We start from the raw sequence: 55,397 nt of genomic DNA on the forward strand, positions 1-55,397 counted from the left end.
ATCCTCGCCCATGTGCTTGCTGAGATCGGCATGGGAGCGGTTGCCGTTACGCTCGGTGTCCTTCACCTGTTCGCAGATCTCGCGAACGGTGAGGCCCTGCCAGGCCATGCTTTCGGGCGCCAGCTGCCAATGGGCGTTGCCGGGGATGGATTTCAGCCGGCTGCCGACGATCGCCCGGTTCTCCGCGCCGTGGCAGGTGCTGCAGGCAAGGCCGGCCGGCCCCATCGAACTGTCGGCGGCGATCATCAGTGGCACATGCGGGTGCATGTCCTCGCCCTGCGTCGGGCTGCGCGTTGCCGGGTGACAGTTGATGCAGCGCGGATGGGTGAGCACCCGGCTTGCCTCGGCAAAGATCGCCTTCGAGCGCTGGCGCGCGTCGGTGATCGAGGCAAAGTCGGCCGCGCCTTTCAAGGCGCCGCCGCTGGCGGTTTCGGCAAAACCGTTGACCGGCTCGAAAGTGGCGATGAGACCTGCGGCCACGAGCGCGGATGCAAGCGAGAGAGCAAGAGCGGGCCTGTTCATGGTCACACCCTCCTCAGGTCGCCCTGGTCGATCGGCAGGGTTCTGAGCCGCTTGCCGGTCGCCATGAAGATCGCGTTCAGAAGCGCCGGCGCCACGCCGGGCGTGCCCACCTCGCCGATGCCGCCGGGCGCCTCGGCGCTCGGCACGATATGCACCTCGATCGGCGGCGTCTCGTGAATGCGCAGGACAGGCGCATCGTCGAAATTCCCTTCGACCACCGCGCCGTTTTCGACGGTGATGCGCCCGTAAAGTGCCGCACTCAGGCCGTAGACGACGCCGCTCTGGATCTGCGCTTCGACCGTGTCCGGGTTGATCACCTGGCCGCAATCGACCGCGCAGACGATACGCTCGGTCTTGAACCTGCCGTTCCCGTCGAGGCTGACTTCGGCGACCATCGCCGCGAAGCTGCCGAAATCCTCGGCAACCGCGATACCCCGCCCCCTGCCCTTGGCAAGCGGGGTCGACCAGCCGGCCTTCTCGGCTGCAAGGTCGAGCGCGCCGAGCAGCCGCGGCTTGTGCTGCAGCAGCCGCCGCCGGTATTCGAGCGGATCGATGCCCGCCAGTTCCGCCAGTTCGTCGATTCCGCATTCGACCGGGGGAATGTTGCGGGTGGCGCCGACACCACGCCAGTTACCGGTGAGCATGCCATCCGGCGCCTCCTGGCGGGCAAAATCGGTCTGCCTGTTTTCGATCGCATAGGGCGTTTCGGCCCCCGCCATCTGGTCGAGGTCGACACCGTCCTTGGTAAAGCCCGGGAACCAGCGCGCCATGACCGACGGGCCGATGACCCGGTGCCGCCAGGAGACCGGCATGCCGTCGGCCCCGAGCGTCGCCGTCACCTTGCTGTAGTTGAGGTAACGATAGCAGTCGTGACGGATGTCCTCCTCCCGGCTCCAGGTCACTTTCACCGGGCCCTTCACCTGCTTGGCGATCTTCGTCGCGAGGATCACGCCGTCGACATCGAGCCTGCGGCCAAAGCCGCCGCCGAGCAAGTGGTTGTGCACCACCACCTTTTCGACCGGCAGGCCGGTAACGTCGGCCGCCGCCTGCCGTGCCCGGCTCATGATCTGCGTCCCCACCCAGACCTCGCAGCCATCGGGGCGCACATGCACGGTGCAATTCATCGGCTCCATGGCGGAATGGGTCAGGATCGGCATGCGGTAGACGAATTCGTGCACCGGCCCATGCTCGGCCTCGGCCTTGGCGACATCGCCTTCGCTGACATGCGGCAGGGCCTTGCCGTCGATCGCCGCATCCATGAGGTGCTCGAGTTCGGCTTGCGAAACCGAGGCGCTCGGCCCCGGATCCCATTCGATCGAAAGGGCCGCGAGCCCCTTCCGCGCAGCGCCGGTATTGTTGGCGACGACCGCGACGGCCTCCTCGATGCGGACCACCTGGCTGACGCCCTTGATCGCCATGGCCGGGGCCTCGTCGACTGAGCGCAGCTTGCCGTTGAAGTGCGGACAGATCGCGATCGCCGCATAGGAGACGCCATCCGGGCGGGCATCGATGCCGAATTTCGCCGTGCCGTTCACCTTCTCCGGGCTGTCGAGACGATGCATCGGCTTGCCGATCACCCGGTAGCTGGACGCCGGCTTCAGCGGCACCTCCTGCGGCGCGACTTCAGAGGCCGCAGCCGCAATCAGGCTGCCATAGGCGGCGCGCCGGCTGCCGGCGGTCTCGACCACATGTCCCGCCTCGGCCTTGCAGGCGTCCGGCGAAACGCCCCAGTCGCGCGCCGCAGCGCCGATGAGCATGATGCGGGCCGCCGCACCCGCCTTGCGCATCTGCTCGTAGACACCGCGGATCGCAAAGGAACCGCCGGTGATCTGGTCGCCCAGCAGCGGATTGGCATATTGCTTGGGGTCGGCCGGCGCATGTTCCAGCACCACCTGGTCGAGCCCGACCTCCAGCTCTTCGGCAAGCATCATCGCGACCGCCGTATAGATGCCCTGCCCCATTTCCACCGAGGGCATGACGAAGGTGATCTTGCCTTCCTGGGGAATGCGGATGAAGGCGTTCGGCGAAAAGGGCTCGCCCGCTGCGACGGCCGCCTGCGGCCTGAAGCCGATCACCAGCCCCGCGCCGGTCAGCGATGCGCCGATCAGAAGCTGGCGGCGCGATAAGGAAAGGTTCGTTCTGTCGAAGATGGACATGGCATCACCCCCGCGCCGCAAGCTTGATGGCTGCACGAATGCGCGGATAGGTGCCGCATCGACAGATGTTTCCGGCCATGACCGCATCGATGTCGTCGTCGGTCGGCGTGGGATTGGCGGCAATGAGCGCGGTCGCCGACATGATCTGCCCGGATTGACAGTAGCCGCACTGCACCACGTCGATGTCGAGCCAGGCCTGCTGCACCCGTTTGCCCTCTGGCGTGTCGCCGATGGCCTCGATCGTGGTGATCGGTTTCTCCGCCGCCTCTGACACCGGCATCACGCAGGAGCGCGCCGCCTGCCCGTCGACATGGACCGTGCAGGCGCCGCACATGGCGATGCCGCAGCCGAATTTGGTTCCGGTAAGCCCTATCGTGTCGCGCAGGACCCAGAGCAGAGGGATATCGCCGTCCACATCGACGGCATAGCTCTTTCCATTGACCGTGAGGTTGTAAGGCATGCGACCATCGGCCCCTCAGGGCCGCTCCCCTGTACATGCGAAGGCGCGAAAATACCAACAAGGCGGACGATCGGCCAAATTACATTCTTGTGAGGTCCCGTCGGGAAAATCCCTCCGCCGCCGCCGCCGGACGCCATGCGTAGAGGAACGAGCGCTGCTGAAACGAAATCGGGATGCGCCGCGGCTGGTGACCAGCTCAGGCACATCCCGGTGATATCAATAGGTTTTTTTAAGCCGAAATCAGAGGAGATTGGTCTCGACGTCGATGTTGCCGCGCACTGCCTTGGAGTAAGGGCAGATATCATGGGCGGCGTGGATGATGTCGTGCGCAACGTCGCGGTCGAGACCATCCAGGCGAACGTTCAGGCGGGCACGCAGGAAATAGGAGCCGTCGTTGACGTTGAGATCGATCTCGGTATCGACCTGCGGCCCGGCCGGGAGCTTCACCTTGCGCTGCAGCGCTGCGAGCTCGATCGCGCCCAGGTAACAGGCCGACCAGGCGGCGCCGAACAGGTTTTCCGCGGCCGGATGCGGCTGGGTGAGCTTGAGTTCCAAAGTGCCGTCTTGGCTGATGGTGCCGCCGTCGCGGCCGCTGGTGTTGTGGGTCTTGCCGGTGAAAAGAAGCTTCTCGGTCATGTCATTTCCTCTCTGTTTGATTTTTTATCGGATCCGATTTAATCGGATGCGATGTTTATAGATGAAGCGTGAAGTACCGTCAACACCATTGCGATTTAATCGGATACGATTTATATTAAGTGCAGACAACGAAAAGGAAAAAAGATTCCCATGTCCACGTCCAAGACTGCCAAGGACCCTGGCACTGCATCGGCCAAGGGCGGCAAGAAGCTTTCGAACTTCCTGTGCTTTGCGATCTACTCGGCAAATCTTGCCTTCGGCCGCGCCTATAAGCCCCTGCTCGACAAGCTGGGCCTCACCTATACCCAATACGTGACCCTCGTGGCGCTGTCGGAAGAGGACGACCAGACGGTGAGCACGCTTGGTGAAAAGCTCTTTCTGGAATCGAACACGCTGACGCCGATCCTGAAGAAGCTCGAGGCTGACGGTTACCTTCAGCGTCGCCGCGATCCCGCAGACGAACGCCAGGTGCGGCTGACGCTGACGCCGGCCGGCCAGGCGGTGGTGGATGCCGAGCCGGGTGCTGCGCTGACCGACGTGATCGGCCTCGGTGACGACTTTGAGACGGTGCAGCGGTCGGTGGCAAAGCTGCGCGACAACCTGCTAGGCGCTGGTCAGCCCGGAAACCGGAAATAGTGAAGGTCGCTGAAACGCCCGCCTGCCGCTGCCGCGATTATCGCTCGCGCAAAGGCCGGCACGGCGATTGGAGCGGCCAGCATCACGCGCAAGGGCGGCTCTCCGCCGCCCTTGCCGCTTGGCCGGATCAGGCACTCAAGCGCTCACGCGGCACCATCATTTCCGCCGCTTTGGCGTAACCGCCGTCCATGCCGTCGAGAAAATGCAAGTGCGCATCCGGTCGCGCCGACGGCACAAGGCAGGTCATCAGCGCGTGGCTCTGCCGGTGCAGCCCGAAGATCACCTCGCCGCGCGCCTTGGCGGCCGCAAGGATCGCCTCGATGCGGTCGATCTGCTCCGTCGTGCAATCCACCGTCAGGCGCAGGCCGTCGTCATATTTGCGAAAATCGGAACTGGCGGCCACTCCCGCCCAGCGCTCGGGCGCAACCCGCACCCGCGCGTCCTTCGGCACACCCATTTCCTCAGGCAGAGGATGCGACTGCCGCGGCCCTTGATCGAAGACAGCGATCACCGCGCGCGCCACGGCGGCAAAGCGCTCGGGCGTCACGTCGTCGGCGGGTTCGGCCAGCAGCGACAGGATCTGCCCCTGCCGGCTTGGAAACGGCCGCCATTCGCAGGCAAGGCCGGTCAGATCCGGTTCGGCTCCATGGCTTTCCGGCGAAAGCAGGTAACGCCCCTCTTTCAACTGCCGCTCCGCCCACTTAAGCCCACCGCCGGCAAACATCGCATAGGTCGCGTTTTCCGATGCGGCATAGCGGGCGATGCGCACATCCTGGCCATGGTCCCTGATATCCCGGACCGTCAGCAGGCCGACGCGCAAATCGAGACCAAACCGGTCCCTTGCGAAGGCGGCGAGCTGCCGCAGCGCCGAAGCTGCCATTGCCGCGCCACCGGGCGCCAGCGCAAAGGCCGCGCCATCGCCGCGAAACACGAAGGGAAAATCGAAATCGCCGCGCGCATTGCCGATGGCGGCAATCGCCGAAGCGCCGACATAGTTGACGTCCTCGTAGCGCCCGGCCCGGATCGCGCCGGTGGAATTCACGACGTCGGTGATGCCGATCAGCCAGTCATCCGGCAGCGGCTCGTAGACATCGGGATCGAGCACGCGGGAAAACTCGCGATAGGCGCGAACGGGCGTAGCGTCACCAGTGTTGTGCATGTCCATTCTCCGTACCGACGAACCGAGGAAACCTCTTGGCCGCCTGCCTCCGGCAAGCGCCTCCGATCATCCGGCACCGCCAAATTAGATCGGACGCGATATAAATACCGAGCAACAGCGGAATGTCAAGATGACACTATTAAATCGGATACGATAATAATGGCCACGAATCCACGCGATCAAGCCGAAACGCTAAAGGTCAGGAAATCGCCACGACCTCGAGCTCCTGGTCGCCGACCGTGACGAGGTCGCCCACTGCCTTGCCCATGAGGATGCGTGCCACCGGCGAGACATAGGAGATCGATCCCGCCTTGGGGTCTGCCTCGTCCTCGCCGACGATCCGGTATTTTTGTACCCGCCCGTCGTCCCGGCTGAAGGTCACCGTGCTGCCAAAGGCGACGATCTCGTTGGAGGCAGGTTCGGGCATCAGCTGTGCGGTGCGCAGCCGTTCGGAGAGATAGCGCACGTCCCGCAAGGGTCCCGCCTGCTGCCGCCGCTTTTCGTTCACGTCGTCGATCGTGGCTGCCGCTTCATAGGCGACCCGCGCCTCCTGCATCTGCGCCTCCAGCGCCGTCAGCCCCGCCTTTGTCACCAGGTTCGGATGCGACGAAACCGCCCGGTCCGGCAGCAACGTTTCGGCGGCGGTTTCGGCACTTTCTTCCTTGGTGAAGGCAACGCTCAATCTTCAAAACTCCGTATCGCGGGCAAGAGGCCGGCTTCATATCGGCCCCGGACCGGCCTATCAACACTATAAGCCGCTTGCCCGCCCGCCGGCCACCGGAATGTCCACCTGCTGCCGCGTGGCCGAAGCCGGGCCGCGATTGCACCACGCGTGCATCCTGCCCTCTCCTAGTCGCCGCCGGAGACCACCAGCTTTTGCTTCGCGCCGCCGCCCGAACGCGCGATCGCATCCACCACCCGCACACGGAACTCCGCGGGTTCGGCTTCCACCGCCTCGAGTGCCGCACGCACGCCCAGTTCGACGGCAGCGTGGACGGCGGCCGCATCGGCGCCTTCAAACACGGCGATCGCGATTTCCAGACCATCCGGCAGTTGCACGAACTGGAATTGCCGCACCCCGGCCGCACCCGTCAGCGGCGAGCGAAGCCGGTGGGCGTGCACATTGACCGTCCCACCACCACGCCTGGGCAGCCGCAGCGTCTCTTCCCTCCGCCCGGCAATCGACCCGATCCGCCAGAACGGCAGGCCGCAGCGGCACGGCTCGGTCGCCATCGCCACGATGTCGGAGATCTCGTAGCGCACCAGCGGCAGCGCGCGATTGGCAAGGGTCGTCACCAGCAGCTTCGCGCCCTCCACGCCGTCGGGTACCGGGCGGTCGTCTCCGTCCACCACCTCGAAGACGAAGCTGTCCTCGGCGAGATGCAGCCCGTCGCCAAGCAAGCATTCGTGGCCCATGGGTCCCGCCTCGGTGCAGACATAGCTGTCGGCGATGGCCGCCTGCCAGGTCTCGGCCGCAAGCTCGCGCACCTCCTCCGTCAGCGTCTCGGCGCTGGTTCGGAAAAGCCGCGGCCTGATCTTCAGCCGCCCCGCCTGCTGCTCGCCCACCAGGACACGCACGAAGGACGGATAGGTCGAGATCACCTCGGGCTGGTTCAGGTTGAGGCCCTCCACGATCTCCTCGATCGGCATCAGCACGTTGAACCGGGGCGCCGGCGGCCTCAACGCCCGAAGCTCCACGCCGATATGGTAGGAAATATGGACCGGCGACGAGGCGAATATGGCAACACTGCGCGTCGTCTCGTCGATGCCGACGATCGCCTGGAAACGCACCATGTTGGCGATGGCCGATAGCCAGGCTGCGGGATCGAAGACCGCGACCCCACGCTCGCCGGTCGTGCCGCCCGTGGCAACGGCTCTGTATTCACCAAGCAGAAGCGAGCCGGAAGACTGTCCGCCGAGATGCCCCTCGACCAGTTGCCGGCTCAGCCTCGGGTCGGTAACGATCCGGTCGAAATTCTCCATAAGCGCCCGCTTCGTCAGCACGGGCAGATCCTTGAGTGCGGCCCCCTGCGCCAAGCGGTCGCCAATGGTTTCGCGATAGTAGGGTGACGCATTGACCGCATGCTTCAGGGCGGATTGCAGCGCGCCGCCTTGAAACGATCGCAACTGCACCCGCGACCATTCCGAGCGCAGCAGACGCTCCTGTGCCGCCTTCAGCAGAAGGTCGCGATCGAGCGTCGGAGACGCGGCGGTGACTGGCGACATCGGATCAATCCTCGTGTCCTGCTTCAGCCTGGAACCGCGCCAACAGCAACCGGGCACGGTCAAAATGTCGGCATGCGGACGAACCGTCGCTCCGGCAGATGGAGCCGGAGCCCCTTGCCGCGGAAAGCGGAATCGGCCCGCCTGCCCGCTGCAACCGGGATTTGCGGCGAAACGTCCAATTGCACCTCAGGGCCTTGATTGTATCGCGAAAGCGGGGATCTATGCGGCTGCAACGCGAAAAAGCCGCCCCGCCCCAGTCTCGACGCAGGGCGACCAGGCTTCGGCCGGATTCGTCGCGGCGCGATCAGGAGGAGAAAAGCAATTGGCCGAGCCGTTTGTCGTCTACGGAGCCTCAGGCTCAGGATCGGTTCCGATCGAGGCCGTTTTGAGCCTCATCGGCGTGCCCTACCGCGTCGAGGAACACGCCCCCTGGGAAGGAAAGCAGGAGGCGGACAGGCTGGCGCGCATCAATCCCCTGCGCCAGGTTCCGGCCCTCGCACTCCCGACCGGCGAACTGATGACCGAAAGCGCCGCGATCCTGCTCTGGCTTGCCGACGCACACCCTCAGAGCCGTCTGGCCCCGGCGATAACCGACCCAAAACGGCCGGCGTTTCTCCGATGGATGACCTTCGTATCCGCCGCCATCTACGCGCTCTACTGGATCACCGACGACCCGTCCCGCATCGCCGAACGGGAAGAGGACCACGCAACCGTCAAGGCCCGCGTGTTCGACCGCGTCGCCCATTGCTGGCAGCGAATGGGCGCGGAACTGCAACCGGGCAAATACCTTCTCGGCGATGAACTGTCGGTCCTCGACCTCTACGTCGCCACCGCCTCGCGCTGGTCACCCGGCCGCCGCCGCTTCTACGAGGTCGCCCCGACCCTTGCCGACATCGTCCGCCGCGTCGATACCGATCCGAAGCTCGCGACGCTCTGGGCGGAACGCTTTCCGTTTACCGAGGGCTGGGAGCGTTGAGGGCAGGAAACCTCGTTGATGTCGTCGCTGCAGCCGCAGCGCGATGGACATCCGGCCGATCGCTCAGAGCGGCATTCTGCCCTCCACGATGGCCCTGAAATAGGCCACGCCGAAAGGAATGGCATCGTCATTGAAATCGAACCGCGCGTCATGCACCGACGCGCTGTCGCCATTACCGATCAGCATGATGTTGCCGGGGCGCGCTTCGAGCATGAAGGCAAAGTCCTCCGAGCCCATCAGCGGCTCCAGGGCGTCGTTGACGTGCGCGTCTCCGACCAGGGATCGCGCCACGCTGACGGCAAAGGCGGTCTCTCTTCCATGGTTCACGGTCGGCGGAAACATGCGTTTGTAGGTGACCGTGGCGCTGGCTCCGTAGGCCTCGGCAATCCGTTGCGCGATGGAGGTAACGCGCGCCTCTATCAGGTCTCTCGTGCCGGGATCGTAGGTCCTGGCCGTCCCGCCCATCTCGGCCGATTGGGGGATGACGTTGCCGGCCTTGCCTCCTGCCATCCAGCCGACCGTGACCACGGCGCACTGACGCGGATGGACGTTGCGGGAGACGATCGTCTGCAAGGCCAGAAGTACATTGGCGCCGACCACCAGCGGATCGACGCTGACGTGCGGGGAAGCGCCATGTGCGCCCTTGCCGTCGATCCTGATCCTAAAGCCATCGGCGGAAGCGGCCAGAGGTCCACAAGCGGTGGCAAACTGCCCGATCGGCAAACCGGGCTCCGTGTGCATGGCATAGATCTCGTTGATTCCGAAACGCTCCATAAGGCCATCGTCGACCATGGCCTTGCCACCGCCGCCGCCCTCTTCGGCCGGCTGAAAGACGACCACGGCCGTGCCGTCAAATGCTCGCGCCTCGGCCAATTCCCGCGCGGCCCCCAGCAACATCGCCGTGTGGCCGTCATGACCGCAGGCGTGCATGACGCCCGTTGTCCTTGACGCCCAGGCGGCCCCGGTCGCCTCCTCGATTGGCAAGGCATCCATATCCGCCCGCAGGCCAATCACCCTGCCGCTCGACCGCTTCTGGCCGTGGATAACGCCCACGACGCCCGTCCGACCGATGCCGGTCACGACCTCGTCGCATCCGAACGCGGCGAGTTTGGAACGCACGAACTCCGCCGTCCAACTCCGGATGGGCATGAATGTCGCGCCGCCAGGCAACGACATCGCCATAATCGGAACCGACGGCCGGCATGGAGCCTCCCTTTTCCTGAGTTTGCGGCTGCAAATGGCTCGGCGGTGAAAGATATGGCGTTTATGAAGGGATGCAACCTGCGCCCTCTATACAACCGATCGGCTTGTCACGTGGCGACCGCATGATATGCATTCGGCCTGTTCACCATGAGCACCCCATGACCGACGAAGCCCCACCACCGCTCCTGACCGAAGACGACCTGCGCCATATTACCCGCTGGGCGGTCCTGTGCGCCGCGCGCGCGCTGCCGGTCTTCGAGGCGGCGGTGCCGGGCGATACCCGGCCGCGCGAGGCGATCGCCGCGGCTGTCGCCTTTGCCGAGGGTGGTCCGCGCACGGCCGTCTTGCGCAAAGCCGCCTGGGGCGCCCAGGCAGCGACGCGCGCGGTTGACGATCCCGCCGCCAAGGCTGCCGCCCGCGCGGCCATTGCTGCGGCCGGTGCGCCCTATACCCACCCGATCGAGACGCCGCACCAGATCAACCATGTGCTCGGCCCCGCCGCCTACGCCATCCAGGCGCTGTCGATCGGAACAGCCGACGAGGCAGCCGCCACCGAAACGGAACTCCGGCAGCTGATCGCGCTCGCATCGACGGAAATCCGAGGCATCGTCGGCAAGTTGCCGGGACGAAAGCCCAGCAAAGGCGCGTTTCACGCCCTGCTCTACCGGCTCGACACGGCGCTGCGTCGCTGATCGCGGATCAGGAACCCTCGCTCCGCCACCCATTTGCAGGATCCCGATCGGTCGGGCCTCCCCGCTCCTTTTTCGCCTCGTCACTGAGCCAGGCGATCACAGTTTGAAGGCTGAGCGACTTTCGGTAGCGCGGCCAGACCAGATAGAAGTCCGAGGGCCCAGTCATCGAGCCCTCGAACAGCCGGATGAGCCGCCCTTCGGCGAGATCGCGCGCGACGAAATCGCGGTTGGCAAGAACGATCCCCTGGCCTGCCGTCGCCGCCTCGATCGCGTGCGAGGTCTGGTTGAAGCTGATGCCCTTGAACGAGGCCTGCCGGCTGCCGCCGAAATGCCGCTCGATGAACTCCGGCCAGAAATTATGGGCGTCGTGCAGCAGCGTGTAGCTGGCCAGTTCCTCGGCGGTTTTCGGCGCCGGCCGCCCGGCAAGCAGCATCGGGCTGCAGACCGCGACGATCTCCTGCTCGAACAGCAGTTCCACCGCAAGCCCCGGCCCGAAGGGTGGCCGCCCATAGCGCACGGCGAGATCAACGCCATCGGCCTGGAAGCTCGACATGCGGTCGGTCGCCAGAATATGCAGGTCGAGATCCGGATGCCGCGCGGTGAAATCCGGCAGGCGCGGGATCAGCCAGCGCGACGCGAAGGACGGCGTGGTGCTGATCGTCAGCCGCACCGGCTGGGGCTTCAGCCCGTCGGTCGCCCGCGCGATGATCTCCAGCGCCCGCCTGACATCGGCGATATAGGCGCGCCCCTCGCCGGTCAGCGCCAGCGCGCGCGGCAACCGCTCGAAGAGCTTGACCCCAAGCTCGGCCTCGAGCCCGCGGATCTGCTGGGCGACGGCCCCTTGCGTCACGCCCAGTTCCTCGGCTGCGAGGCGAAAGTTCAGGTGGCGCGCGGCCACCTCGAACACTTTCACCCCATTCAGCGAAGGGAGCTTTCCCGGTGCATCACTCATCGGATAGTTTTTCTACTGCCATATGAAAGCGAAATTGCTTCGTCGTCGCATGGAGGAGATGGTATTTCAATGGCAGCACCCGCGAAAGCGGCATTCCACGAATATGGATGAGGAGATTGGTAAAATGGCAGTAGAAAAAGTGGCCGTAATCACCGCCGGCGGCTCAGGCATGGGTGCCGAGAGCGCCAGGCGTCTGGCAGCCGACGGCTACAAGGTTGCGATCCTCTCCTCCTCCGGCAAGGGCGAGGCGCTCGCCGCCGAGCTCGGCGGCATCGGTATCACCGGCTCCAACCAGTCGAACGACGACCTGAAGCGTCTTGTCGATGCGGCCATGGAAAAATGGGGCCGGATCGACGTGCTGGTCAACAGCGCCGGCCATGGCCCGCGCGCCCAGATCCTCGAAATCACCGACGAGCAGTGGCACACCGGCCTCGACGTCTACCTGATGAACGTCATCCGCCCGGTCCGCCTCGTCACGCCGATCATGCAGAAGCAGAAGGCGGGCGCGATCATCAACATCTCCACCGCCTGGGCCTTCGAGCCCTCGCCGATGTTCCCGACCTCCGCCGTCTTCCGCGCCGGTCTTGCCTCCTACACCAAGATCTTCGCCGACACCTATGCGGCCGACAATGTGCGCATGAACAACGTTTTGCCCGGCTGGATCGACAGCCTGCCGGCGACCGAAGAGCGCCGCGATGCCGTGCCGATGAAGCGCTACGGCACCAGCGCCGAGATCGCCGCCACCGTCGCCTTCCTCGCCTCTGATGGTGCCGCCTACATCACCGGCCAGAACCTGAAGGTGGATGGCGGCCTGACGCGTTCGGTCTGAACGCGAGCCACCCCTGTTACTCCCGTCGCGCGCCTCCCAGGGGCGCGCGCCAGCCATTGTCGCACCCCGTTCAGGCCGTCACGGCCGGCGCGGCGTTGATGGCAGCATCGGCAAGCCGATCGGCGGCGGGTGCCCTCAACGGCATGGTCAGGGTCACGCGGAAATGGGCCGGGGAGACCGGTCCGGCGATGAGCGAACCGCCCTCGGGGAAGCGCGCCTTGACACGCTCTTCGACATTCGCAAGCCCCACACCGAGCCCGGATCGATTGACCATCGGCAGGACTTCGCCGGCATCGGACACGTTGTCGACCGAAAGCTGCAGCCGGTCCTCCTCCTGCGACGCGCTGATCGTGATCTTCAGATCGCCGGACGAGCGCCCGAGCCCATGCTTCACGGCATTCTCGACGAGCGGCTGCAGGATCAGGCTCGGCACCAGCGCCGTTCTCAGCTCCTGCGGAATGTCGAGCGTGACGCTGATGCGATCGGAGAACCGCTCTTTCTCGATCGCCAGATATTCCGATTGCAGCGCCAGCTCCTCCGAAAGCGCCAGATCCCGCAGAGGATCCATCTCCAGCGTCTTTCGCAGAAACGACGACAGCGAAAGCACCACGCGGCTCGCCTGAGAGGAGGCGCCCTCCTCGATCAGACCGACGATCGAGTTCAGCGTGTTGAACAGGAAGTGCGGATTGATCTGGTAGTAGAGCGCCTGCATCTTCGCGGTCAGCGCCTCTTCGCGCGAGATCGCCAGCCGGCGCTCCTGCGCGCTGACCTTCAGATTGTACATGTAGGCGATGAAGAAGCAGGACCAGCCGAAGAACAGCGAGACGCCGTAAAACAGCGTGTAGCAGAAGTTCTCGATTGTATAGTCGACACCGACTGCGGGCTTCACATAGGTGAACAGGTGATAGTCGATGGTGGTTGCAACCGTCGACGCCAGAATGGACAGGACGGCCGACACGAAAACCTGGGCTGCGATGTTCCGCGCGCGCATCATCGCCACGATGTGCGAAATCATCAGCGTGATCAGCACGCAAACCAGCGACACGACGAGCTTGATCGGCGCGTAGTCGACCGGATTGACGCCCAGCACCACCCAGAGCCCGCCGGTCATGAAGAACTCGGCCGCCCAGAAGGAGAGCACGAGCTTGATCACGCGTGAGAAGAACGCCGCGGCGCTCGTGTCCGAATGGTCCATGTCGAAGGTTTTTCGGTAGAAACTTCCAAGCACCATTATTCCGGCCACCATCCGCATTCGGTCATTCGCGTCGTTCAATCTATTTGCCTCAATTAGCGAAAATCAACCAATGCAGGCAAATCAACCTTTGTACGCCACAGGAATAGAAGGCGCTGCGGGCGCGCTGAGGTTCCCCTGCGCGGCCACACAGACGCCAGCATAGTGGTCAAATCGGCCCCCTCAGTCGCTTGGCCGGGCCACCCTCCGTGCGCATGTTCGTCGCTATCCCGTTGTCTTTCCTTGAGAAGCTCCTATTTCCCTGACGAAACCGCGAAAAAGGAGTTCCGCATGAACCGAAACGGCCTCTATCTCGTCATCGCCCTGCTTGCCGTCGCCGTCGTCGGCCTCGGCATCTATGTCTACCAGGAAGAGACGAAGCCGGGCGTCGAGATCAAGATCGGCCAGGACGGCGTTTCGGTTCAGGAAAACTAGGACGCAGGCAACAGGCGCGAACGACGAAGCGGGAACGGACCTCAACCGGCCGCCGCGTGAACGCGTTGCGCTACCAGAGCCGCCTGTTGACCATGGCAAAGGCCTGGCCCTATACCGAACCTGCTCGCCTGAACTGAGCAGAGGAATTGTCGATGCTGGAGCTTGTTCTCACCCACTGAGCGTCTCGATCGGTCGAGACGCGAAACCGCGCCACCGGCGAACGATATCCGTCGTTCGCGGTCGACAGCGCGCGACTGAAGGGTTTCAAGAACAGGTTTTTGACAATGACCACCATCGACATACGCTCCGAACGAGCGACTGACATCGCAACCATCCGGCAGATCACCAAGGCCGCTTTTGCGCCGATGGCCTATAGCAGCCAGACGGAGGCCGAAATCATCGACGCGCTGCGCAACGCCGGCGCCTTGACGATCTCGCTGGTCGCCCTCGACCAGGGCGAAATCATCGGTCACGTCGCCTTCTCCCCGGTCACGATCGACGGGAAGGACAAGGGCTGGTTCGGTCTCGGCCCCGTCTCCGTCAGGCCCGACCACCAGAAGAGCGGCACCGGCGGCAGGCTGATCCGCGAAGGCCTTGCGCGCCTTGCAAAGACCGGCGCCAAGGGCTGCGTCGTTCTCGGCGAGCCCGACTACTACAAACGCTTCGGCTTCGAGAACCACGCCGCCCTGCGCCTTGAAGGCGTTCCGGCCGAATACTTCATGGCAAAGGCGTTCGAAGGTCCGGTACCGTCAGGGCGCGTCAGCTTTCACGCGGGCTTTGATGCAAGCTGATTGACCTGACGACATGCCTCGGAGCGCGATGTGGAAGCACATCGCGCTCCGATACTCGCCTGCTTCCTCGTCGCCGAGAAGGGACGCCTGTTCGGCGACGCCAGCGTCAGAACCGCGCCGGCGCTGGACGCATGAGCATCTTGATTTTGCATCCCGAATGACTGTCCATGACGACAACCGTCGCGACTCGCTGCTGCCAGGCGATCACGAGAGACCGCGACATCCCGAAACGCCAAAGGTGCCGCGTTGCCTGCAAGCCTTTCCTTCACCGCCGCGCTGCTGCTTGTGGCCGCATCCGCCTCTGCGGCGATGGCAGGCGAGACGAGCACCGCGCCCTCGGGCACCTATTGCGGCCAGCTTTCCTCCGCCGGCGTGCTCTCGGACGCCGAGACGCATTTCGAAACCGCTGCCGATGGTACGGTCGTCGGCAAATACGTGTTTTCCGATCAGGGCCAGTCCGTCGACGGTGAACTCGCCGAAACCGGCGACGATGGCGACGGCAGCGATCTCACCCGAAGCTTCATGTGGCGCGACAAATACGGCTACGGCCAGCTGATCGTCACCTTCACGCCGGATTTCTCCGAATTCGACGGCAAGTGGAATGCCGGCGGATCCGAGTTCCTGCCGTGGAACGGCAGGCGGTGTCATCAGACGATCAGCTAGAGCGCGCCAACAAAGCGAGCCCAAACCGCATCGCCGCCTCACGCCGCAATCACCCCCCGCATCAGCCCCTCCAGCCAGTCGGCAAACACCTTGAGCCGGCGCGACAGATGCTGGCGGTGCGGGTAGAGCAAAGCCATCGGCATCGGCGCGGCGACGTGATGCGGCATCACCTCGACCAGCCGGCCCTCTCGGATGTGATCGATCACGTCATAGGCCGGGATCTGGATCAGGCCGAGGCCGGCGAGGCAGCAGGCGATGCTGCCTTCGGCGCTGTTGACGCTGACCCGGCCGGCAACCGAAACCGTGCGCGCCTCGCCGTTCTCCACCCATTCCCAGTCCTCCACCCGGCCGCTCGAGGGTGAAGCGTAGTTGACCGCGACGTGGGCGCTGAGATCGTCGGGCGTCTCCGGCGTGCCGTGGCGCTCGAGATAGTCGGGGCTTGCGACATTGATCAGCCTGAGCGTGCCGAACGGCCGGGCAATCAGGCTCGAATCCTCGCGCGGTCCGACACGCAGTGCGCAGTCGACGCTTTCCTCGATCAGGTGCACCGCCCGGTCGGTCATGCCGAGATCGATGTCGATGCCGGGGTACCGCGCCAGGAACTCCGGCAGCGCCGGCGCCACGATCAGCCGGCCGATGCGGCTCGGCAGGTCGACCCGCAGCCGTCCGGTCGGGCCGGAGGTGTCGCGGCGAAACAGGTTCTCCGCCTCGTCCATATCGGAAATCAGCCGCAGGCAGCGCTCGTAGAAGGCTGCCCCATCCTGCGTCGGCGCAACCTTGCGCGTGGTACGATGGAGAAGTCGCGTGCCGAGCCGTGTTTCGAGCGTCTGCACCGCCGCCGAAACCGAGGAGCGCGGCAGGCCCAGCGTGTCGGCCGCGCGGGTAAAACTCGCGCTTTCGACGACACGGGTGAAGATGCGGAAAAGCTCGATCCTGTCCATGCCGGCGCGCGACGCCTCACTCCCATTGTTCGTAATTCCTGACAAGTCATGTCACGTTCGGGGACTTTATGCCAGCAGCGCCGACGATATTCTCCTGGTCGCGATGCCGGTCGCATCACCGACCGCTCACGTCGGCGGCGATAAGGCCCGCACCCTATGAAGCAAGAGACACGACGTCCGCAACGAGCGGCGGTCGCACAGGCGGCCCGTACTGGAGAGCGGGGCGATCTCGGGCAAATGCGTAGCCCGGCCCGCCGAACGAAAGCATCCGCCATCAGGCGCACAACAGGAGAAACCCATGGCAGACCACAGCATCAACGGCAAAACCGCCCTCATCGCCGGCGGCGCGAAGAACCTCGGCGGCCTGCTCGCACGCGATCTTGCCGCACACGGCGCCCGTGGCGTCGCGATCCATTACAACAGCGCGGCAACGAAGGCGGCAGCCGATGAAACCGTGGCGGCGATCAAGGCGACCGGTGCCGCGGCCCACGCCTTCTCCGGCGATCTCACCAGCGCCGCCAATGTCGAAAAGCTCTTTGCCGACGCCAAGGCGGCGCTCGGCAGCATCGACATCGCCGTCAACACCGTCGGCAAGGTGCTGAAAAAGCCCTTCGTCGAGATCACCGAAGCCGAATACGACGAGATGAGCGCGGTCAATTCGAAGTCCGCATTCTTCTTCCTGCGCGAGGCCGGCAGGCATGTCAGCGACAACGGCAAGGTCTGCACGCTGGTCACCTCGCTGCTCGGCGCCTTCACGCCCTTCTATGCGGCCTATGCCGGCACCAAGGCGCCGGTGGAGCACTTCACCCGGGCAGCAGCCAAGGAGTTCGGCGCGCGCGGCATCTCCGTGACCGCGATTGGACCCGGCCCGATGGATACGCCCTTCTTCTACCCGGCCGAAGGCGCCGACGCCGTCGCCTATCACAAAACCGCATCGGCCCTTTCGGCCTTCTCCAGGACCGGCCTCACCGACATCGAGGACATCGTCCCCTACATCCGCTTCCTCGTCTCCGACGGCTGGTGGATGACCGGCCAGACGATCCTGGTGAATGGCGGCTACACGACGAAGTAGGCCGGAGGACCTGGCACCGGAGCGTCCGCCCAGCGTCTCTCTCCCCGCTTGGCGGGGAGAGATGTCCGGCAGGACAGTGAGGGGGCAGCTTCGGCGCAGGGCAACCCTTGGTGAGCGGCGGCCCTGGCGCGGCCCAGTCCCCATCCCGCCCCACAAAATTCGATTGGAATTTTAGAACGTTATGTAATGTGATGGACAAGGCCGCAGGGCGGACAACCGATTTTGATGGATGAATTTCATGCTGCGTTTCCACTTCTTCTGCCGCCATCTGCTGGCGGGCCTCGTTCTCGTCCTGACCCTCGCCCTGCCCGCACTCGCCGAGACGACGCCTCCGCCGGTCACCGTGATCCTTACACCCGGCCAGAGTGCTGCCGAGATCGAGGAGACCTTGCGCGCCGCCGCCAAGGCCGGCGGGTCGGTGACCGTCGAGTGGCGCGACGCTGCGGCGCAGGCCTCGGGCGAAACGACGACGCCCGCTGGCGCTGGCGTCGCGGCACCGGCGCCCGCGTCGGGGGGCGCGGCCACGCATCAGGCTGCACCCGCAACCACGACGCCTGAACCAACGTCCTCGCCCGATCAGCCGGACACGCTCGACACGCTTTCCGCTCGTTTTGTCAATGGCTTGCAGATGGGCGTTGCCGGTATGTCCGGCATCGCCGGGGTGATGGCTGACGTTGCGGCAGGCATCCGCGCCGAGGGCTGGTCGGTGGTTTCGGTAACAGCCGTGGCCCTGCTCGCCGTCGCAGCCGGCCTTGCCGCCGCCTTTGCCAGCCGGCTCCTCATCCACCGGCTGTTCGGCGCCTCGTTCGAAGTGGTCGATCTGCTCCACCGCATGCGCGCCTCGCTGATCCGGCTTGGCTTCGACATCGCCTATCTGGCGATCATCGCCGTGGCCGCGCATGCCGTTGCCCGCCTGTTCCTGACGCCGGCCACTGCCTCTGCCGAACTCGCCCACGCCCTCATCACCATCGCCCTCGCCTCCGTGGTCTATGCAGTCGGCGCCCGCTTCCTGTTTGCGCCGACGCGGCCCGAGATCCGCCTGCTCGATATCGCCCACCCGCGCTTCCACGCCAACATGCTGACCGCCTATGGGGCGATCGGCGCCATCCTCGGCGCCAGCCTGCGCTTTGCCCACCAGCGCGGACTGGAGAATGCTGCAACCGATGGCTGGCTGTTGATCGGCGTGACCCTGTTGACGCTGTTGAAACTCTATTGGTTCATCGCCGGCGCCGGCGATATCCGCACGGTGTTTGCCGGTGAAAACCCAGGCCCGGTGCGCCGCGCCATCGCCTTCGGCGTGCCCGAATTCTATGCGGCAAGCGCCATCGTGCTCTGGCTGATGAGCGTCATCGTTGCCGGCAGCCCGAACAGCGCCGCCTGGAGCTTTGCCGGCGGCACGACACAGATCATCCTGCTCGCGCTTCCGATCCTTGCCTTCGGCATCCATTCGCTGGCGGGGGTGCCGCCGAGCGCCGGCGCACGCCGGCCTCCCACGCGCTGCACGCGGCGATTTCGGGCAGCGTCCAGACGGCGCTTGCCGGCGCCATCTGGCTGATCGGCCTGCATCTGATTATCACGCTCTGGCGCCCGGTGCTCGTCCAGCATGATACGGCCGGTGCCATCGGCTGGATCGTCATCCTCGAGCGCATCAGCCTTGCGGTGGTCGCGAGCTGGGTGATCTGCAGTTTCCTCTGGAAGAGCTTCGAGGCCTTCGCGCCCACCGCCCGCCTCGCTTTGCCCGGCGACAGCGAGGACGATACGGTGGTCCACCAGCAAAGCCGGATTTCGACCATCCTGCCGCTCGTCCGCAACCTAATCTTCGGCGGTATCTTCGCCGTCACCAGCCTCGTCATCCTTTCCGCACTCGGCATCAATATTGCGCCGCTGATCGCCGGCTTCGGCGTGCTGGGCCTCGCCCTTTCCTTCGGCTCGCAGACGCTGGTGAAGGACGTCGTCTCCGGCATCTTCTTCATCGCCGACGATGCCTTCCGCGTCGGCGAATATGTCGATACCGGCAAGCTCAAGGGCACGGTCGAGCGCATCTCGCTGCGCTCGCTCCGGCTGCGCCACCAGAACGGCCAGATCCACACGATCCCCTATGGCCAGCTTCAGGCGGTCACCAATTTCAGCCGCGACTGGAGCACGGTGAAGTTCGAGTTGAAATTCGAGCGCGATGCCGACCCCGAGAAAATCCGCAAGACCATCAAGAAGGTCGGCCTTGCCATGCTGGAGGATCCCGAGATCGGCGGCGAATTCCTGGTGCCCTTGAAGATGCAAGGTATCCAGGACGTCACCGAAAACTCGCTCGTCGTGCGCCTCAAGTTCACCGCCCGCCCCGGCAACCCCAGTATCCTGCAGCGCGAGTCGATGAAGCGCCTGCTGCCGGCGCTGCGCGAAGCCGGCCTCGACCTCGCCTCCAACGCCGTCACCGTGCGCTCCGGCGCTGCCGGTGCAGCCGAGGCGGAAGCGGCCGCCGCCAACCTGGCGCTGGCGAAAAAGCCGGCAGCGGCCGAAACGGCGGAGGCGGAGGGATAAGCAGGCAGTCGATGGCGACAGCGGCATGGACATGCCGTGTCCGCCAACGGCACGCGTCCTCCACCGATCTCGGTCCGGCGACGAGGACACGCAATCATCCAGGTGCCGCGACGACCTTTGCGTGTATGGTGGGTCGCGCGGGCGCGGCAGCAGCGCCTTTCGATGGAGCGTCAGGAATGGATAACGATCACCTCTGGTACTGTCTCGTCGGCACGAAGGACACCAACACCGGCATGGCCCGCTTCCTGCTGGCCGTCGGCGCATTCATTGTGCTGTTCGGCGTCGTCTTCTGGATCCTCGGCCACTAGAGCCGTTCGGCGGCCATCTCTTCAAATCGACATCGAAGGTCCAGAAGCCCGAGGAGATGCGAAGCGCTCCTCACGCGTCCGAATTCACACGGCTGCGCCGCTTCACCCGCCCGTTGAACTTCTCGGTGGCCGGCCGCAACTCCGATCCGTCGTTCTCGCGCTACCGCTTCAACACGGCGTGTAGCTCCCCGGGGAAATCTCCGGCCTAGGACGGGCTGGAGCACACCGAAAAGCTGCATTCCTCCGCGATTTCCCGCTGTCCCCACGGGAACAATAGTCGGCCCCGCCCATTTGCTAGAACAGGTTCAACAAAAGGCCGGAAGGCCTTTGACCGGAAAGCACAGGGCTTCCGGATCGATCACCGCCCGGCGCAACGAAGGATCAAGGCCAGGCAAGAAGGAAGTCGGAGCAACGCCATGCGCATCATCCTGGTAGCCCTTGTCGCCTCAGTCATGAGCATCCTGGTGTTCAAATATGCCGATCATTCGCTTGGCAACACGCAGATCGTTGCAACAGCCGAACAGCTGGCCGCCCTTTAAGAACCTCCCGCTGATCGCGCTGCCGGTAGCAGAACGATGCTCCGGCCCGGCGCGACACCTCTCCATTCTCCCCATCTCTGGCTGAAGACGGCACTCGCGCTCGAAGCGCCACCACAGGGATTGCCTTTGTCCAGTTGGCGCGAAGGACATCGGTCGTGGCCCGCCGACCGTTACCGTTTCCATCCCAGGCGTCTCTGGCAGCTGCCCCGCAGGCGCAGCGACATAGCCCCGCCACCGATCGTGCCCTGCCCGCCCGTCCCCGCTCCGGCTGAGGGCGCAATTGGGAGCGCCCAATTTCGCAACCTCTAATAGACACCGAACGATCGGAGAACGGTCCAAGCACGAAAGTGGTTTTCCCGTAGCCTCCTCCCCCAAATGGGGGAGGAACATTTCGTGAAACCACTCGACGCGTAAGCGCGCCTCTTGCTAACCGTTAAAGTTGTCTTACATAGGCATGAGCAACAATTTATACGATTGAATAAATGGACTTTCGTCTCGTCGCCGGCGGCATGTTTGTCGCTCTGCTGTGCGCAATCGCCATCGTCCTGTTCGCGCCGCGAACCGAGCAATATATGAGCTATTCCAAATATGAGTGGACGATCTCCGCGTTGCGCAAGCGCCCGGGCGCGCAGCGGCAATATGTAGAGGCATGCGTATCGGAGTACCTGCCCGACCTAAAGGACAATGCGCTTGAGGGAACGCCCTATTCCAGCCGGAAAGAAATGGCGGAGGACGTCTGCCGGCGCTACTTCAAAGTGTTCATCGATGGCAGGCTGAGCTTCGCCGAGTTCAACCGCTCGATGTACGAGGAGCTTCCATTCTCCGTGGTCGAGGAGGCTGAGCGCCGGGAGCCACGCCCTCCGCGCAGCAAGTGAAGGCCAAAGGCCTCGCCTCTGCACTCGCCGTAGCTGTTGGCTCACCCAGAACTTGGCCGTCAGCCCTGCGGGCGCCGGCGCTCGTGTTGAAGCGTCCCGGCGGTTCCTCGCAAACAGATCATGTCCCCACCCGCGCCCAAGGCATCGGAGGCGGCCATCCCACGAGCCGGCGCATTCACTGCGCGAGAAGACCAGGACGCCGGGCATCCGGCGGCGCCGTCCGACGGTCCCCGGCAAACAACGGCCCGCCATGCGGCGCCAGTTCCAGCTCGGCAAGCCGGATCAGCTCTGCTGCCTGTCCTGCGCCCGCGTGGCGCAATGCCGTGTCGAAGCTTTCGGCAAGCGACGCGTCCGCCCGGACGAGCAACCGCGGTAGCCATTTGCCGCGCCCAGACCATCGTCCGCGGCCAAGCAGCATCAGATCGGCGAGCGGCTTCGTCAGTTCGGCGGCAATGGCGCGGATCTCGGCGGCCGGGCGTGCATCGCGCAGATCATCCACCAGATCGGTGATCTGGTAGCGTAGTCGGTCGCGTATCTCAGGCGTCAGCGGCGCCGGCCCTCGTTCCAGGCGCTGTTGCGCCCCGGCCTGAAGCGCTTCGGCACGCGCCCGCTCAGGCCCGATAGCAACGCCGCCCGCCACCATGTCCGCAAGCACCGGGCAACCGCCCGCCATATCCTGGTCGACAAACCAGTTGAGCGTCTCGAAGTCGTGCACGAAGGCCTCGATCGGAAAATCGTCGAAATGGAAGCTTTCCCGCCAGGCGGCCGGCAGGGCCTCGTGCAGCACCACCAGGTCGATATCCGAGGTCTGCGTACCCTCGCCGCGCAGGATCGAGCCCGCGACGATCGCAAAGATCGCCTGCGGAAAGCGTTCCGCAAGCACCGCCTCAGCCGCCATCACCGCTCTCGCCGCACGGCCTGGTGCCGCTGGCGCGTGCTTTGCCGCCTCATCGGCGGGCACACCCTCGTCGCTCATTCGAGCCTCCAAACGCAAGGACCCTCCCGATATGGCGTCATCACATCGGGAGGGTCCTTGAAGCAGGCGATGGATGCGAATGCTATTGCAGCGTGCGGGTCGGTGCAGGTTCAGCCGCCGGCTGGCCGACGGCGGCACCGGCCGGGTTGGCGGATGAGCGCGCGCCGTCGAGGCCGGTCGCAACGACGGACACGCGGAAGGTACCGTCGAGCGTACGGTCGAAGATCGAACCGACGACGATGTCGGCTTCGTCATAGACCTCTTCGCGGATGCGGGTCGCGGCTTCGTCCACCTCGAACAGCGTCATGTCCATGCCGCCGGAGATCGAGATCAGCACGCCGCGGGCGCCGCGCATCGACACTTCGTCGAGCAGCGGGTTGGCGATGGCGGCTTCGGCCGCCTTCAGCGCGCGGCCCTCGCCGGTCGCCTCGCCGGTGCCCATCATCGCCCGGCCCATGCCCTTCATGACAGATTTCACGTCGGCGAAGTCGAGGTTGATCAGGCCTTCCTTGACGATCAGGTCGGTGATGCAGCCAACGCCCGAATAGAGCACCCGGTCGGCGATCACGAAGGCATCGGCAAAGGTGGTCTTGGCGTCAGCGATGCGGAAGAGGTTCTGGTTGGGGATGACAATGACGGTATCGGCCGCCTCGCGCAGCCGCTCGATGCCCTGCTCGGCCGTTTCCATGCGGCGCTTGCCTTCGAAGCTGAAGGGCTTGGTGACGACGCCGACCGTAAGGATGCCGGCCTTGCGTGCCGCCGCCGCAATTACTGGGGCCGCGCCCGTGCCGGTACCGCCGCCCATGCCGGCGGTGACGAAGCACATATGCGTGCCGCCGAGGTGATCCATGATCTCGTCGATCGATTCTTCCGCCGCCGCCCGGCCGACATCCGGCAGCGAGCCCGCGCCGAGGCCTTCGGTCACGGCGGCGCCGAGCTGGATGATGCGCGACGACTTCGACATGGCGAGCGCCTGCGCGTCGGTGTTGGCGACCACGAAATCGACGCCCTGAAGCCCTTCGTTGATCATGTTGTTGATGGCGTTGCCGCCACCGCCGCCGACCCCGATCACGGTGATCTTCGGGCGCATTTCGGTGATCGTGGGCTTCTTGAAATCGGTCATGGCTTGTCTCCTAGAGCCAGCGCCTTGCAGGCGCCCGGCAGCGGCGAATCGGGCAGCTTGTATTTTAGGAATTGAAAAAAGCCATGGAGAAGGCAAGCAAAAAGGGCGACGCGCCTATCCACATATGAATTTTAGCGGGGGCGCAGAGGCGAGAATTCGGTCGTTGGGTTTCGTCTGCAGAATGGGGAAATCTACAAAATAATCAATGCTATGGCGCATGCCATCCCCTCACCCTGACCCTCTCCCCGCCTGCAGGGAGAGGGAACGCGGACGACGGCCGGCTCCCAGGTCGAGACCTGCCGACGGGCAACGCGGCTGCCACATTGGCCGAAGGAACGAGCGGCCGCCACGTCCCACCTTCTCCCCGCGACAACGGGGAGAAGGTGGCCGGCAGGCCGCATGAGGGGCCGATCTCGCCACCCTAAGACTGCGCGAAACCGCCCCTGCCACAGGCTGTCCCTTAGGCCTCAAAACTCGGCCGCGAACGCACCCGCTCCAGCCAGCGCTGGACGTTTTTTGCGGAAGCCGGGATTTCCATGCCGAAGACCTCGCAGAGCCAGGCGGTGACCCCTGCGGTGATGTCGGCGATCGAGAATTCGTCGCCTGCCAGGAACGGCCTTCCATCCGAGAGCTCATCGTCGAGCCAGCCCCATTTCTGCGGCACCGCCGCCCGCTCGGTCTCGGCAAAGGCCGGAAACTGCGTCAGCCGCTCGGCAAAGAACGCGTCCGAATGCAGCGCCACATTGCCGACGGTGCCGAGGATCACCAGTTCGGCGCGCCGGTTCCACATCTCCACCTTGGCGCGGCTGACGGCGTCATGGCCGAAGAGTTGCGGCTCGCGCGTGGTCTCCTCGAGATAGCGGCAGATCGCGACGCTCTCGGTGATAACAGTGCCGTCGTCGAGTTCCAGCACCGGGATCTGACCGAGCGAATTGACCGCGAGAAACTCCGGCGCCTTGTGCTCGCCCTTGGCGAAATCGACATCCACCATCGGCAGCGAGATCCCCTTCTCCGCCATGAAGATGCGCACGCGATACGAATTCGGTCCCATGCCCTGATAAAGCTTCATCTTATCCTCCTGTCGATGAGGCGACCGCCCCGTTCCTCCTCAACCGCATAAAAGCGGAACACCGGTTGTTTATAACAACCAGTTTCATTTAACTCAATGGTTTATTTCAGTAGGCAAAAATTCTTTTTCGCGAGCGCTATCGGCTTGCCCTGCCGCTTCGCCGGTCGTCAGACAAGGTTTCGGGACAATAGTGTCCTATAGCGCTCGAAGGCGTCCCGCTCTCGCCGCCAGTGATCGAGATGCCCGTCCCGTTTCAGCCGCTCGGTCGCGGCCGCGCCGATCATTGCCAGCATCGCCGCCTCGTCGCCCATATGCCCGAGCACATCGGCGACCATCCCAAGCAACGCATCGTCCGAGGCAAGACCGTAGGTCGCGCACAGCCGTTTCAGCCGCCGGCTGCCATCATCGAGATCCGCCAGCGCCGCGGCCTTCAAGTCATCGGAATGGAAGGAAAGCGGCACGGTCCAATAGGCGAGATAGGCAAGGTCTCGCAGCCGCGGCCCGGGACCGGCGAGATCGAAGTCGATGATCCCCACCGGTTCGCCGGCCCGAAAAACGAGATTGTACGGCGCAAAATCATTGTGGCAAATGACCTCCCATCGACGCCGATCCGGATATCTAAAGGCCCAGCGATCCGCCGCGCCGAAGTCGAATTCGGCCGTCGCGTCATGATAGGCGCGAAGCAGCCGCCCTGCGGCAATCAGCGCATCCTCGCAAAGCCAGATGTCGGAAGAGACACCGGCATCGCCTTCAACAAAGCTCAGCATCTCTCGTCCCTGGCCGTCGAGGCCCAGGAACCGCGGCGATCCCGCAAAGCCCTTTGCCTCGAGACGGAGGAGCAGCCGGTGAACGGTCGCGCTCTCAGGGCGCGTGGCGCGGCGCACCGTATCGCCCACGCGTACGACGCCGGCATTGACGTTCCCGCCCGCAAGCGGCGTTTCCTGTATCGGCGTTTCGGATGTCATCGGACCGTTCGAGAGGCTGGAGGCGAAGCTGGCCGAGGATCGTCTTCGGATCACCCCCTGTCAACGAACCGTTCCCATCGACGGCCCGGCCGATCGCTGTCCTTGAATCTGCCGGGCGATCATGCTTGCCTCTTTCAAACAGGAGCTTGCCATGTTCGCCCGATCCGCCGTCGCCTGCCTCGTCCTCGTCCTTGCCACCGGTCAGGCCACTGCCGCCCTTGCGCCGAATTTTCAGCGTGCCCGCGAACTGAACGCGGTCATCAACGCGGTCGCCGTCGCCGTTCCCAAACACCCGATCGACAAGGTCATCAGCCAGGGCCGCGACCGTTATGCCGTCGTCGCCGGCAAATGCACGGTGATCGCAAGGATCGTCGGCCTGCCGGCAAAGCCGGGCGTTGTCGGCCCGCGCCAGTTCGAGGTCGAACTCGACAAACCCGATTGCGACTGACGCCAACCCGACCTAGAGCCGCCACCCCTGGCTCATCACGAAGCGCGCCGTGTCTCCCGGCATGATCGCCCTGTCGCCATAGGCCTTCAATGACTGACCGTCCGGCAAAGCCAAGGTCAGGGCAAAACGCTCGCCTTCGAACACGCATGAGACGACGCGGAGCGCCATGCCCTCGCCGTCGTGGCGCACATGTTCCGGGCGCACGAGGACGTCGCGCACGGCGCCATCGCCCGCGCCTTCCATGCGGACGCCGGCAAGCGCTGACCGCAGCAGCGACCATTCGAGCGCCCGTGGCGCGCCCTCCGGCACGGCGAGCTTGAGCACCGAGCCGCGGCCGATCAGGCCGCCGACGACGGCGCCTTCGGGTCTTGCGTAGATCTCGGCCGGCGGCGCCATCTGCATCAGCCGCCCCTCGGACATGACGGCGACATCGGTTGCGAGCGCCATGGCTTCCGCCTGGTCGTGCGTCACATAGATCATCGTCGCGCCCGAGCGCTCGTGGAAGATGCGGAAGGTCTCCTCCATCGACTTGCGTAAGTGCTGGTCGAGATTGGCGAGCGGCTCGTCGAGCAGCACGACATCCGGTGAGGTCACCAGGCAGCGGGCCAGCGCCACGCGCTGACGCTGGCCGCCGGAAAGGGCTGCCGGCCGGCGGTCGGCATAGTCGGTGAGCTTCACCAGCGCCAGAGCATCGGCGACGCTCCTTTGCCACGCCGAGCCCGAAATGCCGCGGACCTTCAGCGGATAGCCGACATTTTCGGCCACCGTCATATGCGGCCAGAGCGCATAGGACTGGAACACCATCGCCATGTTGCGCCGCTCCGGCGGCAGCGCCCGTGCAGCATCCGAAAGCCGTCTTTCGCCAAAATCGATCGATCCATCGCTGGGCTGCTCGAAGCCGGCGATCATGCGCAGCACCGTCGTCTTGCCGCAGCCGGAAGGCCCGAGCAGCGCCAGGAAGCCGCCTTCCCGCACGGTCAGCGACACATCGGAAACCGCCGGCCGGCCGCCGCCGAAATGCTTGGTGACGTGATTGAGGATCAGTTGCGCCACGGCAGCACGCCTTCCGGGAGATAGTTTGCGAGAGCCTCGAGCGCGGCCATCAGCATGACGACCATGACGACCACGAGCACGGAAAGGGCTGCGGCCAGGTCCGACGAGCCGCTGTCGTCGAGATTGAAGATGGCGACGCCGAGTGTCTGGGTGCCGGCCGACCAGAGCAGCGCCGAGACCGTCAGCTCATTGGCGGCAATCAGGAAGACGAGGATGATCGCCGCACCCGCGGCCGGCGCTACCAAGGGCAGGATCACGTCGGACATCCGCCTGAAGAAGCCAGCACCGGCGAGACGCGCCGCCTCTTCCAGCGATGGGTCCATCTGCAGGAAAGCACTCATCACCGGCTTGAGGCTGACGGCGAGGAACGAGGAGAAGTAGGCAACCAGGATGATCCAGATGGTGCCATAGAGCGAGACCTTGAGGATCGGCAGAGGTGCGGCAAAGGTAAGGATGAAGGCGACGGCCAACACGATGCCCGGCAGCGCATAGGGGATCTCGATGAGGATGCCGAGCGTATTGGCAAGCCACCCTTTGCGTCGCGTCATGAGATAGGCTGATGGCACCGAGACGGCGAGCAGGCCGAATGCGGCCGTTGCTGCAAGGAACATCGAATTGCCAAGCGCCTTCAGCGTCATCGACTGGCGGAAGAGAATTTCTTCGTAAGCGCGCAGCGACACCGTCTGAAGGTTAAGCGGCACGCCATAGGCCGGCACCAGCGAGCTCGCGACAAGAGCGGCGAGCGGTGCGACCAGCACGAGAAGCAAGATCGCCACGAGGACCAGCTCGACGACCGGGCGGAAGCGGCCGAGCGAAAAGGCGGCATTCGCCCCGGAAAGGCCGATGATGCGGTAATCCCTGCCGACAAGCGCCTTCTGCTGCAGGATCAGCCCGGCAGCCGCGATCATGGCGATGAGGCTGGAGAGCAGCGCGATCTCGCCGAAGGTGCCGGCGCCGAAGCTGGCGAGCCGCGTATAGATCAGGGTCGGCAGCACCTCGATGCCCGCGGGAATGCCGAGGATCGCCGGAATGCCAAAATTGCCGACGTCGGAGACGAAGGCGATCGCCGCACCGGCAATCAGTCCCGGCAACGACAGCGGCGCGACGATGTCGCGAAAGACACGGAATGGCGTGGCCCCGGCAAGCCGTGCCGCCTCCACCCCGTCGCGCGGCGTTGCGGAAAGCCCGGCTTTCAGCGCCAGGAAAACCAGCGGCGCATGCTGGACGCCGAGAAGCAGCGAAATGCCTGCCAGCGAATAGAGCGGCTGCGGGCTGCCGAGCGGCGGCGCGATCCCGAGCGTCTTTAACAGCGGGCTCGCCGGCCCGGTCATCTCCACCCAGGCAAGCGCCGTCACCTGCGGCGGGATCATCATCGGCAGCATGAAGGCAAAGCTGAGCGCAAGCTTGCCGCGCACATCCGTCAGCGCCACCGAGAAGGCGAAGAGCGCGCCGATGACAACGGAGACGACCATGCCGCCGGTCGCGGTTATCAGCGTGTTGCGGAGGGCGGCAAAGGTTGCAGGTTCCGTCAGCACGCCAATCGACCGGCCCGAAATAAGCCCGGCAAAGCCGGCCTTCGCCAGGCTGAAGAGCGGCAGCAGGCAGAGGAGAAACAGGCAGGCGAGAACGAAGGGCACCAGCCAGCGCGGCTCGGCGGCGGGGCTCGCCCCTGCCCGCACCTTGGGCGCGCCCATCGTCCGGCCGTGAAAGGAAAGGCGCAGCCAGCGGGGCCGGCTGCGCGCATCGTTGCGTTCAAGCATTCCCGGGATCAGTTCGTGCCGAAGATGCCGGAGAAGGTTTTGAGATCCGCGTCGGAGTTCTTCACGGCCTCGGCCGCATTGACCGGCAGCACCTTGATCGTCTCGCGGGCCGGATAGCCCGCAGGCAGCGCCACGCCGTTGCGGGCCGGGATATAGCCCATCTTCACCGCCGCCTTCTGGCCTTCCTCGGACAGCAGGAAGTCGACGAACTTCTTCGCCGCCTCGACGTTCTTGGCGGTCTTCAGGATGCCGACGGGCTCGGTCACGGCAGACACGCCCTCGGCCGGGAAGACGAATTCCACCGGCGCGCCCTTGGCCTTCTCGCGGATCGCCATGAAATCGACGAGCATGCCATAGGCCTTCTCGCCGGTCGCAACCGCCTTCAAGACGCCGCCATTGCCGCCGGCAGCCGTAGCACCGTTCTCCGCGAGCGCCTTGTAATAGTCCCAGCCGAGGCCATCAATGCCAGTCAGGGTCTGAGCGTGAATGAGAGCCGCACCCGAGGTCAGCGGGCTCGGCATGGTGACGAGGCCCTTGGCCTCCGGCTTGCTGAGATCCTGCCAGCCCTCAGGCTTCATGGCGGCGGAGGTGTTATAGACGATGCCGGTCGTGATCATCTTGGTGGAGTAATAGGCGCCGTCCGCATCATAGAGTGCCGCGTCGTAGCTTGCCGCTTCCGGCGACTTGTAGTCGGCGAGATGGCCTGCTTCCTTCAGCCGCTGCATGGTCACGGTGTCGGCGATGAGCAGCACGTCGGCCACCGGATTGCCGGCCTCGATCTCTGCCATCAGCTTGGCCATGATCTTGGTCGTGCCCTCGCGCACCCATTCCACCTCGATGCCGGGATTGGCGGCCTGGAACGCGTCGACCGTCGCCTGCGCATCCTCGTTCGGCTGGCTGGTATAGAGCACCAGGCTCTCGGCATAGGCCGCGGTCGAAAGCAGGCCTGCGACAACAGCGCCGGCAAGGACGGAGACAAACGATTTCATGGATACACCCTCGTGTTGAAACTGGCGCCGAGGGATAGGGCCACCCTTTTACAGGGGTATGACAGAACCGGGGGACGCGCGATCTGTGGGTCCCGATGCAGGTCGCGCAAATGTGCGCAGCGGTTTTGCGGCGACGACGTGCATAAAAACAAGAGCTTCACGCGATGAGCTTTAGCGCGCGCCCGTCGACATCTGGCTGCGGTGGAGCACATAGGCATTGGCCAGTGTGTAGAGGAACTCGCGGTCACTGTAGTGCGCATAGTGGTCCAGCCTGTAGACGCGCGCGAAATTTCGGGCAGCGACCTCGAACTCCGGTCCGAGCGCATTGTCGACATCACCAAAATAGAAGCCGATGGCCTTCAGGTATTTCTGAATGAGGCGAAGGTCGCCCTCCGCCGACTGGATGGTCAGCTTGTTGAATTCGTTGGTGGTGAAGATCGACAGGTCGTCATTGGTGTTGCGGTGCTCGAAGGTCATGACATAGCCGAGGTTCTCCGCAGCGATGAAGGCGTGCATCGTCTTCAGGATGACGTTGTACTCGACCGGCCGGCCGCTCAAGGGCGCCATGCCACGGTTGAAGAGCAGCATCATCGAGGCGATCCTCGACGTCATGGAAAAGGGACTGCTCGGCGAATAGCCGAGCACCTCGAAGACGCAGCCGGCGGCCTGATAGTCCTCGGCCGGATCGAGCACCCGGCGCAGATACTCGTTGTCCACACCGATAATCCGGTTGTCCTTGCCATAGTGAAGCCGGCCCTTGATGGGAGCGCCCTCTTGGGTCGCGGCCTGGCCCGCCTCGACGGCCAGCTCGCGAATGGCCATGCCGAGTCGGCCCATCAGCATTGTCGCGATTACCGCCTCGACAGCGGCCTTTTCCATGCCGTTTCGGGGAATGACCGCACTGCCGTGGCCGACATAGGCATCGAGCGCGCCGAAGCTTGCTGCGAATTCTCCCTGGAGCTGGCCATACCAGTTAGGCAAAAGCGCCTTCAGCGCAAAGCTTCGCCTCTCCAGCTTCCGCCACAGCGCCGCAAAGTCGTTAATGGTGATCTCGAAGACGTACGGAATATCGAGTGCGGCATTGAATTCGTCTGCCATTGAGTACCTCCCGAAGCACTCGGCACCACCACCTGCAATAAAGGATCCCCCAGGCTACACTCACATATCGGCCGAATGCGGCATAGTCATCCAAACGGGTTAGTGCGGCGCGGCATGCGCCGGCTCCGCACAAAACAATCCACACTGGAGTTTTCAAAAAAAATTCGCGGCCATGTCACACCGGCCGTCGCTCGCTCGTCATGGTATCGGAACCAACGAAAGGAAACGGAACCATGACTGCCAAGATCGACCTTTTCGCCGCTGCCCCGCAACTGATGAAGAGCTGGACCAGTGTCTCGATGGCCGTTGCCGCGAGCCTTGACGCCACTATTATCGAACTCGTGAAAATCCGCGCCTCGCAGATCAACGGCTGCGCCAACTGCATCAACATGCACACCCAGGAAGCCCGCGAAAAGGGCGAGACGGAACAGCGCATCTACCTGCTTTCCGCCTGGCGCGAAGCGCCCTGCTATTCCGATCGCGAGCGCGCCGCGCTAGGCTGGACAGAATCGCTGACGCGGCTTTCGGAAGGCCACGGCCATGAAGCGGCCTATCAGGCGCTGAAGGACCATTTCACCGAGGAGGAACAGGTGAAGCTCACGCTGATGATCAACGTCATCAACGGCTGGAACCGTCTGGCCGTCGGCTTCGGCCTCTGGGTCGATCCGGCAGCCGCCAAGGCCGCCGCCCAGGCTGCCGCCTGATGGTGGACAGCGCCCATGAGGACGCAGCGGCGGTTTTCGACCCGCTGCGTCCGAAGCTCGTCCGCGTCGCCTACCGCATGCTCGGCTCGGTCGCCGATGCGGAGGACATGGTGCAGGAGGCCTTCATCCGCTGGATGGGGGCCGACCGCACATCCGTGCGCGAGCCGGAGGCGTTTCTGCGCCGCACCGTCACGCGGCTCTGCCTCGACCAGTTGAAATCCGCGCGGCTGAAGCGCGAGACCTATGTCGGCCCCTGGCTTCCCGATCCGGTCGTCGAGGAGGAGCCGGAGGACGACGTCACCCTGCCCCTGATGCTGGCACTCGAACGGCTCTCGCCGCTGGAGCGCGCCGCCTTCCTGCTGCACGACGTCTTCGGCCAGAGCTTCGATGAGGTAGCGGCAACGATCGACCGCGACGCCGCCGCCTGCCGCCAGCTTGCGGCCCGGGCCCGCACCCATGTGCGCGAGGAACGCCCCCGCTTCCAGATCGAGCAGCAGCGCGGCCTGGAACTCGCCAACGCCTTCTTTGCCGCCTCCCGCCACGGCGATATGAAAACGCTCGGCTCCATGCTCGCAGCCGATGTCAGCGTACATTCCGACGGCGGCGGCAAGCGCCCGGCCGCCCTGCAGCCGATCCTCGGCTTCGACGCTGTGATGAAGGTGCACGCGCAACTGGCCGCCCTCTTTGCCAAGCACGGCTCGACGCTCGTGCGCGCCGGCTTCATCAACGGCCTGCCCGGCTTTGTCACCCGGGAGGCCGATGGCGAACTGCAGACGACTGCGCTAGAGATCGAGAACGGCAAGGTCGTGGCGATCTACGTCGTGCGCAACCCGGACAAGCTGGTGCATTTGCACTAGAACCCGGGTTGCCACGTTCCCAATGACCTACGCGGCCAGTTGGCCGGCCGGAATCCGCGCGATCACCTTGATCTCGAAATCGAAACCGGCGAGCCAGTTGACGCCGATGGCGGTCCAGTTGGGATAGGGCTTTTCGCTGAAGATCCGGTTCTTGACGGCCATGATCGTCTCGAACTGGTGTTCGGGGTCGGTGTGGAAGGTCGTCACATCGACGATGTCGTCGAAGCTGCAGCCGGCTGCCGCGAGCGTCGCTTCGAGATTGTCGAAGGCGCGTTCGACCTGGCGTTCGAAATCCGGCTCCGGGGTGCCATCCTCACGGCTCCCCACCTGCCCCGAGACGAACAGCAGGTCCTGTGACCGGATGGCCGCGGAGTAGCCGTGCGCCTCGTAGAGCGCATGACGATTTGCCGGAAAGATTGCGTTGCGTTTGGTCATCGGTCTGATCCTTCTCGTAAATTGAGGGCGCGCAAACGGGCGCGCCCTGCCGTTTCAGGCAGAACTTCACAAAACCCGCTTCATTTGATATACGGAACGTATCTGAAATAGCGAAATACGACGCGTATGTCAAATCCATATACGCGTCGTATCTGAATTTGAGGTCAAGAATGGCCAGAAGCCGCCAGGAAACGATGGAGGAAAACCGCGCGAAGCTGATTTCGGCCGGCCGAAAGGCCTTTGCCGAAAAGGGCTATGCGGCGGCCTCGATGGATGAGTTGACCGCCGATGTCGGGCTGACGCGCGGCGCGCTCTATCACAATTTCGGCGACAAGCGCGGGCTCCTGGCCGCGGTCGTAACGCAGATCGACGGCGAGATGGCCGCCCGCGCCAAGGCGATCGGCGCAGATGCGGCAGCCGGTGACCACTGGCAGGCGATGCTTGCCGAAGGGGCCGCCTATATCGAGATGGCGCTCGATCCCGAAGTCCAGCGCATCGTTCTGCTCGATGGCCCGGCCGTGCTCGGCGACCCCTCGAAATGGCCGAGCCAGAACAGTTGCCTGCTGGCGACCAAGCGCTCGGTAGAGCAACTGCTGGACAAGGGCGTGCTGAAGCCGGTCGATCCGGAAGCGGCCGCGCGGCTCTTGAGCGGTGCCGCCCTCAACGCTGCCCTCTGGGTCGCCGCCAGCGACGAGCCGAAAGCGGTCTTGCCGAAGGCGATCGACGCCTTCCGCGCCATGGCCACCGGCCTGCTGGCGGAGCGCTGATCCGCCCCGATGGGCGGTCGTAGCGGCGGCAAGGACTAACGGGCGTTCGCGCGCAAAAGCTCCCAGAGGTCGATGCCTCCCGAGCGCCCCTTCACGTGCACCATCCCCATCGCGCGGAAGTCGAAGAGGTCGGCAACCGCAGACTGCACCGCCCCGCTCACCAGGATCGACGTGTTGAACTCCTTGTTCAGCCCCTCGAGCCGCGAGGCGACGTTGATCGTGTCGCCCATGGCCGTGTATTGCTGCCGCGCGATCGCGCCGAAGCTGCCGACGACCGCCGGCCCCGTATGCACGCCAAAGCGCGTGAACAGCTCCGGCCGGCCGCCTTTGCGGTTGGTCTCGTTCAGGCGATCGACCGCCGCCTTCATCGCCAGCGCGCAATGACAGCCATTCTCGATGTGCTGCGGATCGGCAACCGGCGCGTTCCAGATGACGAAGATGCTGTCGCCGAGATACTGGATCACGGTCCCGTGGTACTGCTCGGCCACCGTGTTCAGCATCTCGAAATAGGCCGAGAGAATATCGACGACTTCCTCCGGCGAATGCTGTTCGGAGATGGTGGTGAAGTCGCGCACGTCGGTGAAAAGCGCCGTCACCTCCTGCCGCCTGCCCCGGACCGCCGCCCCGCCCTCAGGGTCGATGATCCGGCGCACCACCTCGCGCGGAACATAGAGCGCAAACTGGACGATAGCGCGCCGGCTGGCGGAAAGCGCGCCGCCAAGCGTATTGATCTCGGTGATCCAGGAATGCGGGGCGTCCGTGCCGGCAAAGTTCAGGTCACCGATCCGCCGCGCCTCGTCGGCGAGGTGATAGAGCTTGCGGCTGATCACGCGGGACAGCATGAGCGAGCCGACCACGCCGGCCACCAGCACGGCTGCGGCAATCATGAGGTTGCGCACCAGGAGCCGGTTTGCCTGCACCACCAGATCCTGCAGCGGCACGACGATCGCGACCGAGCTGCCCTTGAAGAGGCCGGATACGCTGACGGGTGCCATCTGGACCAGATAGCGCTCGCCGGCAAAATCGGCTTCGGCAAGACCACCGCCCGCATAGGCGGGATCCTTGCGCAGCCCGGCGACGACGTCGAGGCTGGGATCCAGGCTGCGCATGCCGGCGCCGCCACCACCCGACCAGGCGCCGAGGATTGTGCTCATGACCGCGGGATCGGAATGGGCGACGAGGTTGTTGTCGCTGCCGATGACATAGGACCGGGCCCGCGGTGAGATCTCGCGCGCATCGAGAAGGCGGCTGATGGTCTGAAGGTGGATGTTGGTGCCGACCACGATCCCCTCCTTGCCCTTCAGCGGAACGGCCAGCGCCAGCGTCGGAACCTTCAGCGTTCCGGTGACATAGGGCCCGACGGAAACCGGACCGCCGGCTCGCAACGCCGTCTGATACCAGGGGCTCTGCCGCGGGTCGAAATTGGTGCGCTCGAACGGACGCTCCCCGATCGTCTGCGCCGCAGCATCGAGGAACCGAAGGGTAGAGACGGTGCCCGCGTCCTTGGCATGCGCAAGCAACCGAACGGCAAAGGCGGTGCCTGCCGGTGCCGCCAGACTTTGGCGAACATAGTCCCGCCCCGTGTTGATCACCTGCAGGTAGGATCCATCAGGATAGCCGGCATAGACGCTCGTCGCGTTGGAAACGCTTCTGAGCACCTCCAGGAAGAACTGCTCCTTCGGCTGCAGGTCGCCCGGCGGCGCGACGGCCAGCTGCGGCACGGTGGACGCAAGCGCGACCGCCTCGTGGCCGCCCTCGAGCGCATTCCTGTAGCCCTCGATCAGCCTCAGGCTCATCTCGCGCATGTGCTTTTCGCCGGCAAGGATCGCCGCCTGCCGCCCCTGGCTGAACGCCATCCAGATGATCGGCGTCGCCGTTAAGATGAGCAGCGCCACGACGAGCACGCTGAGATGCACCCTGAGAGGCCTGGACCAGTTCACGCAATTCCCCCGAAACGCGACTGTATGGAGGCGACCCTAGCACCTGCCCTGGCGAGGAGGAATGCATATTCTTTCAAAGAAATAGGCCATTTCAATCTCTGATGAGAGAATGAAATGGCCCGGTACAGGTGACGGCTTTTCGAGCGTCAGTTCAGCGGAATGGCGTTGCCGTCCTTGCTGTCCTGATAGACGGAGGAGAGATCGTCGTATTTCGCCCGGATCGCCTCGGCGCGGGCCTTGAGTTCCTGGCGTTGCGGCTCGGGCAGAGCGTCGATCAGCGCGTGGATCGACTGGCCCTTCCAGAAGGCATTGGTGCGGTTGTAGCCGCCCGGCTCCAGCGTGAAGACCTCCTTCAGGATCTTCAGGTCATGCGGAATGGAGAAACTGTCGCGGGAATCCTCGTGGCTGAAGAAGTAGAAGAAATTGTCGAAACCCGCCCAGGTGATCGCCGAAAGGCACATCGAGCACGGCTCATGCGTCGAGAGGAAGATGAGGTCGCGGCTGTCCGGCCGCTTCTCGCCCTCGATCTCGTAGAACCGCTTCAGCGTGTGCACTTCGCCGTGCCAGAGCGGGTTTTCCGTCTCGTTGTTGGTTTCGACAAGCACGGTCGAAAGATCGGATTTGCGCATCAGCGCCGCGCCGAAGATCTTGTTGCCGGCGGCAACGCCCGCTTCCGTGGCCGGAATGATGCCCTTCTCCATCGTGTGAAGGAGCGCATCGAGCAGCGCGTAATTGTCGGTCTCACGTGTCATTCCCAATGTCCTTTTGTTGGGTTTTTCAATCAACGCCAGGAAAAACAGGAAGCGGTTTCCTGCCCGGAATGGCGGGTTTCACAAGCAACTCCAGAAAAAGTGCGAGCGGTTTTTCGTCTGGGATTGCGTGTCTCAAAGCAACTCCAGAAAAAGTGCGAAGCGGTTTTTCGTCCGGGATTGCGTAATTCAAAGCAACCCCAGGGAAAGCAGTCTGGGATTGCATCATTTCAGGGAGCTTGCCGGTTCAGTGCGCCTCCGCCGCAATCAGCGGCACCTCGGTGCCCTTGGCATCGTAGAGCTTGCCGTTGAGGAAGTAGTCGCCGTCGTGCAGCCTTGCGATGTCCTGGTAGCGGATCGTGCGTTCGGTTGCAGCCACGAAGACCGACTGCTGGTCGGAATTGCCTGCGGTGAAGTGATTGAACAGGAGGTTGAGCAGGATCGCCATGACGGCCGCCGACGAGATGCCCGAATGGAAGATCGTGGCGACCCAGGCCGGGAAATGCTCGTAGAAGCCGGGTGCCGCAATCGGGATCATGCCGAAGCCGATCGAGGTCGCGACGATCACCAGGTTCATGTTGTTATTGTACTCGACCTTGGACAGCGTGCGGATGCCGCTTGCCGCAACCGTGCCGAAAAGCACGATGCCGGCGCCACCAAGCACCGAGGTCGGCACCGAGGCGACGACGCGACCCATGATCGGCAAGAGGCCGAGCGTTACCAGGAACAGGCCGCCCGTTGCCACCACATAACGGCTCTTCACGCCCGTCACCGCCACGAGGCCGACATTCTGGGCAAAGGCGCTCTGGGTGAAGGAGCCGACGACCGGCGCGAGAATGCTCGACAGCATGTCGGCACGAAGGCCGTCACCAAGCCGGCGCGAATCCACCTTGGTTTCGACGATCTCACCGACGGCGAGAATGTCGGCCGAGGTCTCGACCAGCGTCACCATGATGACGATCAGCATCGAGATAACAGCCGCAAGCTCGAAGGTCGGATAGCCGAAATGGAAGATCCTCGGCAATGCGAAGACCGGGCCGTTTGCAACTTGCGAGAAATCGGTCATGCCGGCGACATAGGCAATGCCGGTACCGATAACGATCGACAGCAGGATCGAAAGCCTGGAGATCGAAGCGTTGCCGAGTTTGCTCAAGAGCAGCACGATGATGAGCGTGACCGCCGCAAGCTGGATATTGGCGGTGCTGCCGAAGTCCGGCGCCGCCTTGTTGCCGCCCATCGCCCAGAATGCCGCAACCGGCATCAGCGTCAGGCCGATGGTGGTAATGACGATGCCGGTGACGAGCGGCGGGAAGAAGCGGGTGATGCGCGAAAACACCGGCGTGATCAGAAGGCCGATCAATGAAGCCGCGATGACCGCACCAAGGATCGCCGGAATGCCGCCATTGCCGGAAATGGCGATCATCGTGGCGACACCCGAGAACGAGACGCCCTGCACCAGCGGCAGGCGGCTGCCGAAGAATGGCACGCCGATCGTCTGCAAGATGGTGGCGAGGCCACCGGCGAAAAGCGAGGCGGTGACGAGCAGGCCGACATCGCCGGAATTCAAGCCCGCCGCCTGGCCAAGGATCAGCGGAACGGCGACGATGCCGCCATACATGGTCAAGACGTGCTGCAGGCCATAGGCGAGGTTCGCGCCGATGCTCAGCCGTTCGTCTTCCGGATTTTGCGCCGGATTCTGGGTATGCGTAGTGTCCTCTGAAATGCTTGCCAAGGGTATCTCCTCCATACCTTCGCGATATGTCCCGTCTCCAGCGGGACAACCAAAAGGGTACTGAAGGTAGGCAAATCTCGCTTTCCTAAAAAAGGCGAAACACCTTTCGGGTTTTGGGCGGGAATGGTTGGGGCGGGAAATATCTGCCGCAATCGGCCTTTTTTAAGCGGTTTCCGACGCTTTCAACCGCAAGATCCGATCGCCAGGGGCAATCGGCTCCACCGATAGGCCATTCAAAGGAGAGCAGAGATCATCGCATTGCGCAATGGTCGCGGCGCTCTCGTACCGCTTTCCCCGCCGATCGAAGGGGCACAATGAAGCCGAGGCGGCCGCCGGCACCGCCCGTGTCACCGTTGCCTTCACTGCGAAAGTTCCAGCCCAGCACCAGTTGGACGCGACTGCCCCTAGAGGCTGCAGCCCGGATGCTTGTAGAGATCGGCCTGCGACAGATCCGGCGGGCATGGCGAGCTCTTGCCGCTCCCTTGGCCGCAAGCCGAGGGCTTGATCTGCGAGATCGCCGAGTAGTGTCCCTGGGAGACATGCACCCGGACGCAGGTCTTGGTGCCGGCATTCCACCAGGTATTGTTGCCGCCGACGTCGACATAGCCCCTGGACTGCATCTCGCTCTCGGCGCCAGGCGCGCGTGCGCCGACGAGATCGGCGATATCGGCCGGCGATTTGGCAAGGGTTGCTGTCGGAAGGGACATCAATGCTGCTGCTGCGATTGCGACTGTGAAACGCATCGGACGAATTCCTTCTGAGCAAGAAGAGGCTGTTCGCATGCTAGCGCGACTGTATTAGCAGAGGAGAAAATGGATGGCGAGAACAATCACGCAACCTGCGAATGCGCGGCGACAACCACCGGCCGTCGCCGCCGCTCGACGGCAGGCAAAGGCCGCCGCTCAGCCTGATATCGGAGGCAACGCGGGCGCATCAAGCCCGCGGAACGGATCGCGCCAGGCGTCGATCGCCTCGAGCTGCCCGGCCCAGCGCGCAAGTGCCGGATAGTCCGCGAGCCGCAGCCTTGCCACATCATTGTATGGCAGGAATGTCGCCATGCGAAAATCGGCGTAGGAGACCGCCTCGCCGACCAGCCAGGCGTGAGCGGAGAGTTCGGCATCGAGCAGCCGGGCCGCCTTGTGGAACGCCTTCATCCCCTCCTCCACCATGGCCTCGTCACAAGTGCCGATGCCGTAGCGCAGCTTGGTGCCGCGCTCCCAATGCACCATGTCACAGGCCTTCACGAAGTTCTCCTTGCCCCAGCTGATCCAGCGGACCATCTCCGGCTCGTCGTCATCCCTTCGCCAGAGGTTGGAGCCGACCTGGCGAGAGAGAAAGCAGGCGATCGCATCCGCCTCCCACAGCGCCCGGCCGGGACGCTCCAGGATCGGCAAAAGCAGGTTGGGATTGAGCGGCCGATAGCGGTCCGCCTGCCCCGGCGCCAGCGGCTCGGCATATTCGAACGCGACCTCTGCCTTCAGAAATCGGGCCGTGGCGACCGCCAGGCGCGGATTGGGGTTGCGGCTGAAATAGAGCTTCATGCGGTGGCTCTCCGTTGGTGCACGTCGTGAAGACGAACCGAGGCGACGCTTGCCGACAGGCGCGAGAGAAAATCGACCGTTCCCTTCGACCGGTAGCACCACCCGCCCGCGCATCATGTCGTCCGGCTGAACGCGAGCAAAACGATATTGGATAAAATTGCCCAAACCAAATGCGCAAACGCTTGACCGTTTTCCGGTAACTCGTTGCGCAACCGGTGGGATCAAGACGGGAACAATCCACATCCTGGTTGCCGGAGATCGCCTGGATGAGCAGCCGCCGCCTGCGGCTGCGCGCGGAAGGTTGGATAGTCATGTGGCCATTCGAGAACGACGAATATCCCGAAGGGTATTTGCTGTCTACGGAGCAGAGCGGGCCGAATGAACCACGGAGCGATTATGGTCGGCGGCATGGCGTTGCCGTTCTCCACTATCGCTTCGGAATAGCTTTTGCCGCCGACCGCGTCCGCCTACCTGACGGAACACGCGGCCGGGCTCGCTCCGCGGATATCGGCCGACAACATTGGCGGCGGCCGCTCAATGACCGTGAGCGCGCTTGGTCCAGCGCGGCCGTGGCAATTCCGATCGACTGGCGTTGGGGGAAGCTGATCATCACGCCAGGCGATGTGATTTTTGAGGACGATCAATCGCTGCCGGAGGTCTACTTCACCGGCGACAACGAGCGCCTCGACCGCGATCTCTATCAAAGCCGGGAGATAAAAGACCTAGTGGTAACGATGGAAGGATGCAATGCGCTCTACCGTCTGCTCGTGTACGGATTTTGGCAGCGGGATCCCGACGATGAACCCTGTACATATATGCAGGATGATGCCGCAAGAACGCTTGCAACGATACGTGGTCTCGGCGAGAGACACTACGATCTGACAAATGCCGGCTGGCTAGATTACGACGGCGGCGAAGACCATCTGATGCGCCGTCATCTCAAGCGGCTCGGCTGGCACGACGTTCGGGAGCAGCCTATTGACACCCTTTTTTCGGAAAGTCGGCCCAATGAGTCTTCCGAAACCTTGGAACTCATGCGGCGAATGGCGCTTTTCCTTGTCGCTTCTGTGGCGGCCCTTCATATCCTGCTTGCCATAGCTGCACTTGCGGGCGGATAACGCCCCCACAATGTCCCCGTCCCTATCCGAAAACTAGCCGGCGCCGGGCGTGTGACGTCCGCGCCAGAGCAAGACCGACAGCACCGCATGAACTGCGATCGCAGGCCACAGAAGGACGCCGGTGGAGCCATCCGTCAGTCCGAACCAGGCCAGATAGAGCGTGACGGCCGCACTGTAGATCAGCATGCCGATGAGGCTTGAGTTCTTCCAGCAGGCAACGCCGAGTGCGATCAGGGCAATTCCCGCCACCCGGGCCGTCGGGATCGCCGGCCCGGTGAGTAGCTCGCCAAGCAGCACCTGCCCCACGAGCGAAGGCGCCACCACCAGTGCGAGCCCTGTTGCCATCTCCCCGAAGGCGGCGAGATCAAGCACGCGTATCATCGGAACGCACCTCTGCCAGTCGTTTGTGTCCGGGCCTTGCGATGCAAGGTCGCCAGAGCGTCCCATGTGCGTTCACGTGAACGCACGGCGCTCTAGGGCGTTGCGTTTGGCTTCAATTCGAAAGTCAGTTTGTCGATCTTGCCCGTAAAGCGGAAGGGCGTGTCGTAGCGGTGTTCCAGAAGGGCGACGCCGGTGCGCGTGTCGAGACCGACGTCGAAGGTCTCATCCTCGGGGAAAGTGACCGGGATGCCATGATCGATGCTGTTCCTGGCGACCTCCTTGCCGTCCACCGACAGAACGCCGGTGCCCCCGGCGCCAAGTCCCTTTCCATCCGACTTGAAGTCGAAGACGATCCTGTGTTTGCCGGGTTCGAGTTCCGGTCCTTCCCACAGGGTGCGCTTGAGGTCGAGGAGATTGTAGAGGAACACGACCTTCCCACTGCCGACACCGAAGTCGCCCTGGCTGAGGAAGAGGCCGTAACCGCCAAAGCGGCCACCCTCGGTGACGATCATGCCTTGCGCACCGTCGTCGGGTATCTCGACATCGGCCGTAATCGTATAGGACTTGTTCAAGGTGCTCGGCGCAGCGCTGGCCGGCACACCACTCAGTTCGCCGCGGTAGGTGAATTCCGTACGGCCGGCCGTCAGGTTCGGCCGCGGGGCGTTCCAGCGTGCGAGCGTCGAATTGTCGAGCGGCAGCACGTTGTACTTCTTCGCCTCGGCATAGAAGAGGTCCTGCAATTCCTTGAGTTTGTCAGGCATTTTGGCGGCAAGATCGGTGAATTGCGTCGGGTCTTCATCGACGTTGTAGAGTTCCCAGTTGTAGCCGGTGATCACGTCGGGCGGCGTCTTGGTGCTGAGTTCCCACGGCAGCGTCGCGGGCGTCGTCGCGGCGACCCATCCGTCGTGGTAGATCGCGCGGTTTCCCAGCATCTCGAAGTACTGGGTCTTGTGTTCGGTCGGCGCAGCGGCATTCGCCTTGTCCCATGTATAGGCCATGCTGACGCCTTCGACCGGCTCCTGTTTGATGCCGTTGATCGTCTCCGGTTGCGGGATGCCTGTCGCCTCCAGGATCGTCGGCACGATGTCGATGAAGTGGTGAAACTGCGCGCGGACACCGCCAGCGTCGTTGATATGGCCGGGCCACGACATGACCATGCCCTGCGCCGTCCCGCCAAAGTGCGATGGCACCTGCTTGACCCACTTGAACGGTGTCCCCATCGCCCAGGCCCAGCCGGCTGCGAAATGCGGGAATGTCCGCTCCGAACCCCAGAACGGATACCAGAGAAACTGGTCCTTCACCGGAACGTCGACGCCGTTGAATGTGGTGAACTCATTCGGCGTGCCGTTGAGCATGCCCTCGGCGCTCGCGCCGTTGTCGCCGCCGATGTAGATGATCTGCAGATCGTTGAATCTCCACCGATTTAGGCTAGTCTAATATACGCAAACCAGACCCGAGACGCGAGAAGTTTACGACCGGTGTTCTCCATCCGATCCGTCGCAGACGGTCTGCCCGATGGCTTCCCCGGAACACTTAACCAGTTATCCGGCTCCGAACATCGCATCTGTGAATTCGTTTCCCATATCCTGCGAAGCGTACCCCGCTACCGGGACTCCGCTCGCTGACCTATTTTTCCAAACAACGGCGATGCACCGCATCACCTGCCCCATCGATCAGCAAAGGACAGGACACATGACACTCAAGGATATTCTGCCCGGCAAGCTCGGTTTCGGCGCAGCCCCGCTCGGCAACATGTTCCGCGAAATCCCCGAAAAGGAAGCGCTTGCCACCGTCGAGGCCGCCTGGAACGACGGCATCCGCTATTTCGACAACGCCCCGTTCTACGGCGCCGGCCTTGCCGAGATCCGCATGGGCGAAGCGCTCGGCGGTCGCCCGCGTGACGAATACGTCATCAGCACCAAGGTCGGCCGGGTCATCCTCGACGAGATCGAGGACGTCAGCGCCCGCGACCTTGGGGAAAAGGGCGACGTCTTCCGCTATGGCCGCCCCAACAAGATCGTCAACGACTACTCCCATGACGCCACCCTGCGGTCGATCGAGGACAGCCTCAAGCGCCTGAAGACCGACCGGATCGAGATCGCCTTCGTTCACGACGTTGCCCAGGATTTCTACGGCGACGAATGGCTCGACGTTTTCGAGACGGCGCGCAAGGGCGCCTTCAGGGCGCTCGACCGGCTGCGCGACGAAGGCGTGATCAAGGCCTGGGGGCTCGGCGTCAACCGGGTGGAGCCGATCGAATTGCTGCTCGCGCTCGAGGGTCCGCGTCCCGATGGCTTCCTGCTTGCCGGCCGCTATACCCTGCTTGACCATGATCGCGCACTCCAGCGCGTCATGCCCGAGGTCACCAAGCGCGGCCTCGGCATCGTCGTCGGCGGCCCCTATAGCTCCGGCGCGCTCGTCGGTGGCCCGAACTTCGAGTATGCCCCGGCCACGCCGGCAATTCTCGACAAGGTCGCGCGTATCAAGTCGATCGCCGACCGTCACGGCATCTCGATGAAGGCGGCCGGCCTGCAGTTCTCGCTCGCCAACCCCGCAGTTGCCGCCGTCATCCCCGGCGCCAGCCAGCCGAGCCGCATCGCCGAAGACCGCGCCGCCCTGAACGAAGCCGTGCCGGCCGACTTCTGGCGGGACTTGAGGGCAGCCGGTCTCGTCAACCCGGAGGCGCCGCTACCGATTGCCGGTTAAGCAATTCCAGGAAAAGTGTGAAACGGTTTTCCGCCAGGAATTGCGACATTTGGCCAAGAAATTCCAGGAAAAGCGCGCAGCAATTTTCCGTCCGGAATTGCGAGAAACCGTCCTATCCTCGCCCGTCTTCCAGCGGGCGGGGCAGCCGGTGACACCCCGCCGCGCAGCCGATCAGAACGGATTGACGTAGTTGGTGATCGCGATCTGGCGCAAAAGCACCCGGCGGATCACATGCGCCGCCCTCACCCGGTCGGTGAAGATGGCCGCGTCCCCCGTGGCGCCGGCTGGCAGCCGTGCGGCGAAAGCCTGGTCGTCGAGTTTCACCCGCACGATGAAGGGCGCGGCGGAGACTGCCTCCGGGGTCACCGCCGTGCCGGACACGCGGGCTTGCCCGGAGGCGATCGCCTGCAGCACGCCCTCGACCTCACCGGTATAGGTCTCACCGGGCGCAAACTTGAAGGTCGCCTCCACCATCTGGCCGGGCTCTATGTAGCGCGCATCGATCTGGTTGATCTCGACCCCGATGATCGTCTCGGAGGTGTCGATAAAGGCCATGGCCGGCGACAGCGGCAGCGTCGTCACGCGCGCGCCCTTGCGCAGCGCAAGGTTGGTCACGTAGCCATCGGCAGGCGCCCGCACCGTCGTCTTGCCGAGTTCCCACTCGGCATTGCTGATCTGGGCTCTCAGATTGTCGACGTCCGCCTGGCGTTGCTGCACGTCGAATTCGGTTGCGGCATCGCGCGACTGCAGCTTCGTCATCTGCGCAAGCCGCAGCTCCTGCAGCGAAAGCTGCGCCTGCAACGCGTCTACCTTCGCCTGGTAGGGCACGGGGTCGATGCGGAAGAGCACGTCGCCGGCTTTCAGGGGGCTGTTGGAGGCGACCGGCACCTCCGTGACCTCGCCGGCGACATCGGGCACGATCGCCACCGAATTGCGCACCACCAGCGCCTTGCCCTGCGGCGCGCCCCAGTTCATCGGGATGAACAGACCGACGAGAAGCAGCAGGAACACGATCGCCGGCGAAATCTTCCAGAACAGGTTGAAAGGCACGATCCTGAATTTCACCAGGCAGAAGAGAATCGCCAGATAGACATTGAAGAGAAAGACGATCATGGCTGGCCCGCCTCGCTCGGATGAACCTCGCCCGCAGCGGTCGCCGCCGGATGCGCGCCGCTCGGGCGCGGCACGTCGACATAGGCCCAGACGAGCGCGATCGGCCACAGCGCGAAGCCGAGGAACAGCGTCACCCAGCCCGCGACATTGACCGCCTCGCTCCAGGGATGATTGCGCCTTTTTGCGATCGACCCCGGCAGCATGGCGAGAAAGATCAGCACGGCGACCGTGCTCACCACGAGCACGATCAGCACGATCCAGGCGAAGAGATCGATAAAACTCATGAAGTTGCGCTCCCCTTCACGACGGGGACGCTAGACCCAAAGCCGGGCGCTGCGGAAGTACGTAACGGTTACCGCGCCATACGGCTGCCCCTTTAGAGGGCGCAGGCATGAACCTTGGCCCGCGAACGGCAGCCCGCCTCAGCCGAGTTCGCCGTGATCCAGCGGATAGACCGGCCGCCGCACCCGCTGGAACTTGCGCGCGCCGATATTGGCACTACTGAGGCCCGTGCCGTCGATCTCGACGATCTCGGACGCGATCGGACCGAAGGCGGCGCGGAAATGCTGCTGCGACTTGACGACGACGATCTGATAGTCGGACGGCTCGATGCCGACGGCGCGGAAGAGGTTGCGATCGAGCATCTGCTGACGTTCGCTGCAGATGAGGATGTCGATGCCTTCGACATGAAAGCGCACGCTCGGCCCCATCGTCGCCGGCAGCCCTTGAAACATCGGCCCCTCGAAGACGATCCTGCCGTCCGAAATCGCCTCCACCCTGCCCTTGATCGTGATCGGCCCGCCGCCGACTTCAGGGTCGATCTTGCAGCCGAGCGTAACCTCGCGTGTCGCACCGATGCCGGCAGCGATCAACTCGGCCACGACTTCCGGATCGCAGAGCGCGCCGAAAGCCGCGTTTCGGACGCCGGTATCGAGCAGCCTGGCGAGCACGCAGGTGGAATCGCTGTAGGCACCGCAGCCGGGATTGTCGGAGAAGTCGGCAATGACCAACGGCCCGGCCCCATCTTTCGCAAGATGCGCCGCGACGATGCCGGGCAGCGCGTCGAGCGGCAGCTGCACATCCTGGTGCTCGCGCCGGTCCCAGATCTCGCGGCAGAGACGCTCGGCCTCGGCTTCCGCGTCTTCGGCCGCCACCCGGTTGCGGTCGTAGCAGATGACCGCCGATGGGCCGGTGTTGAAGATATCGGCATCGTAGAAGCCGGCATTGATCGAGGTCGCCAGCATGCCGTCGCGCGCCGCGATCCCGTCGGCAATTTCGAGCAGCTCGGTCATGGCGCAGGCATGGGTCGTGCGCCCGTCGTTGCAGCCGTTCAGCATCGGCGGCTGGCGGATGGCGAGCGCCGGCCGGATTTCGCCGCGCATGGCGCGCTCGAGCAGCGCGCCCGCCTTGTGGGCGCATTCGGCCATGTCCACATGCGGATAGGTGCGGAACGAGACGGCAATATCGAGCAGGCCGGCCATTTCGGGCGCCGAATTGGCGTGCAGGTCGAAGGTCGCGGCGATGGGAAGTTCCGAACCGACGATGCCACGCACCACCTCCAGAAGCTGGATCTGTGCATCGTCAGCCGTTTCCGTGCACATAGCCCCATGGAAGACGATAAACACGCCGTCGAGCCTTTCGCCGTCGAGCGCGCTTTGGAGATCCGCGACGAAGCGCTGCCGCATCGCCTCCTCGATCCTGCCGCCGGGTTCGGCCCGCGCCGCCACGGTATAGACCGGCTGCCAGCCGTACGTGTCGCAACAATCGATGAAGCCGCCGATCTCCGAATTGGTGCCGCGGCAATGGGTTTCTATCTCGGCGCCAACGAAATAGTGGCAGGCCTCGAAGTCCCTGAACCCGGTCTTGAGCTTCGAAAACGTGTTGGTTTCCTGGTTGAATTCGAGAACGGCGACCCGGAAGCTCATCCTATGCACTTTCATTTTGCTGACTGGAAAAATCGAGAAGACGGGCGCCGGGGAAAACGCGAAACCCCGACGCCGCGCCTGTTCTCCTGCCGCGCGATGCGTTGAACGCAGGGCGCGACAGGCGAATTCTGGATGGTTGGAGTTGAACCTTGGATCCGCGGCGGCCCCTCTCGGCACCTTTAGAAGAGACGCCCTCACGCATCTTTCGAGGAGTTGCCCCTCACCCTAACCTTCTCCCCGCAGGCGGGGAGACAGTGGCCGGCAGGCCGGATGAGGGGTAGAGCCACAAACCTCAGCGGAAATACTCGCTCGTGGTCTTCGGCTTCGCCATGATGTCGAAATCGAAATACTGCTTGCGGATCTTGTCGTAGGTGCCGTTTTCCATGATCGTCTTGAGGCCGGCATTGAGTTTGGAGAGCAGCGCCTCGTCGCCCTTGCGTACCGCCATGGCGTTGCCCTCGGCCGTGTCGAGCACGAAGCTCTCGCCGACAAAGGCGCAGCAGCCGCTTTCTTCCTTGGCCAGCCACTCGGTAAAGGCCATCTGCCCTTCGAGGATCAGGTCCAGCCGGCCGTTTTCCATGTCGAGAAACACTTCGCTCATCGTCGGATAGAGCTTCACTTCGCTATCGGGAAAAAACTCCTGCAGCGCCTCGACCGCGACCGAGCCGGACTGCGTGCCGATCACCTTGCCCTTCAGCGCCTCGGGCGAGATGTCCTTGAGGCCGAGATCCTTGCGGGCGACGAAGCGCATGGCGTTGAAATAGTAAGGGGTTGTGAAGTCGACCTGCGTCTTGCGATCCGGATTGATCGCCATCGAGGCGATCATCACGTCGAACTTCTTGGCCTGCAGGGCCGGGATGATGCCCGCCCACTCATTGGTGCTCCAGACACAGTCTACCTTGATTTCGGCGCAGACCGCCTGGCCGATATCGTAGTCGAAGCCTTTGATTTCGCCGGCTGCGGTCACATAGTTGAATGGCGCGTAATCGCCCTCGGTGCCGATCGCCAGCGTCTCGGCATTGGCGGTGCCGGCCGCAAACAGCGCGGCGATGACCGATGCGGTCATGAACTTCTTTTTCATCTCGTTCCCTCTGTCCTTCCTGTCGGCCACCCACGAAGTTCCGGTCGCAAGCGTGACCATTGGCCTGACCAAAGGAGCAACTTGCTTGAAACTATCTGGATTTTCGGCCGATTTCAGTTTTCGTTTTGCTTTATTATGCTTCGACAATGCGGGAGGTCTCCAGCCTTCGCAATGTGAAAGAAATCATTCCAGCTATCGAAAAAATTCATGTAGGCTGCAACCGATCCAGACCCGGAGCAACGGATGCGTGACCTGCCGAGCCTCAAATCCTTGCGCGCCTTCGAGGCGGCCGCGCGCAACGGCAGCCTGACGGCCGCCGCCGACGAGCTCTGCATCGGCCAGGGTGCGATCAGCCACCAGATCCGGAATCTGGAACTCAATCTCGGCCTTCGGGTCTTCGTCAGAAAACAGCACGGTGTCGAACTGACGCCGGAGGGCGGGCTGCTCTACGCCTCCTGCCAGCGCGCCTTCGACGATCTCGAAGGCGTGGTCCAGCACATCCGCCCACGCACGAGCGACAAGATCCTGCGCGTCCGGGTCGGCCCGTTCTTTTCGATGAAAGTGATCGCGCCGCGCATCTCCGAGTTTCTCGCCGCCAATCCCGGCGTGCAGATCCACCTCTCCCACCTCGAAACGATCACCGCCGGCACCGGCCCGGCCGACGTCACCATCGCCTATTGCCTGCAGCCGCCACCCGGACGCTTCACCCGCAAGCTCTTGCGCGAGCGCCTGGTTCCCGTCTGCGGCCGCGACCTCTGGCAGGGCGACAGGCAGGCACTGCTTTCCGGCAACCGGCTGCACTATCGCGGCCTTCAGGAGTGGCAAAGCTGGATCGCCTCCTCCGGCCTCGCCCTTCCGCGCAGCCGCCAGGACCTGATCTTCGACGACCAGCACATCATTCTCGAAGCGGTGAGAGAAGGCCAGGGCGTGGCGTTGATCGACCGCACCATGGTCGAACACGAACTCAAATCCGGTCAGATTCGCCTGGCCCACGACCATTTCTACGAGCCGCCCGAAACCTACCAGTTCGTCTGCCAGGAAGACCTCCTGCGCACCAAGCCGGTAACAAAGGCCTTTCTCAACTGGCTGATCGCCGAGATCGAGGAGCGCGAGCGGCAGAGCGCAGAGGCAGTGCAAACATCTGGCACAAGCTAGCCGTCGGCGGCCGGCGAGCGTCCCTCCTCCCCACCCAACACAAGAACCGGCCGCCGCACGCCCGTCGCGCACGGCGGTCGCACCCTTAGACGGCAGCTCCTTGCACAGCCCCGGCGAGCGGATCGAGCATGGCCGTTACATCATCGGGGAGGATGATGGACGCCGCCGCGACGTTCTCCTCAAGGCGGCTGCGCCTGCGTGTTCCGGGGATTGGCACCACCTTCGCATTCAACTTGCGGCCCTGCATGTGCAGCCAGGCTAGTGCCAGCTGGGCCGAGGTAATGCCGAGGCCACGCGCGGCTTCCTCGACCTTTGCCACCACCTGCATGTTCGCCTGGTGGTGCTGCGATGCAAAACGCGGGAAATTCCTGCGTGCATCTCCCTCCGTCAGGGATTGGGCAAAGGCCTGGCCGGTCAGCATGCCACGTCCGAGCGGAGAGTAAGGCACGAGCGTCACGCCGAGTTCGAATGCAGCGGGAACGACATCTTCCTCGATCTCACGCGTGAAAACAGACCATTCCGACTGCAGCGCTGCAATCGGATGGATGGCATGCGCGGCCCGCAGCTCCGCCGCGGTCACCGCCGAGAGGCCGAGCCAACGGACCTTTCCGGCCGCGACCAAATCGGCCATCGCGCCAATGGATTCTTCGAGTGGTACGGCATCAGTGCGGCGATGCATGTAATACAGGTCGATGACATCGACACCCAGGCGCTTCAGCGAGCGGTCAGCGGCAGCACGAAGGAACTCGGGCCGGTTGTCTATGCTCCAGTCCTCTGGGCTTTGCGGCGTGCGCGCATAGCCGAACTTGGTGGCGATCAGGACCGCTTCACGATGCGTCCTGACGAAGGACGCAAGAAAGGCCTCGTTGGCGCCGATACCGTACATGTCCGCCGTGTCGAACAGGGTGACGCCGAGTTCGAGCGCCCGTTCCAGAGTGGCGCGAGATTCGGCCTCGTCCGTCGTGCCGTAGAACTCGCTCATGCCCATGCAGCCGAGGCCCTGGGCTCCGATCGGCGGGCCATCCGAGCCGAGTTGGACGCGGTGTAGAATCTTTTCCTTGCTTGTCATCATGGGTCTCCAATTCCAGACAAGCAGCTCTTATAAGTATTGACCATACTCTATGGTCAAGGGTTTGCTGCATGCTGATTTCGGAATTTGCGAAGGCCACGGAACTGCCGGTCGATACGATCCGCTTTTACATTTCCAAGGGGCTGCTGAAGCCGGAGCGCAGCGCCAAGGGCGGCTCTAATCCCTATGAGCTGTTCAGCCAGGAAGACGTTACCGCCGCGCGGATGATCCGGCTGCAACAGACGCTGGGTTACTCGCTGCGGGAGATTCAGGCCCTCAATGACGCCTATCGCGCCGGCGAAAATTCGCCCGCACGAACGGTCGAGATCCTGCAAACGCAGATCGCGCGACTAGAAGAGCGGAAGGCCGCGCTGGACGCGGCTCTCTCGTTCCTGCGCGGCAAGGTGGACTGGATCAAGGCAGGCAAGCCGGACACGGCGCCGCAACTGGAGGACTACCGGTGCTGACGGTCCGAAGCTCGTCCAGCCCCTGCTCCCGCGAGATGACAGGAACATAGCCCAGCGCCAGCTTTGCCTTGCCGATATCAAGCGAGATCTCGACGGCCGACGTCGCATAGGCCTGTGATGTCAGCGGAACGCTGATCCTCCCCCTGGAGAGGGCAGCGAGCACATCGCCGCCCCAGGCAACGGCTCTGACGACGGCGCGGGGAACGGATTTTTCCGGCGGGACGATCCCTTGCGTTTCCAGAAGCTGCGAGACGAACGTCCTGAACGGCACGGCATCGCCATCGGTGATGAAATAGACCTCCCCGCCCCGCCCGTTTGCAAGCGCAAGCGCCACGGCCTGGCACAGGTTGGCGATATGCGTGGTCGAGGTCAGGTAGGTGCCTCCCGCGATCCAAGCGAGCTTGCCGGAGCGGGCAGCCTCGACCAGTGCCGGCAACGCCGTGGTATCGTCACGCCCCCAGACGAAGCGCGGCCGAAGGGCAACGACCGGGAAAGCCGGACTGCTGGCCGCAAGGGCTACACGCTCGGCCGCCGCCTTGCTGCGCGAATAGCTGCCGGCCGGGCGGCGCGGAAACGGCGCCGTCTCGTCCACCTGCACCAGCGGGTGCCCATCGGCAAGCACGGATTCGGTGCTGATATGGATCGCCTTGCGGATACCGGCGGCGCGGGCCGCCTCCATGACGATCCGTGTGCCATCCTCGTTCACCCGGCGCTGCTGCGGCGTGCCTGGTCCATGATCGGTATCGGCCGCCGCATGGACAAGCGCGTCGCAGCCCGCCATTCCCGCGGCGATGTCTGGACTGAGCAGGTCGCCCATAAAGGCCGTCGCACCGAGTTGGCGGACGCGGTCGGCCGCCTTCTGGCTGCGCGCCAGAGCGACAACAGAAACGCCCGTCGTGACGAAATGGCGGATGAGGTTGCGGCCGACATAGCCGCTGCCACCGGTGATGAAGATGCGCCGGAACGGGGCGCGTTCGCCCGTGGCCACGGCGGATGTGGCATCGCATGCTTGGTTCATTTCACTGCACCTATGAGGTTTGGACGCTTAGCGCTCGTCCGGAAGATCGGCTGCCTGCGGGGTTGCAGTCACGAGCCAGTTGATTTCGCGCAGCACCTCGTCGCGGTCCGCACGCGCAAAATGGTGAAAGTCGAGATATTCGAGGAACTTGAGACCCTCGAGCGCGAGATAGGCAAGCAACGCCCCGCGCGGCGACTGGGAGTTCTGAAGAATTCTCGCGATCGTCGTATCCTGGCTTGCCTGCATCTTCCGGCGCAAACCGGCATCGAGCGTAAGCGCCGCGCTGAGGTTCAGTGCCACCGCCCGGAATTCCTCGGGCGGCGGTTCGGCCGCAGCAACGATGCGCCCCCTGACCGCTCGATCCTGAATGTCTCCGATCTTCTGCTCGACCTGCGCATGGTGTGCGTTGTCGCGCTCAAACGCCCGGTCGACGACGGCCTCGATCAGCGCCTGCTTGGACTTATAGTCATAAAGCACACTCGCCTTGCTGACGCCGGCTTCCCTGGCGACGGCATCGACAGTCAGGTTGGCAGCGCCATCACGACCGACGACCCGTTCGGCGGCATCCAGCACCTGCTGTTGATCAATTGCGCGTTTCCGGCCCATGGCTCCATCCGATTTATTTCCGACCAGATGGTTATAAATAATTTATCGGCGCCTTTGTCAAGCGCGTCGGATCCCTCAGAAAGCTGGATCGCCTCCTCCGGCCCCACCCCATGCGCGCAGCGCCACGACCTGATCTTCGATGACCAGCACACCATTCTGAAGTAGTGAAAACGCAGCCGAACCCAGGACCGATCAGCGGTTGCTCGCGGACTACCGCGCCGATCCGCCTTTACACGAAGTTGAGAGAGCGTGATGTCGGAGACTGCATCCGCAGAACGGCGATGCCGGGTTACGGCCTTGAAAACAACCTCACGGAAGGCGACCCGCGCACTTGACCTTGCCCGTCGGCGGTCCGGGCAATCGGCGAGACCTATCGATACGACAAATACGCTCCGTGATTGCGCGGCAATGAATTCGCCACCGAAGAGACGTTGATGCGCGACTAAAATTGCTCGGCGCGGTCATGGTGTATCGCGCCAAGCCGCTGCTCTCATAGACGATCACCCCGCCTGCTGCGTCCCATGCGCGTGGATTACCGCATCCGCCTCCTTGCCGTAGAGCTCCTCGAAATGGTCGAAGCTCTTGGAGAAGTAACCGATGCCTTGCGTCGCGGCCCTTAGTGTCCGGGCGAGATCGTCGAGCGCCGATCCCGGCACCAGGGCGCGAAAGATGTCCCAGCCCTTGGCCGTCTCGTCACGGTCGAAGCCGAGCACCTGGCCCTTGTAGGTGGAGACGATCGGCACCAGGCTGCCGGAATAGATCGAGGGGATGTGGATCTCGACGCGGATGACCGGCTGCATCAGAACGGCCGAGGCCTGCGACAGCGCCTGGCGCACGCCCATCTTGGCGGCCGCGCGGAAGGCGAAGTCGTTGCTGTCGACCGCATGGTGCTGACCGTCCGTCAGGGTCACGCCGACATCGATCACCTGAAAGCCGAGCGGCCCCTTCTCCATCGCTTCGCGCGCGCCGGCCTCGATCGCCGGGATGAAGTTGCGCGGCACCGCCCCGCCCTTCACTGTCTCGGCGAAAGAGAAGCCGGCGCCGCGCTCGTTCGGGTGCACGCTGAGCTTGACGTCGGCGAACTGCCCGGCACCGCCCGTCTGCTTGCGGTGGCGGTAGTGCACGTCGGAGGGTTTCAGCACGGTCTCGCGATAGGTCGGGCTCGGCGGCCTGTCGGTGACGCCGACATGGAAGACGTCGGCGAGCGTCTTGCAGAGGTCGCGCAGGTGCATCGGTCCCTGCACGCAGACGAGCTGCGCGCCGCTGCCTTCTTCCTGCATGACCGCGAGTGCGCGGTCGGTCTCGGCGAGCTTGGCAAGCGTGCCCGAGAGCTTGGTCTCGTCGCGCTCGCTGTCGGGCACCAATATGCGCACCAGCATCGGCGTCGGCGGCAGCGTCCAGTCCGGCGCCTCGGCGGTGCTGCTGGCGGCGAGCAGCGCCGGCACTGGCAGATGGTCGGCCTTGACAGCGGCAAAGATCGCGCCCGCCTCCGGCGTGGCATTCGGCAGCGGCTTGCCGGTCGCCGGGTCCTGCAGCGAGCCGAGGCTGCCGCCGCCGAGTGTCGCGCCCTGCTTGATACCGGATGTCAGCGCCCTGACCAGCACGGTCTTGCCGACATTCGCCTTGTGATAGGCGTGGAAGCTGACGGCCGAAAGCGCCGTCTCGGCGATCGGTCCGGCCTCAGCCAGTCTCTTTCGAAGCGCGTCGACCTGAGGCGCCTCGTGGCGCAGCGCCTTCATCAGCCGCAGAATGCCGTTGGCGTGGCTTGCAGCGCCCACCAGCACCGGGATGATGCGGTTTTCCTTCAAGAGCCGCGTGGAGATCGCATAGATCGTGTCGTTGGCCGGCGCCCGGTCCTCGATCAGCTCTTCGAGCAGCCAGTCGTCGAATTCCGAGAAATGCTCGAGTAGCTCGGCCCGCGCCTCCTTTTCCCGATCCATCACCGTGTCGGGGATTTCGATCAGCGCCGAGGTCTGTCCCTCGCGGTAGCGCCAGGCGCGCTCGGAGATCAGGTCGCAGGTGCCGACGATCTTGTCGCCTTCGCGGATCGGCACCTGGCGCAGGAGCAGCATGTGGCCGGAATAGTCCTGAAGCGCGGCGATCACGTCGCGCAGCCGCCCCTGCGGCTCGTCCATGCGGTTGATGAAGAGAATGCAGGGCGTGCCCGACGCCTCGATCGCCTTCAGATAGGGCGCGGCCAGCACCGCCTCCTCCGGCACCGGCGAAACGCAGAGCACGCAGGCGTCGCTGGCGATCAGCGCGTGCTGGGCGTGGCCCAGCGCCTCGGTGCCGCCGGGTGCGTCGAGCGCGCACCAGGCTTCGCCGCCAAATTCGAATTCCGTGAGGTTCAATCCGTAGGGTGAAGCAGCTTTTCTGGAGGCCCCCTCCAGACCGGCCAGCTTGTCTGCCAGCATGGTCTTTCCGGTCTGCGAGGGCCCAAGTACCGTGAAGCAGCGCATCGGCAATCCTCCCCTGTCGCGATGACGACGGGCGCCGAGCGTTGCGACGCCCTTGTTCTATTAATTCTAGGGCAGCTTTTGCGCTTTCAATGGTAGCCGGGCACGATGGCGGCAAGTCTTTACGCGTGCGCGTCCTTTTCCGGCGCTAACCGCTTGGAATCGATCAGCATGGCGTCCCCAAAAAAAGCGGCGCTTATCCGGCGCGGCTGCCGCCGTTCTGCGCCACGGGCCCCGATCTTTTGGCCATGAACCCCGA

At 64.1% G+C, this 55,397-nt stretch carries 54 protein-coding genes and 2 pseudogenes (1 of these 56 running past the window's edge); 21 read left to right on the forward strand and 35 right to left on the reverse strand.

Annotated elements, in window-relative coordinates:
• The 4 genes from FA04_RS09480 to FA04_RS09495 all read right to left on the reverse strand — a co-directional run.
• A protein-coding gene (locus FA04_RS09480; RefSeq protein WP_034793361.1) for a hypothetical protein crosses the window boundary here: on the reverse strand, window positions 1–522 show its 5' portion. It extends 120 nt beyond the left edge of the window; the window shows 522 of its 642 coding nt (coding positions 1–522); its start codon is at window positions 520–522; the stop codon falls past the left edge of the window.
• A 2-nt stretch (window positions 523–524) separates the two neighbouring features.
• Entirely contained in the window at window positions 525–2,678 is a 2,154-nt protein-coding gene (locus FA04_RS09485; protein ID WP_034793358.1) for a xanthine dehydrogenase family protein molybdopterin-binding subunit, read from the reverse strand.
• A gap of 4 nt (window positions 2,679–2,682) precedes the next feature.
• Window positions 2,683–3,138: a (2Fe-2S)-binding protein gene (locus tag FA04_RS09490; RefSeq protein WP_034793355.1), complete on the reverse strand. Its 456-nt coding sequence runs from the start codon at window positions 3,136–3,138 to the stop codon at window positions 2,683–2,685.
• A gap of 240 nt (window positions 3,139–3,378) precedes the next feature.
• Complete coding sequence (locus FA04_RS09495) at window positions 3,379–3,774, reverse strand: Ohr family peroxiredoxin (RefSeq protein WP_034793353.1); 396 nt, start codon at window positions 3,772–3,774, stop codon at window positions 3,379–3,381.
• 150 nt (window positions 3,775–3,924) lie between these two features.
• Here FA04_RS09495 and FA04_RS09500 point away from each other — a divergent pair, with 150 nt between their 5' ends.
• Entirely contained in the window at window positions 3,925–4,410 is a 486-nt protein-coding gene (locus FA04_RS09500) for a MarR family winged helix-turn-helix transcriptional regulator (protein WP_034793351.1), read from the forward strand.
• A gap of 127 nt (window positions 4,411–4,537) precedes the next feature.
• On the opposite strand, the gene FA04_RS09505 is transcribed toward FA04_RS09500, so the two are convergent.
• From FA04_RS09505 to FA04_RS09515, 3 genes are all read right to left on the reverse strand, one after another.
• Window positions 4,538–5,569, reverse strand: a complete 1,032-nt coding sequence (locus FA04_RS09505; RefSeq protein WP_034793350.1) for a DUF3095 family protein — start codon at window positions 5,567–5,569, stop codon at window positions 4,538–4,540.
• Window positions 5,570–5,768: 199 nt separating this feature from the next.
• On the reverse strand, window positions 5,769–6,251 hold the full coding sequence (gene greA, locus FA04_RS09510) for a transcription elongation factor GreA (RefSeq protein WP_034793328.1): 483 nt from the start codon (window positions 6,249–6,251) through the stop codon (window positions 5,769–5,771).
• A gap of 167 nt (window positions 6,252–6,418) precedes the next feature.
• Window positions 6,419–7,795, reverse strand: a complete 1,377-nt coding sequence (locus FA04_RS09515) for a phenylacetate--CoA ligase family protein (protein WP_234798746.1) — start codon at window positions 7,793–7,795, stop codon at window positions 6,419–6,421.
• Window positions 7,796–8,117: 322 nt separating this feature from the next.
• Here FA04_RS09515 and FA04_RS09520 point away from each other — a divergent pair, with 322 nt between their 5' ends.
• Window positions 8,118–8,771 carry a glutathione S-transferase family protein gene (locus tag FA04_RS09520; RefSeq protein ID WP_034793325.1) on the forward strand — a complete coding sequence of 218 codons (654 nt, stop codon included), beginning with the start codon at window positions 8,118–8,120 and terminating at the stop codon, window positions 8,769–8,771.
• 63 nt (window positions 8,772–8,834) lie between these two features.
• Here FA04_RS09520 and FA04_RS09525 read toward each other — a convergent pair.
• A pseudogene (locus FA04_RS09525) lies at window positions 8,835–9,975 on the reverse strand (amidohydrolase).
• A 157-nt stretch (window positions 9,976–10,132) separates the two neighbouring features.
• Between FA04_RS09525 and FA04_RS09530 the strand changes: the two are divergent.
• Window positions 10,133–10,666: a putative immunity protein gene (locus FA04_RS09530; RefSeq protein WP_034793323.1), complete on the forward strand. Its 534-nt coding sequence runs from the start codon at window positions 10,133–10,135 to the stop codon at window positions 10,664–10,666.
• 7 nt (window positions 10,667–10,673) lie between these two features.
• On the opposite strand, the gene gcvA is transcribed toward FA04_RS09530, so the two are convergent.
• Window positions 10,674–11,618 (reverse strand): transcriptional regulator GcvA, encoded by a 945-nt coding sequence (gene gcvA / locus FA04_RS09535; protein ID WP_051659274.1) that lies wholly within the window; start codon window positions 11,616–11,618, stop codon window positions 10,674–10,676.
• Window positions 11,619–11,742: 124 nt separating this feature from the next.
• Between gcvA and FA04_RS09540 the strand changes: the two genes are divergently transcribed.
• The gene (locus FA04_RS09540; protein ID WP_034793321.1) at window positions 11,743–12,447 is read left to right on the forward strand and encodes an SDR family oxidoreductase; all 705 of its coding nucleotides are present in this window, start codon (window positions 11,743–11,745) and stop codon (window positions 12,445–12,447) included.
• Window positions 12,448–12,517: 70 nt separating this feature from the next.
• Here the strand turns inward: FA04_RS09540 and FA04_RS09545 are convergent, their stop codons facing one another.
• Entirely contained in the window at window positions 12,518–13,678 is a 1,161-nt protein-coding gene (locus FA04_RS09545; RefSeq protein ID WP_060528771.1) for a sensor histidine kinase, read from the reverse strand.
• 291 nt (window positions 13,679–13,969) lie between these two features.
• On the opposite strand from FA04_RS09545, the gene FA04_RS35110 reads away from it, so the two are divergent.
• The 3 genes from FA04_RS35110 (at window position 13,970) to FA04_RS09555 (ending at window position 15,567) form a co-directional block, all read left to right on the forward strand.
• The gene (locus FA04_RS35110; protein ID WP_034793319.1) at window positions 13,970–14,113 is read left to right on the forward strand and encodes a hypothetical protein; all 144 of its coding nucleotides are present in this window, start codon (window positions 13,970–13,972) and stop codon (window positions 14,111–14,113) included.
• A 293-nt stretch (window positions 14,114–14,406) separates the two neighbouring features.
• The gene (locus FA04_RS09550) at window positions 14,407–14,904 is read left to right on the forward strand and encodes a GNAT family N-acetyltransferase (RefSeq protein ID WP_034793767.1); all 498 of its coding nucleotides are present in this window, start codon (window positions 14,407–14,409) and stop codon (window positions 14,902–14,904) included.
• A gap of 246 nt (window positions 14,905–15,150) precedes the next feature.
• Window positions 15,151–15,567, forward strand: a complete 417-nt coding sequence (locus tag FA04_RS09555) for a hypothetical protein (protein WP_034793318.1) — start codon at window positions 15,151–15,153, stop codon at window positions 15,565–15,567.
• Between the two features lie 38 nt (window positions 15,568–15,605).
• Here FA04_RS09555 and FA04_RS09560 read toward each other — a convergent pair whose 3' ends face one another.
• Window positions 15,606–16,508 (reverse strand): LysR family transcriptional regulator, encoded by a 903-nt coding sequence (locus FA04_RS09560; protein WP_034793316.1) that lies wholly within the window; start codon window positions 16,506–16,508, stop codon window positions 15,606–15,608.
• A gap of 298 nt (window positions 16,509–16,806) precedes the next feature.
• On the opposite strand from FA04_RS09560, the gene FA04_RS09565 reads away from it, so the two are divergent.
• The 6 genes from FA04_RS09565 (at window position 16,807) to FA04_RS09580 (ending at window position 21,837) form a co-directional block, all read left to right on the forward strand.
• Window positions 16,807–17,580, forward strand: a complete 774-nt coding sequence (locus FA04_RS09565) for an SDR family oxidoreductase (RefSeq protein WP_034793314.1) — start codon at window positions 16,807–16,809, stop codon at window positions 17,578–17,580.
• Window positions 17,581–17,818: 238 nt separating this feature from the next.
• Entirely contained in the window at window positions 17,819–19,135 is a 1,317-nt protein-coding gene (locus FA04_RS35590) for a hypothetical protein (protein ID WP_167550693.1), read from the forward strand.
• Between the two features lie 35 nt (window positions 19,136–19,170).
• Window positions 19,171–20,115 (forward strand): mechanosensitive ion channel family protein, encoded by a 945-nt coding sequence (locus FA04_RS09575; protein ID WP_051659272.1) that lies wholly within the window; start codon window positions 19,171–19,173, stop codon window positions 20,113–20,115.
• Between the two features lie 176 nt (window positions 20,116–20,291).
• Window positions 20,292–20,423, forward strand: a complete 132-nt coding sequence (locus tag FA04_RS36380) for a hypothetical protein (RefSeq protein ID WP_256385282.1) — start codon at window positions 20,292–20,294, stop codon at window positions 20,421–20,423.
• Window positions 20,424–20,839: 416 nt separating this feature from the next.
• Complete coding sequence (locus tag FA04_RS36385; RefSeq protein ID WP_255380501.1) at window positions 20,840–20,962, forward strand: hypothetical protein; 123 nt, start codon at window positions 20,840–20,842, stop codon at window positions 20,960–20,962.
• A gap of 482 nt (window positions 20,963–21,444) precedes the next feature.
• On the forward strand, window positions 21,445–21,837 hold the full coding sequence (locus tag FA04_RS09580; protein ID WP_034793299.1) for a hypothetical protein: 393 nt from the start codon (window positions 21,445–21,447) through the stop codon (window positions 21,835–21,837).
• Between the two features lie 175 nt (window positions 21,838–22,012).
• On the opposite strand, the gene FA04_RS09585 is transcribed toward FA04_RS09580, so the two are convergent.
• The 4 genes from FA04_RS09585 to FA04_RS09600 all read right to left on the reverse strand — a co-directional run bounded on the left by FA04_RS09585 (window position 22,013) and on the right by FA04_RS09600 (window position 25,970).
• A complete protein-coding gene (locus FA04_RS09585; RefSeq protein ID WP_309142277.1) occupies window positions 22,013–22,813 on the reverse strand; it encodes a nucleotidyltransferase domain-containing protein in 801 nt (266 codons plus the stop codon).
• Window positions 22,814–22,895: 82 nt separating this feature from the next.
• A complete protein-coding gene (gene ftsZ / locus FA04_RS09590; protein ID WP_034793296.1) occupies window positions 22,896–23,936 on the reverse strand; it encodes a cell division protein FtsZ in 1,041 nt (346 codons plus the stop codon).
• A gap of 460 nt (window positions 23,937–24,396) precedes the next feature.
• Entirely contained in the window at window positions 24,397–25,005 is a 609-nt protein-coding gene (locus tag FA04_RS09595; RefSeq protein ID WP_034793282.1) for a glutathione S-transferase family protein, read from the reverse strand.
• 167 nt (window positions 25,006–25,172) lie between these two features.
• Complete coding sequence (locus FA04_RS09600; RefSeq protein WP_034793279.1) at window positions 25,173–25,970, reverse strand: aminoglycoside phosphotransferase family protein; 798 nt, start codon at window positions 25,968–25,970, stop codon at window positions 25,173–25,175.
• A 151-nt stretch (window positions 25,971–26,121) separates the two neighbouring features.
• Here FA04_RS09600 and FA04_RS09605 point away from each other — a divergent pair, with 151 nt between their 5' ends.
• Entirely contained in the window at window positions 26,122–26,418 is a 297-nt protein-coding gene (locus FA04_RS09605; RefSeq protein WP_034793757.1) for a hypothetical protein, read from the forward strand.
• Window positions 26,419–26,430: 12 nt separating this feature from the next.
• On the opposite strand, the gene FA04_RS09610 is transcribed toward FA04_RS09605, so the two are convergent.
• The 4 genes from FA04_RS09610 to FA04_RS09625 form a co-directional block, all read right to left on the reverse strand.
• On the reverse strand, window positions 26,431–27,471 hold the full coding sequence (locus FA04_RS09610) for an ABC transporter ATP-binding protein (RefSeq protein WP_034793276.1): 1,041 nt from the start codon (window positions 27,469–27,471) through the stop codon (window positions 26,431–26,433).
• Window positions 27,459–29,165, reverse strand: a complete 1,707-nt coding sequence (locus FA04_RS09615; RefSeq protein ID WP_051659295.1) for an ABC transporter permease — start codon at window positions 29,163–29,165, stop codon at window positions 27,459–27,461. The genes FA04_RS09610 and FA04_RS09615 overlap by 13 nt, the downstream gene beginning before the upstream one ends.
• 74 nt (window positions 29,166–29,239) lie before the next feature.
• Window positions 29,240–30,220, reverse strand: coding sequence for an ABC transporter substrate-binding protein (locus FA04_RS09620; RefSeq protein ID WP_034793273.1), 981 nt, complete (start codon window positions 30,218–30,220; stop codon window positions 29,240–29,242).
• A 171-nt stretch (window positions 30,221–30,391) separates the two neighbouring features.
• Entirely contained in the window at window positions 30,392–31,318 is a 927-nt protein-coding gene (locus FA04_RS09625) for a peptidoglycan-binding domain-containing protein (protein ID WP_034793270.1), read from the reverse strand.
• Between the two features lie 233 nt (window positions 31,319–31,551).
• On the opposite strand from FA04_RS09625, the gene FA04_RS09630 reads away from it, so the two are divergent.
• A complete protein-coding gene (locus tag FA04_RS09630; protein WP_034793267.1) occupies window positions 31,552–32,022 on the forward strand; it encodes a carboxymuconolactone decarboxylase family protein in 471 nt (156 codons plus the stop codon).
• Window positions 32,022–32,879 carry a sigma-70 family RNA polymerase sigma factor gene (locus FA04_RS09635; protein WP_034793265.1) on the forward strand — a complete coding sequence of 286 codons (858 nt, stop codon included), beginning with the start codon at window positions 32,022–32,024 and terminating at the stop codon, window positions 32,877–32,879. Before FA04_RS09630 ends, FA04_RS09635 begins: the two co-directional genes overlap by 1 nt.
• Before the next feature lie 27 nt (window positions 32,880–32,906).
• On the opposite strand, the gene FA04_RS09640 is transcribed toward FA04_RS09635, so the two are convergent.
• Window positions 32,907–33,314: a RidA family protein gene (locus FA04_RS09640; protein ID WP_034793253.1), complete on the reverse strand. Its 408-nt coding sequence runs from the start codon at window positions 33,312–33,314 to the stop codon at window positions 32,907–32,909.
• Between the two features lie 170 nt (window positions 33,315–33,484).
• Between FA04_RS09640 and FA04_RS09645 the strand changes: the two genes are divergently transcribed.
• Window positions 33,485–34,081, forward strand: a complete 597-nt coding sequence (locus FA04_RS09645) for a TetR/AcrR family transcriptional regulator (protein WP_034793250.1) — start codon at window positions 33,485–33,487, stop codon at window positions 34,079–34,081.
• A 35-nt stretch (window positions 34,082–34,116) separates the two neighbouring features.
• On the opposite strand, the gene FA04_RS09650 is transcribed toward FA04_RS09645, so the two are convergent.
• From FA04_RS09650 to FA04_RS09670, 5 genes are all read right to left on the reverse strand, one after another.
• Window positions 34,117–36,021: an adenylate/guanylate cyclase domain-containing protein gene (locus FA04_RS09650; RefSeq protein ID WP_034793247.1), complete on the reverse strand. Its 1,905-nt coding sequence runs from the start codon at window positions 36,019–36,021 to the stop codon at window positions 34,117–34,119.
• Window positions 36,022–36,167: 146 nt separating this feature from the next.
• Window positions 36,168–36,773: a deaminase gene (locus FA04_RS09655; protein ID WP_034793244.1), complete on the reverse strand. Its 606-nt coding sequence runs from the start codon at window positions 36,771–36,773 to the stop codon at window positions 36,168–36,170.
• 244 nt (window positions 36,774–37,017) lie between these two features.
• Window positions 37,018–38,517 carry a nucleobase:cation symporter-2 family protein gene (locus FA04_RS09660; RefSeq protein ID WP_371273165.1) on the reverse strand — a complete coding sequence of 500 codons (1,500 nt, stop codon included), beginning with the start codon at window positions 38,515–38,517 and terminating at the stop codon, window positions 37,018–37,020.
• A 389-nt stretch (window positions 38,518–38,906) separates the two neighbouring features.
• Window positions 38,907–39,245, reverse strand: coding sequence for a hypothetical protein (locus tag FA04_RS09665; protein WP_034793239.1), 339 nt, complete (start codon window positions 39,243–39,245; stop codon window positions 38,907–38,909).
• A gap of 159 nt (window positions 39,246–39,404) precedes the next feature.
• Window positions 39,405–40,043: a glutathione S-transferase family protein gene (locus tag FA04_RS09670; RefSeq protein WP_034793236.1), complete on the reverse strand. Its 639-nt coding sequence runs from the start codon at window positions 40,041–40,043 to the stop codon at window positions 39,405–39,407.
• Between the two features lie 266 nt (window positions 40,044–40,309).
• On the opposite strand from FA04_RS09670, the gene FA04_RS09675 reads away from it, so the two are divergent.
• A complete protein-coding gene (locus tag FA04_RS09675; protein WP_064817001.1) occupies window positions 40,310–41,161 on the forward strand; it encodes a hypothetical protein in 852 nt (283 codons plus the stop codon).
• 33 nt (window positions 41,162–41,194) lie between these two features.
• Here FA04_RS09675 and FA04_RS09680 read toward each other — a convergent pair whose 3' ends face one another.
• Together FA04_RS09680 and FA04_RS09685 are read right to left on the reverse strand one after the other, a co-directional pair.
• Complete coding sequence (locus tag FA04_RS09680) at window positions 41,195–41,542, reverse strand: hypothetical protein (protein WP_034793228.1); 348 nt, start codon at window positions 41,540–41,542, stop codon at window positions 41,195–41,197.
• A 92-nt stretch (window positions 41,543–41,634) separates the two neighbouring features.
• A pseudogene (locus FA04_RS09685) lies at window positions 41,635–42,939 on the reverse strand (alkaline phosphatase family protein); the annotation flags it as partial.
• A 295-nt stretch (window positions 42,940–43,234) separates the two neighbouring features.
• Between FA04_RS09685 and FA04_RS09690 the strand changes: the two are divergent.
• Entirely contained in the window at window positions 43,235–44,248 is a 1,014-nt protein-coding gene (locus FA04_RS09690) for an aldo/keto reductase (protein ID WP_034793226.1), read from the forward strand.
• Between the two features lie 171 nt (window positions 44,249–44,419).
• Here FA04_RS09690 and FA04_RS09695 read toward each other — a convergent pair whose 3' ends face one another.
• The 4 genes from FA04_RS09695 to FA04_RS09710 all read right to left on the reverse strand — a co-directional run bounded on the left by FA04_RS09695 (window position 44,420) and on the right by FA04_RS09710 (window position 48,367).
• Entirely contained in the window at window positions 44,420–45,361 is a 942-nt protein-coding gene (locus tag FA04_RS09695; RefSeq protein ID WP_034793224.1) for an HlyD family secretion protein, read from the reverse strand.
• Complete coding sequence (locus FA04_RS09700) at window positions 45,358–45,645, reverse strand: DUF3302 domain-containing protein (RefSeq protein ID WP_051659270.1); 288 nt, start codon at window positions 45,643–45,645, stop codon at window positions 45,358–45,360. The genes FA04_RS09695 and FA04_RS09700 overlap by 4 nt, the downstream gene beginning before the upstream one ends.
• Before the next feature lie 138 nt (window positions 45,646–45,783).
• Window positions 45,784–47,286, reverse strand: a complete 1,503-nt coding sequence (locus FA04_RS09705) for a M81 family metallopeptidase (RefSeq protein ID WP_034793222.1) — start codon at window positions 47,284–47,286, stop codon at window positions 45,784–45,786.
• 292 nt (window positions 47,287–47,578) lie between these two features.
• Window positions 47,579–48,367, reverse strand: a complete 789-nt coding sequence (locus FA04_RS09710) for a transporter substrate-binding domain-containing protein (protein WP_034793219.1) — start codon at window positions 48,365–48,367, stop codon at window positions 47,579–47,581.
• A gap of 243 nt (window positions 48,368–48,610) precedes the next feature.
• On the opposite strand from FA04_RS09710, the gene FA04_RS09715 reads away from it, so the two are divergent.
• Window positions 48,611–49,522, forward strand: a complete 912-nt coding sequence (locus FA04_RS09715) for a LysR substrate-binding domain-containing protein (RefSeq protein WP_051659269.1) — start codon at window positions 48,611–48,613, stop codon at window positions 49,520–49,522.
• An 85-nt stretch (window positions 49,523–49,607) separates the two neighbouring features.
• On the opposite strand, the gene FA04_RS09720 is transcribed toward FA04_RS09715, so the two are convergent.
• A complete protein-coding gene (locus FA04_RS09720; RefSeq protein WP_034793732.1) occupies window positions 49,608–50,591 on the reverse strand; it encodes an aldo/keto reductase in 984 nt (327 codons plus the stop codon).
• Window positions 50,592–50,662: 71 nt separating this feature from the next.
• Here FA04_RS09720 and FA04_RS09725 point away from each other — a divergent pair, with 71 nt between their 5' ends.
• A complete protein-coding gene (locus tag FA04_RS09725) occupies window positions 50,663–51,058 on the forward strand; it encodes a MerR family transcriptional regulator (RefSeq protein WP_034793216.1) in 396 nt (131 codons plus the stop codon).
• Here the strand turns inward: FA04_RS09725 and FA04_RS09730 are convergent.
• From FA04_RS09730 to FA04_RS09740, 3 genes are all read right to left on the reverse strand, one after another.
• Window positions 51,006–52,076: an NAD-dependent epimerase/dehydratase family protein gene (locus tag FA04_RS09730; protein WP_051659268.1), complete on the reverse strand. Its 1,071-nt coding sequence runs from the start codon at window positions 52,074–52,076 to the stop codon at window positions 51,006–51,008. The genes FA04_RS09725 and FA04_RS09730 overlap by 53 nt on opposite strands.
• A gap of 27 nt (window positions 52,077–52,103) precedes the next feature.
• Window positions 52,104–52,682: a TetR/AcrR family transcriptional regulator gene (locus FA04_RS09735; RefSeq protein WP_034793213.1), complete on the reverse strand. Its 579-nt coding sequence runs from the start codon at window positions 52,680–52,682 to the stop codon at window positions 52,104–52,106.
• A gap of 500 nt (window positions 52,683–53,182) precedes the next feature.
• Window positions 53,183–55,141 carry an elongation factor G gene (locus FA04_RS09740; RefSeq protein ID WP_034793211.1) on the reverse strand — a complete coding sequence of 653 codons (1,959 nt, stop codon included), beginning with the start codon at window positions 55,139–55,141 and terminating at the stop codon, window positions 53,183–53,185.
• Between the last annotated feature and the right edge of the window lie 256 nt (window positions 55,142–55,397).

The organism is Ensifer adhaerens (assembly GCF_000697965.2).
Taxonomy (GTDB): Bacteria; Pseudomonadota; Alphaproteobacteria; order Rhizobiales; family Rhizobiaceae; genus Ensifer; species Ensifer adhaerens.

Excerpts from the sequence above, each read along its gene's own strand:
- FA04_RS09485 (WP_034793358.1), bottom strand. The coding sequence starts at position 2,678 with ATGTCCATCTTCGACAGAACGAACCTTTCCTTATCGCGCCGCCAGCTT.
- FA04_RS09490 (WP_034793355.1), bottom strand. The coding sequence starts at position 3,138 with ATGCCTTACAACCTCACGGTCAATGGAAAGAGCTATGCCGTCGATGTG.
- FA04_RS09495 (WP_034793353.1), bottom strand. The coding sequence starts at position 3,774 with ATGACCGAGAAGCTTCTTTTCACCGGCAAGACCCACAACACCAGCGGC.
- FA04_RS09500 (WP_034793351.1), top strand. The coding sequence starts at position 3,925 with ATGTCCACGTCCAAGACTGCCAAGGACCCTGGCACTGCATCGGCCAAG.
- FA04_RS09505 (WP_034793350.1), bottom strand. The coding sequence starts at position 5,569 with ATGCACAACACTGGTGACGCTACGCCCGTTCGCGCCTATCGCGAGTTT.
- FA04_RS09515 (WP_234798746.1), bottom strand. The coding sequence starts at position 7,795 with ATGTCGCCAGTCACCGCCGCGTCTCCGACGCTCGATCGCGACCTTCTG.
- FA04_RS09530 (WP_034793323.1), top strand. The coding sequence starts at position 10,133 with ATGACCGACGAAGCCCCACCACCGCTCCTGACCGAAGACGACCTGCGC.
- gcvA (WP_051659274.1), bottom strand. The coding sequence starts at position 11,618 with ATGAGTGATGCACCGGGAAAGCTCCCTTCGCTGAATGGGGTGAAAGTG.
- FA04_RS09540 (WP_034793321.1), top strand. The coding sequence starts at position 11,743 with ATGGCAGTAGAAAAAGTGGCCGTAATCACCGCCGGCGGCTCAGGCATG.
- FA04_RS09545 (WP_060528771.1), bottom strand. The coding sequence starts at position 13,678 with ATGGTGCTTGGAAGTTTCTACCGAAAAACCTTCGACATGGACCATTCG.
- FA04_RS35110 (WP_034793319.1), top strand. The coding sequence starts at position 13,970 with ATGAACCGAAACGGCCTCTATCTCGTCATCGCCCTGCTTGCCGTCGCC.
- FA04_RS09560 (WP_034793316.1), bottom strand. The coding sequence starts at position 16,508 with ATGGACAGGATCGAGCTTTTCCGCATCTTCACCCGTGTCGTCGAAAGC.
- FA04_RS09565 (WP_034793314.1), top strand. The coding sequence starts at position 16,807 with ATGGCAGACCACAGCATCAACGGCAAAACCGCCCTCATCGCCGGCGGC.
- FA04_RS35590 (WP_167550693.1), top strand. The coding sequence starts at position 17,819 with ATGCTGCGTTTCCACTTCTTCTGCCGCCATCTGCTGGCGGGCCTCGTT.
- FA04_RS36380 (WP_256385282.1), top strand. The coding sequence starts at position 20,292 with ATGGATAACGATCACCTCTGGTACTGTCTCGTCGGCACGAAGGACACC.
- FA04_RS36385 (WP_255380501.1), top strand. The coding sequence starts at position 20,840 with ATGCGCATCATCCTGGTAGCCCTTGTCGCCTCAGTCATGAGCATCCTG.
- FA04_RS09580 (WP_034793299.1), top strand. The coding sequence starts at position 21,445 with ATGGACTTTCGTCTCGTCGCCGGCGGCATGTTTGTCGCTCTGCTGTGC.
- FA04_RS09585 (WP_309142277.1), bottom strand. The coding sequence starts at position 22,813 with ATGAGCGACGAGGGTGTGCCCGCCGATGAGGCGGCAAAGCACGCGCCA.
- ftsZ (WP_034793296.1), bottom strand. The coding sequence starts at position 23,936 with ATGACCGATTTCAAGAAGCCCACGATCACCGAAATGCGCCCGAAGATC.
- FA04_RS09595 (WP_034793282.1), bottom strand. The coding sequence starts at position 25,005 with ATGAAGCTTTATCAGGGCATGGGACCGAATTCGTATCGCGTGCGCATC.
- FA04_RS09600 (WP_034793279.1), bottom strand. The coding sequence starts at position 25,970 with ATGACATCCGAAACGCCGATACAGGAAACGCCGCTTGCGGGCGGGAAC.
- FA04_RS09605 (WP_034793757.1), top strand. The coding sequence starts at position 26,122 with ATGTTCGCCCGATCCGCCGTCGCCTGCCTCGTCCTCGTCCTTGCCACC.
- FA04_RS09615 (WP_051659295.1), bottom strand. The coding sequence starts at position 29,165 with ATGGGCGCGCCCAAGGTGCGGGCAGGGGCGAGCCCCGCCGCCGAGCCG.
- FA04_RS09620 (WP_034793273.1), bottom strand. The coding sequence starts at position 30,220 with ATGAAATCGTTTGTCTCCGTCCTTGCCGGCGCTGTTGTCGCAGGCCTG.
- FA04_RS09625 (WP_034793270.1), bottom strand. The coding sequence starts at position 31,318 with ATGGCAGACGAATTCAATGCCGCACTCGATATTCCGTACGTCTTCGAG.
- FA04_RS09630 (WP_034793267.1), top strand. The coding sequence starts at position 31,552 with ATGACTGCCAAGATCGACCTTTTCGCCGCTGCCCCGCAACTGATGAAG.
- FA04_RS09635 (WP_034793265.1), top strand. The coding sequence starts at position 32,022 with ATGGTGGACAGCGCCCATGAGGACGCAGCGGCGGTTTTCGACCCGCTG.
- FA04_RS09640 (WP_034793253.1), bottom strand. The coding sequence starts at position 33,314 with ATGACCAAACGCAACGCAATCTTTCCGGCAAATCGTCATGCGCTCTAC.
- FA04_RS09645 (WP_034793250.1), top strand. The coding sequence starts at position 33,485 with ATGGCCAGAAGCCGCCAGGAAACGATGGAGGAAAACCGCGCGAAGCTG.
- FA04_RS09655 (WP_034793244.1), bottom strand. The coding sequence starts at position 36,773 with ATGACACGTGAGACCGACAATTACGCGCTGCTCGATGCGCTCCTTCAC.
- FA04_RS09660 (WP_371273165.1), bottom strand. The coding sequence starts at position 38,517 with ATGGAGGAGATACCCTTGGCAAGCATTTCAGAGGACACTACGCATACC.
- FA04_RS09665 (WP_034793239.1), bottom strand. The coding sequence starts at position 39,245 with ATGCGTTTCACAGTCGCAATCGCAGCAGCAGCATTGATGTCCCTTCCG.
- FA04_RS09670 (WP_034793236.1), bottom strand. The coding sequence starts at position 40,043 with ATGAAGCTCTATTTCAGCCGCAACCCCAATCCGCGCCTGGCGGTCGCC.
- FA04_RS09675 (WP_064817001.1), top strand. The coding sequence starts at position 40,310 with ATGAGCAGCCGCCGCCTGCGGCTGCGCGCGGAAGGTTGGATAGTCATG.
- FA04_RS09680 (WP_034793228.1), bottom strand. The coding sequence starts at position 41,542 with ATGATACGCGTGCTTGATCTCGCCGCCTTCGGGGAGATGGCAACAGGG.
- FA04_RS09690 (WP_034793226.1), top strand. The coding sequence starts at position 43,235 with ATGACACTCAAGGATATTCTGCCCGGCAAGCTCGGTTTCGGCGCAGCC.
- FA04_RS09695 (WP_034793224.1), bottom strand. The coding sequence starts at position 45,361 with ATGATCGTCTTTCTCTTCAATGTCTATCTGGCGATTCTCTTCTGCCTG.
- FA04_RS09700 (WP_051659270.1), bottom strand. The coding sequence starts at position 45,645 with ATGAGTTTTATCGATCTCTTCGCCTGGATCGTGCTGATCGTGCTCGTG.
- FA04_RS09705 (WP_034793222.1), bottom strand. The coding sequence starts at position 47,286 with ATGAGCTTCCGGGTCGCCGTTCTCGAATTCAACCAGGAAACCAACACG.
- FA04_RS09710 (WP_034793219.1), bottom strand. The coding sequence starts at position 48,367 with ATGAAAAAGAAGTTCATGACCGCATCGGTCATCGCCGCGCTGTTTGCG.
- FA04_RS09715 (WP_051659269.1), top strand. The coding sequence starts at position 48,611 with ATGCGTGACCTGCCGAGCCTCAAATCCTTGCGCGCCTTCGAGGCGGCC.
- FA04_RS09720 (WP_034793732.1), bottom strand. The coding sequence starts at position 50,591 with ATGACAAGCAAGGAAAAGATTCTACACCGCGTCCAACTCGGCTCGGAT.
- FA04_RS09725 (WP_034793216.1), top strand. The coding sequence starts at position 50,663 with ATGCTGATTTCGGAATTTGCGAAGGCCACGGAACTGCCGGTCGATACG.
- FA04_RS09730 (WP_051659268.1), bottom strand. The coding sequence starts at position 52,076 with ATGAACCAAGCATGCGATGCCACATCCGCCGTGGCCACGGGCGAACGC.
- FA04_RS09735 (WP_034793213.1), bottom strand. The coding sequence starts at position 52,682 with ATGGGCCGGAAACGCGCAATTGATCAACAGCAGGTGCTGGATGCCGCC.
- FA04_RS09740 (WP_034793211.1), bottom strand. The coding sequence starts at position 55,141 with ATGCGCTGCTTCACGGTACTTGGGCCCTCGCAGACCGGAAAGACCATG.